This window comes from Micromonospora sp. CNZ295 (assembly GCF_004217535.1).
Map to the genome: position 1 here is coordinate 6396615 of NZ_SHKZ01000001.1, position 43177 is coordinate 6439791.

General features: G+C 73.3%; 41 protein-coding genes and 3 pseudogenes (1 of these 44 running past the window's edge). 23 read left to right on the forward strand and 21 right to left on the reverse strand.

From position 1 onward, the window contains the following. Positions 1 to 244, forward strand: the 3' portion of a protein-coding gene (locus EV376_RS29795; RefSeq protein ID WP_207228471.1) for a hypothetical protein. 2 nt of this gene lie to the left of the window's left edge; the window shows 244 of its 246 coding nt (coding positions 3–246); the start codon is cut by the window's left edge — 1 of its three bases falls inside, at position 1; the stop codon is at positions 242 to 244. 72 nt (positions 245 to 316) lie between these two features. After that, a complete protein-coding gene (locus tag EV376_RS29800; RefSeq protein WP_130328423.1) occupies positions 317 to 523 on the forward strand; it encodes a hypothetical protein in 207 nt (68 codons plus the stop codon). 51 nt (positions 524 to 574) lie between these two features. On the opposite strand, the gene EV376_RS29805 is transcribed toward EV376_RS29800, so the two are convergent. The 3 genes from EV376_RS29805 to EV376_RS29815 form a co-directional block, all read right to left on the reverse strand. Beyond that, entirely contained in the window at positions 575 to 1105 is a 531-nt protein-coding gene (locus EV376_RS29805) for a DUF1360 domain-containing protein (RefSeq protein ID WP_130328424.1), read from the reverse strand. 111 nt (positions 1106 to 1216) lie between these two features. Continuing rightward, positions 1217 to 1537, reverse strand: a complete 321-nt coding sequence (locus EV376_RS29810) for a hypothetical protein (RefSeq protein WP_130328425.1) — start codon at positions 1535 to 1537, stop codon at positions 1217 to 1219. Then, on the reverse strand, positions 1537 to 1860 hold the full coding sequence (locus EV376_RS29815; RefSeq protein ID WP_130328426.1) for a DUF6158 family protein: 324 nt from the start codon (positions 1858 to 1860) through the stop codon (positions 1537 to 1539). Before EV376_RS29815 ends, EV376_RS29810 begins: the two co-directional genes overlap by 1 nt. Positions 1861 to 1981: 121 nt before the next feature. Here EV376_RS29815 and EV376_RS29820 point away from each other — a divergent pair, with 121 nt between their 5' ends. Then, positions 1982 to 2431, forward strand: a complete 450-nt coding sequence (locus EV376_RS29820; protein ID WP_130328427.1) for a hypothetical protein — start codon at positions 1982 to 1984, stop codon at positions 2429 to 2431. Positions 2432 to 2456: 25 nt separating this feature from the next. Then, on the forward strand, positions 2457 to 2795 hold the full coding sequence (locus EV376_RS29825) for a DUF3817 domain-containing protein (RefSeq protein ID WP_130328428.1): 339 nt from the start codon (positions 2457 to 2459) through the stop codon (positions 2793 to 2795). A gap of 7 nt (positions 2796 to 2802) precedes the next feature. On the opposite strand, the gene EV376_RS29830 is transcribed toward EV376_RS29825, so the two are convergent. Beyond that, complete coding sequence (locus EV376_RS29830; RefSeq protein WP_130328429.1) at positions 2803 to 3330, reverse strand: DUF6232 family protein; 528 nt, start codon at positions 3328 to 3330, stop codon at positions 2803 to 2805. A 488-nt stretch (positions 3331 to 3818) separates the two neighbouring features. On the opposite strand from EV376_RS29830, the gene EV376_RS29835 reads away from it, so the two are divergent. Further along, on the forward strand, positions 3819 to 4790 hold the full coding sequence (locus EV376_RS29835; RefSeq protein WP_130328430.1) for a C40 family peptidase: 972 nt from the start codon (positions 3819 to 3821) through the stop codon (positions 4788 to 4790). 83 nt (positions 4791 to 4873) lie between these two features. Here EV376_RS29835 and EV376_RS29840 read toward each other — a convergent pair whose 3' ends face one another. From EV376_RS29840 to EV376_RS29855, 3 genes are all read right to left on the reverse strand, one after another. Next, positions 4874 to 5863: a sigma-70 family RNA polymerase sigma factor gene (locus EV376_RS29840; protein WP_207228472.1), complete on the reverse strand. Its 990-nt coding sequence runs from the start codon at positions 5861 to 5863 to the stop codon at positions 4874 to 4876. Between the two features lie 417 nt (positions 5864 to 6280). After that, positions 6281 to 7225, reverse strand: a complete 945-nt coding sequence (gene murQ, locus EV376_RS29850) for an N-acetylmuramic acid 6-phosphate etherase (RefSeq protein WP_130328433.1) — start codon at positions 7223 to 7225, stop codon at positions 6281 to 6283. Next, the gene (locus EV376_RS29855; RefSeq protein WP_130328434.1) at positions 7222 to 8136 is read right to left on the reverse strand and encodes a MurR/RpiR family transcriptional regulator; all 915 of its coding nucleotides are present in this window, start codon (positions 8134 to 8136) and stop codon (positions 7222 to 7224) included. The genes murQ and EV376_RS29855 overlap by 4 nt, the downstream gene beginning before the upstream one ends. A 251-nt stretch (positions 8137 to 8387) precedes the next feature. Here EV376_RS29855 and EV376_RS29860 point away from each other — a divergent pair, with 251 nt between their 5' ends. Then, positions 8388 to 9077 (forward strand): SDR family NAD(P)-dependent oxidoreductase, encoded by a 690-nt coding sequence (locus EV376_RS29860; protein ID WP_130328435.1) that lies wholly within the window; start codon positions 8388 to 8390, stop codon positions 9075 to 9077. 19 nt (positions 9078 to 9096) lie between these two features. Here EV376_RS29860 and EV376_RS29865 read toward each other — a convergent pair whose 3' ends face one another. Next, positions 9097 to 9810, reverse strand: a complete 714-nt coding sequence (locus EV376_RS29865; RefSeq protein WP_130328436.1) for a dTMP kinase — start codon at positions 9808 to 9810, stop codon at positions 9097 to 9099. A gap of 159 nt (positions 9811 to 9969) precedes the next feature. Between EV376_RS29865 and EV376_RS29870 the strand changes: the two genes are divergently transcribed. The 10 genes from EV376_RS29870 to EV376_RS29910 all read left to right on the forward strand — a co-directional run bounded on the left by EV376_RS29870 (position 9970) and on the right by EV376_RS29910 (position 18842). Further along, positions 9970 to 10554, forward strand: a complete 585-nt coding sequence (locus EV376_RS29870; protein ID WP_130328437.1) for a nucleotidyltransferase — start codon at positions 9970 to 9972, stop codon at positions 10552 to 10554. Continuing rightward, positions 10551 to 10826: a hypothetical protein gene (locus EV376_RS29875; RefSeq protein WP_130328438.1), complete on the forward strand. Its 276-nt coding sequence runs from the start codon at positions 10551 to 10553 to the stop codon at positions 10824 to 10826. Before EV376_RS29870 ends, EV376_RS29875 begins: the two co-directional genes overlap by 4 nt. A gap of 10 nt (positions 10827 to 10836) precedes the next feature. Then, positions 10837 to 11613 (forward strand): metallophosphoesterase, encoded by a 777-nt coding sequence (locus tag EV376_RS29880; RefSeq protein ID WP_130328439.1) that lies wholly within the window; start codon positions 10837 to 10839, stop codon positions 11611 to 11613. Next, the gene (locus EV376_RS30420) at positions 11604 to 11747 is read left to right on the forward strand and encodes a GPGG-motif small membrane protein (protein ID WP_007464364.1); all 144 of its coding nucleotides are present in this window, start codon (positions 11604 to 11606) and stop codon (positions 11745 to 11747) included. Before EV376_RS29880 ends, EV376_RS30420 begins: the two co-directional genes overlap by 10 nt. Before the next feature lie 178 nt (positions 11748 to 11925). After that, complete coding sequence (locus EV376_RS29885; RefSeq protein WP_130328440.1) at positions 11926 to 12420, forward strand: TspO/MBR family protein; 495 nt, start codon at positions 11926 to 11928, stop codon at positions 12418 to 12420. Between the two features lie 160 nt (positions 12421 to 12580). Next, positions 12581 to 13927 (forward strand): ABC transporter substrate-binding protein, encoded by a 1347-nt coding sequence (locus EV376_RS29890; RefSeq protein WP_130328441.1) that lies wholly within the window; start codon positions 12581 to 12583, stop codon positions 13925 to 13927. Between the two features lie 74 nt (positions 13928 to 14001). Further along, entirely contained in the window at positions 14002 to 15051 is a 1050-nt protein-coding gene (locus EV376_RS29895) for a carbohydrate ABC transporter permease (protein ID WP_130328442.1), read from the forward strand. Position 15052: 1 nt separating this feature from the next. Beyond that, positions 15053 to 16018: a carbohydrate ABC transporter permease gene (locus tag EV376_RS29900; RefSeq protein ID WP_130328443.1), complete on the forward strand. Its 966-nt coding sequence runs from the start codon at positions 15053 to 15055 to the stop codon at positions 16016 to 16018. A gap of 60 nt (positions 16019 to 16078) precedes the next feature. After that, complete coding sequence (locus EV376_RS29905) at positions 16079 to 17116, forward strand: LacI family DNA-binding transcriptional regulator (protein WP_130328933.1); 1038 nt, start codon at positions 16079 to 16081, stop codon at positions 17114 to 17116. A gap of 55 nt (positions 17117 to 17171) precedes the next feature. Beyond that, entirely contained in the window at positions 17172 to 18842 is a 1671-nt protein-coding gene (locus EV376_RS29910) for a glycoside hydrolase family 13 protein (RefSeq protein ID WP_130328444.1), read from the forward strand. Between the two features lie 54 nt (positions 18843 to 18896). Here the strand turns inward: EV376_RS29910 and EV376_RS29915 are convergent, their stop codons facing one another. From EV376_RS29915 to xylA, 3 genes are read right to left on the reverse strand one after another with little or no spacing between them, the layout of a single operon-like run. After that, positions 18897 to 20321 (reverse strand): MFS transporter, encoded by a 1425-nt coding sequence (locus tag EV376_RS29915; protein ID WP_130328445.1) that lies wholly within the window; start codon positions 20319 to 20321, stop codon positions 18897 to 18899. Positions 20322 to 20376: 55 nt separating this feature from the next. Then, positions 20377 to 21816 (reverse strand): xylulokinase, encoded by a 1440-nt coding sequence (xylB, locus tag EV376_RS29920; protein WP_130328446.1) that lies wholly within the window; start codon positions 21814 to 21816, stop codon positions 20377 to 20379. Positions 21817 to 21826: 10 nt separating this feature from the next. Beyond that, positions 21827 to 23014 carry a xylose isomerase gene (gene xylA / locus EV376_RS29925; protein WP_130328447.1) on the reverse strand — a complete coding sequence of 396 codons (1188 nt, stop codon included), beginning with the start codon at positions 23012 to 23014 and terminating at the stop codon, positions 21827 to 21829. A 75-nt stretch (positions 23015 to 23089) separates the two neighbouring features. On the opposite strand from xylA, the gene EV376_RS29930 reads away from it, so the two are divergent. After that, entirely contained in the window at positions 23090 to 24328 is a 1239-nt protein-coding gene (locus tag EV376_RS29930) for an ROK family protein (RefSeq protein WP_486482844.1), read from the forward strand. A 32-nt stretch (positions 24329 to 24360) separates the two neighbouring features. On the opposite strand, the gene EV376_RS29935 is transcribed toward EV376_RS29930, so the two are convergent. Continuing rightward, positions 24361 to 24879, reverse strand: coding sequence for a MarR family transcriptional regulator (locus EV376_RS29935; protein WP_130328449.1), 519 nt, complete (start codon positions 24877 to 24879; stop codon positions 24361 to 24363). 178 nt (positions 24880 to 25057) lie between these two features. Between EV376_RS29935 and EV376_RS29940 the strand changes: the two genes are divergently transcribed. Then, the gene (locus EV376_RS29940; RefSeq protein WP_130328450.1) at positions 25058 to 26188 is read left to right on the forward strand and encodes a PP2C family protein-serine/threonine phosphatase; all 1131 of its coding nucleotides are present in this window, start codon (positions 25058 to 25060) and stop codon (positions 26186 to 26188) included. A gap of 6 nt (positions 26189 to 26194) precedes the next feature. Here the strand turns inward: EV376_RS29940 and EV376_RS29945 are convergent, their stop codons facing one another. The 7 genes and pseudogenes from EV376_RS29945 to EV376_RS29975 all read right to left on the reverse strand — a co-directional run. Continuing rightward, a complete protein-coding gene (locus tag EV376_RS29945; protein WP_130328451.1) occupies positions 26195 to 27676 on the reverse strand; it encodes a sugar transferase in 1482 nt (493 codons plus the stop codon). A gap of 214 nt (positions 27677 to 27890) precedes the next feature. After that, the gene (locus EV376_RS29950) at positions 27891 to 29648 is read right to left on the reverse strand and encodes a VWA domain-containing protein (protein WP_130328452.1); all 1758 of its coding nucleotides are present in this window, start codon (positions 29646 to 29648) and stop codon (positions 27891 to 27893) included. A 132-nt stretch (positions 29649 to 29780) separates the two neighbouring features. Next, complete coding sequence (locus tag EV376_RS29955; protein WP_130328453.1) at positions 29781 to 30818, reverse strand: lactonase family protein; 1038 nt, start codon at positions 30816 to 30818, stop codon at positions 29781 to 29783. Positions 30819 to 30921: 103 nt separating this feature from the next. Beyond that, complete coding sequence (locus EV376_RS29960) at positions 30922 to 31524, reverse strand: ATP/GTP-binding protein (RefSeq protein WP_130328454.1); 603 nt, start codon at positions 31522 to 31524, stop codon at positions 30922 to 30924. Continuing rightward, on the reverse strand, positions 31505 to 31891 hold the full coding sequence (locus EV376_RS29965; protein WP_130328455.1) for a DUF742 domain-containing protein: 387 nt from the start codon (positions 31889 to 31891) through the stop codon (positions 31505 to 31507). Before EV376_RS29965 ends, EV376_RS29960 begins: the two co-directional genes overlap by 20 nt. Then, positions 31881 to 32306 (reverse strand): roadblock/LC7 domain-containing protein, encoded by a 426-nt coding sequence (locus EV376_RS29970; RefSeq protein WP_130328456.1) that lies wholly within the window; start codon positions 32304 to 32306, stop codon positions 31881 to 31883. Before EV376_RS29970 ends, EV376_RS29965 begins: the two co-directional genes overlap by 11 nt. A gap of 199 nt (positions 32307 to 32505) precedes the next feature. Then, positions 32506 to 35056 (reverse strand): annotated as a pseudogene (locus tag EV376_RS29975) (nitrate- and nitrite sensing domain-containing protein); the annotation flags it as partial. 385 nt (positions 35057 to 35441) lie between these two features. Here EV376_RS29975 and EV376_RS29980 point away from each other — a divergent pair. From EV376_RS29980 to EV376_RS29990, 3 genes and pseudogenes are all read left to right on the forward strand, one after another. After that, positions 35442 to 36023 (forward strand): annotated as a pseudogene (locus EV376_RS29980) (hypothetical protein); the annotation flags it as partial. Between the two features lie 163 nt (positions 36024 to 36186). Next, entirely contained in the window at positions 36187 to 37203 is a 1017-nt protein-coding gene (locus EV376_RS29985) for a hypothetical protein (protein ID WP_130328458.1), read from the forward strand. A 234-nt stretch (positions 37204 to 37437) separates the two neighbouring features. Further along, positions 37438 to 37821 (forward strand): hypothetical protein, encoded by a 384-nt coding sequence (locus EV376_RS29990; protein WP_130328459.1) that lies wholly within the window; start codon positions 37438 to 37440, stop codon positions 37819 to 37821. 128 nt (positions 37822 to 37949) lie between these two features. On the opposite strand, the gene EV376_RS29995 is transcribed toward EV376_RS29990, so the two are convergent. After that, positions 37950 to 39743, reverse strand: coding sequence for a glycoside hydrolase family 6 protein (locus EV376_RS29995; RefSeq protein ID WP_130328460.1), 1794 nt, complete (start codon positions 39741 to 39743; stop codon positions 37950 to 37952). Between the two features lie 578 nt (positions 39744 to 40321). Between EV376_RS29995 and EV376_RS30000 the strand changes: the two genes are divergently transcribed. Together EV376_RS30000 and EV376_RS30005 are read left to right on the forward strand one after the other, a co-directional pair. Continuing rightward, the gene (locus EV376_RS30000; protein WP_130328461.1) at positions 40322 to 41374 is read left to right on the forward strand and encodes a putative sodium/potassium/calcium exchanger; all 1053 of its coding nucleotides are present in this window, start codon (positions 40322 to 40324) and stop codon (positions 41372 to 41374) included. Between the two features lies 1 nt (position 41375). Beyond that, positions 41376 to 42074: a class F sortase gene (locus EV376_RS30005; protein ID WP_130328934.1), complete on the forward strand. Its 699-nt coding sequence runs from the start codon at positions 41376 to 41378 to the stop codon at positions 42072 to 42074. 54 nt (positions 42075 to 42128) lie between these two features. Here the strand turns inward: EV376_RS30005 and EV376_RS30010 are convergent. Further along, a pseudogene (locus EV376_RS30010) lies at positions 42129 to 43177 on the reverse strand (NAD-glutamate dehydrogenase); the annotation flags it as partial.

Consider the following 43177-nt stretch of genomic DNA (forward strand, 5'->3'; position numbering starts at 1 on the left):
GGGCGACGTGACCGACAACCCACCTGTGACCGAGGCGCCCGGGACCGAGTCGGCCGTCCGACGCCTGGACGACCTGCTCGAGGATCTGTACAGCGGCCAGGAGCGGATCAGCCAGGGCGACATCTACCGCCGGGCCGTCGCCGCGGAAATGCCGGCGGAGCTGCTCACCCGGATCAACGCGATGCCCGAGGGCGAGTACTCCGTCGAGGAGGCGGCCGACCTGCTCGGCGGCTCGGTCACCTGAGGCCCCGCCCGCTCCCCGTCGGCGGGACCGCACCGGCCCCCACCCCCACAGCTCGACGCGAAGGAGTGCGACATGTCCCACCACGAGGAGCAGCACGAGGAGCGCGACCGGGAGCTCGCGGCGCTCGGGCAGCCCCCGGGCGGCCGGGACACGTTGCCTGATCCGGACTTCGCCCGGGAGCACGACGTCACGGCGACCGACCGGGAGATCATCACCGACGAGGACGCCGACGAGCGCGAGGAGGAGTCGCCGCGCGGCTGGTCCGGCGGTCAGTTCTGACCCGAACGGACGGATCGGGCGGGCCCCGGAGCGGCGGCCCGCCCGATCCGTTCAGTCCTCGTGGTCGCCCTCGGCGGCCTGCTGGGCCGTCGCGTACGCCATTTGCAGGAAGTCAGAGGCCGCCACGGCGGTGAGCGCGGTGGCGACCAGACGGGTCAGGCGGGGCACCAGCACCAGCCCGCCGGTGAGGCCGGTGGCCACCCAGACCGCGAGGCAGAACGGGCAGCTGAGCAGCTCTCCGATCGCGTGCCGGGTGGGGCTGCCCGAGTCGCGTACCTCCTCCATCACCTCGCCGCTGCCGATCGGCCGCTCGTAGCGGGTGAACGGCGCCCGCAGCGGGCTCGTCACCGCGTCCTTCGACAGCAGCCGGCTGAGCTTGTGCGTCGCGATGGACAACAGCACCACGTCGGACGGCGCGGGCCGCTCCGGCACCGCCCGGCCGGTCGCCTTGACCAGCCCGGCGATCGCGGCGGTCACCCCGGCGTAGGTGCCCATCGCCGCGAGATACCCGCCCAGCGGCCGGTGCTCGTGCGGCGCGTAGGCGCGGCGCAGTCGCGCCGCCTTCTCCTTCAGGTCGGTCACCCGGTCTCCCTCGGTCCTGGTTCCGGGCCGGCAGCGCGGCCCGGAGTCACGCCGGCCCAGCCGGCCTGTGTCACGTCACGCCGGCCCGGCCGGCATCACCGCGGCCGGTCGTCAGCCGGCCTGGAGGTTGTCGGCAACCTCCCGGGCGAGGTTCTCCAGTGCCTCGTCCGCGAGGCGTTCGGCATCGTCAGCGCCGGTCAGGTCGAGCCGGATCCGGGCACCGCCGGCGTCGGCCTGATCGACCCGGATCTCGGCGGACCAGTCCCCGGCGGCCCGCCACCGCGCCGCCAGTTCCTCCGCGCTGACGTGCTCGGCGGGCGAGCCGTCGGCGCGGAGCGGCTCGGGCAGCCACGCCGACGCCCGGTCCGGGTCGGTGGCCGTGTTGAACACGACCTCCGGCGGCGCCGACATCCCCCGCTCCGCGGACGCCATCACGCGTCCCGCAGCCGGCTCGGGTCGACCTCGCGCCCCGGGTGCCGGGCCAGGTACTCGGTCTCCAGTTCGGCGGTGCGCCGCAGGTGGTTGGCGAGCGCCGAGTCGGTGGCGTGCCGCAGCGTGTCCAGCCGCGTGCGGTGCAGGCTGTGCATCTCGCGGATCAGATCGTCTTCGTCGAGCTCGGCGGGGTCGATGCCGAGCAGCTCGCCGTCGGCGTCCGCGCCACCGGAGGCCATGTCGTGCACATGGTCGCCGTCCCACTCGGGCATCCGCTGCTCCGGGCTCGGGAACTCGTCCTGCCGTACGCGTCCGGTCATCATCGCCCCCCTGGTCTGTTTTGGGCTGGCGTCTAGACGGATGCCCACACCGGGTGGCACCAAACCATCCCGCCACTACGACACCGCGTCGGAGAGAACCGCCGGTCCCGGTACCCTCGATGCCATGAAGCGGCTCTGGACCCCGGCGTGGATCGTGCGCCACGTGGCCATGGTCGTGCTGGTGACGGGCTTCCTCGGGCTGGGCTGGTGGCAGCTCAGCCGGGCCACCGGCGGCAACGCGATCAGCTGGGGTTACGCCGTGGAGTGGCCGGTGTTCGCCGGCTTCGTGGTCTTCGTGTGGTGGCGTGAGGTCCGCCACGAGCTGCGCGGGTCCGCCGGCCAGGCCGACGAGGCCGCGGGTCCGTCCGGCGAGGCGACCGGCACCGCCGAGGCGCGACCGGCCGAGGGGTCCCCGGCCGCCGCGACGCGCCCGGCGGTACGCCGGCCGGTGCGGGTCGCCCGCGCCGCGGTCCCCGGGCCCGACGGCGAGGACCCGGACCTGGCCGCCTACAACCGCTACCTGCGATGGTTGAACGACAATCCGGGCGCCCGGCCCGGTGACTACCCCGGCTGAGGCCGGGTCGGAAGGACGGACGACGGTGGGCGCAGCCCTGACCCGGTACCGCGTGATCGCCTGGATCGTCGGCGTGGCGCTGATCCTGCTCGTGGTGATCGGCATGCCGCTCAAGTACGGGTTCGACAACCCGGTGCTGGTGGAGACGGTGGGCCAGGCCCACGGCTTCCTCTACATGGTCTACCTGGTCGCCACCTTCGACCTGGCCCGCCGGGCGGGCTGGCCGTTGAAGCGCATGATCCTGGTGATGCTCGCCGGCACCGTGCCGTTCGTCTCCTTCTTCGCCGAGCGGCGGGTGAGCACCTGGGTGACCGAGCGCCCCGAGGCGGCCCCGGAGCCGGTCACCGGCGCGCCCACCCGCTGAGCGGCACTCAGCGCCTCGGCCGCCACGGGTCGACGGTCGCGAGCGGGTCCTCCCAGCCGCCGTACCGCTGCATCTCCAGGGCCCGGCGCAGGGCGCGGGTGACCTGCCCGAACTGGCGCTCGTCGTCGCTGGCGAACAGCAGTTCGTCGGTGCCGCGACGCCGGCCCCACAGCTCGTACGCCGGGGGCCGCCAGCGGTCGCCGGCCAGGGCCAGCAGCACCGGCAGCAGGAACACCACACCGAGCGTCAGGTACGCCCCGGCGGTGAGCCGCTGCAGGCCGCCGGTGAAGCCGAGCAGCACCCCGACGCCGGCCACCGTGCCGCCGGTGAGGAGGACGGCGCGGACGGCGACCCGGTCGTGCGGGCCGCGCGTGGTGTGCAGGTGGGTGAGTTCGGCCACCGGCCAGCTGCTGCTGCCCACGGTGAACCGGTCGACGGTGACGAGGATCCCGGGCCTCGCGTAGAGCACCGCGGCGCGCGGCGCGGGGGCGGGGCTCGGTGACGACGTCGGTCGTGTGGTGGCCTGTGGGTCCACGGCGATACCTCCCGCGGCTCGGTGCCGGGTCGGTCGACAGCCCGCCGGACGCGTCATTGCCGGTCGGCGGGACTCCCGGCTCCGGGCCCCATTGTGTTGTCCCCGCGCCACTCGCCGTACGCAATTGTCGACCTGCAAGGACCCCACAGCCATCGATGCCGTCGGATAGCTGCCGGCAAGTCGGTCTTGTCCGGCAAACCAGGCCAGCTACTGACGGCATCCGTCCAGAACGACGAATGCCGTCAACCCGGCGGAGGCTTCGAAACTGGGCAGGAGGCCAGGTGAATCACCAGTGAACCGTTACGACACTCATGTTCACTTGCTGCCGTTTCGCAACAATCGCCCCTGCTTCCACTGCGGGCGACTTCCGTCCCGGGTTACGTTGTCCGGGTCGGCCCCGTCGACCGCCGTCCACCCGGACGGCACGGGTCCGGCGCCGCCGGAGACCCCGGCACCTCCGGCGGCCGGTGGAGAGGAGCCCCACGCTCTTGTCGTCCATCCGGAAGATGCTGCGCGCCCTCGCGGTCGCGGCGGTGTCGGTCGCACTAATCGCACCCGCCGTGCCCGCCCGGGCCGAGCCGTCCCCCGCCGAGTTGACCCGGCGGATCGAGAAGTCCTCCGCGCAGCTCGAACGCGTCGTGGAGGCGTACAACGCACTGGCCGAACAGATCAAGGCGAACAAGGCCACCGCCGCCCGGTTGCAGGCCCGGCTCGGCCCGCTGCAGGAGCAGGCCGAGCAGAGCCGGGCCGAGGTCGACGAGCTGGCGGTCACCGCGTACAAGACCGGAGACGTCGGCACGGCCGCCGCGCTGCTGCGGCCGGGCGACGCCACGGCCCTGCTCGACCGACTCGCCACCGTCGACCACCTGACCCGGGAGCGGCAGCAACGCATCGACGCGTTCACCCGCGACCAGCGCCGACTCATCGACGAGAAGACCCGGCTGGATCTCGTCCTCGAACGGGAGGCCGCGCAGGCCCGCGAGCTGCTCCGGGTCCGCAAGCGCATCGAGCGCGACCTGGCCGACCTGTACGAGCTGCGCCGCAAGGCGTACGGACGGGAGACGGAGAGCCCGGCCTCCCGCCCGGGCAGCGCCCAGCAGGCGCCGGCCGTGGCCGGCTCGGCGGGGGTCGCGGTCCGGTACGCGTACGGAGCGCTGGGCAAGCCCTACCGGTGGGGCGCCGACGGCCCCGACGGGTATGACTGCTCCGGCCTGACCTCCGCGGCCTGGCGGGCGGCCGGGAAGTCGCTGCCGCACAACACGCGCATGCAGTGGGGCGCGGTGGCGCACATCGGCCGTGGCGACCTGCGCCCCGGCGACCTGGTCTTCTACAGCGGCCTCGGGCACGTGGGCCTCTACGTCGGCGGAGGCCAGATCATCGACGCGCCCAGCGCCGGGCGGAACGTGCTCAAGCGGGACATGAACATCATGCCCATCGTCGGCTACGGCCGGGTCCGCTGACCCGGGCACTTCCCGACCCGGACGCGACGAACGGCCGGCGTCCCCCTATCGGACGCCGGCCGTTCCGCGTCATTCCTACCAGCTCAGGCCGCCTGCAGCCCCTCGGCGCGGGCCAGCTCGCGCAGCCGGCCGAGGGCCTGGATCTCGAGCTGCCGGATCCGCTCCCGCGAGAGCGAGAACCGCGAGGCCACCTCGGTGAGCGAGTGCTCCCGGCCGTCCTCGAGGCCGTACCGGGCCCGCATGATCCCGGCCGACCGGTCGTCGAGGTGGTTGAGCAGGCCCTCGATGCGCTGCCGCTCCAGACCGGTGAGGACGATGTCCTCCGGCGACGGCGCGTCGCTGTCGGCGACCAGGTCACCGAGGTTGGTGTCGCCGTCGTCGCCGACCGGCGTGTCCAGCGACACGGTGTCCTGCGACCAGCGGACCAGCTCGTTGACCCGCTCGACGGTGACGCCGAGCGCCGCCGCGATCTGCTCCGGCTCCGGGTCGCTGCCCAGTTCGCGGGTCAGCTGCCGGGCCACGTTGCGCATCCGGTTGACGTCCTCCACCAGGTGGACCGGCAGGCGCACGGTGCGCTCCTGCTGGGCGATCGCCCGGCTGATGGCCTGGCGGATCCACCACGTCGCGTAGGTGGAGAACTTGAAGCCGCGCTCGTAGTCGAACTTCTCGACCGCCCGGACCAGGCCGGTGTTGCCCTCCTGGATCAGGTCCAGCATGGGCATCCCGGAGCGGACGTACCGCCGGGCGATCGACACGACCAGCCGGAGGTTGGCGCGGATGAACAGGTCCTTGGCCCGCTCCCCCTCGGCGACCAGCCGCTCGAGTTCCTCCCGCTGCACACCGGCCGGGACGCGGTCCTCGTCGAGCAGGTGCTCGGCGTAGAGCCCGGCCTCGATGGCCTTGGAGAGGTCGACCTCCGTGGCGGCGTCCAGCAACGGCGTCCGGGAGATCTCGTGAAGGTAGACGCCGACCAGGTCGCGCTCCTCGGCGACCTCGTCGGTCCGCATGCCGATGTTCTTGTCCACGTTGCCCACGGTCCCCTCGCTAGCGCCGGCTGCCCGGTTCCTTGCCATCCCCACGTCCGTCAGCTCCCTCCCCGTAACTTCCGCTGTGTCCCTCGGTGCTGACACCTGCACAACAGATGAGACGCGTCGGGGATTCCATGTCGTGAGTCGAAAGTGTCACGAATGCCTGATAATCAGCTGAGAGCGCGGTCCATGTTTGCTGTCAGCACCCCATGTGGCGGCTCTCCGGCGGGCATCACGTACGGGCTGGTGGATCGACGGTTGACCGTTCCCCACGGTCCATGGCAGCACTGCCCGGACCAGGGGCACAGCGACCGGGGTCACCACCGAACTGCGATTCTGGTCACTGCCAGATACGCGCCGGTGGACCGGTCGGTTCATCCACGCCCGTGGTAATACCCCACGCTCAGGTGAACAATCCGGAGGCCGGTTCTATGCCCGGCCCCGGGAAGGTGACCGCGGGCGTCAGGAGGCGAGCAGCGCCAGGGCGTCGCGGACGTGGTCCTCGGAGCGGGCCAGCGCGGCCCGCGCGGCGGTGACGCCGGCACCGGACACGAGCGAGACGAGGGCGGTCTTCAGGTCGCCGTCGGCCTCCTGCAGCGCCCGCCGGCAGATCTCCTCGCCACACCCGGTGGCCTCCATCAGGATCGAGATCATCCGGCCGCGGAGCTTGGCGTTGGTGGCCACCATGTCGATCATGAGGTTCGAGTAGACCCGCCCCAACCGGACCATGACGGCCGTGGAGAACATGTTCAACACCAGCTTCTGCGCGGTGCCCGCCTTCATCCGGGTCGACCCGGTGATCACCTCGGGTCCGGTGTCCACCCCGATGAACACGTCGACCGACCGGGCGGCCTCGGCCTCCGGGTTCGCGCAGAGCAGCACGGTCGCGGCGCCCTTGGCCCGGGACGCGGCGAGCGCCCCGAGGACGTACGGGGTGCGCCCGCTGGCGGCGAGGCCGACCACGACGTCACCGGCCTCGACGCACTCGGCGGCCTCGGCCGCACCGCCCCGGTCGTCGTCCTCCACGTTCTCGACCGCCCGCCACATGGCGCCCTGACCGCCGGCCAGGTGGGCGCAGAACCAGTTCCGGGGGGAGTTGAAGGTGGGGGCCAGTTCGGCGACGTCGAGCACGCCGAGGCGACCGGACGTGCCGGCGCCGAAGTAGTGGACCCGGTGCCCGGCGCGCAGCGCGGCCACGGCCAGGTCGACGGTGGTGGCGATCTCGTCGAGGACGGCGGCGACGGCACCCGGCACCCGGCGGTCGGCCTCGTTGATCACCGTCAGGACGTCCCGGGTCGACATGAGGTCCAGGTCGATGCTGCGCGGGTTGCGTTGCTCGGTGGGCGCGCCGACCCGGATGGCCGGAGCCGCCTCGGGGGCGGCCTCCTCCGGCTCCACCGCCGTCATGCCCGCCTCCGGGCGGAGCCGACCCGGTGCGACTGGACCGCCGCGGCCGTCACCTCCAGCGCCTTGCGGGCCCGGGCCCGGTTGCGCGCCGCCACCCCGACGAAGAGGCAGTCGACGACGGTGAGCTGCGCGAGCCGGCTGGCCATCGCGCCGGAGCGGTAGGTGGTCTCGCGGGCGGCGGTGGTCAGCACGAAGTCGGCGACCTCGGTGATCGGCGAGCGCGGGAAGTTGGTGAGTGCGACGGTGGCCGCGCCGCGGGCCCGGGCCTGCTCCAGCACCTCGATCACGTCGGAGGTGGTGCCGGTGTGCGAGATGCCCACGGCGACGTCGCCGCGCCCGAGCAGCGCGGCCGAGGTGAGAGCGGTGTGCACGTCCGGGAAGTAGAAGGCCGTCCGGCCGATGCGGTGCAGCTTCTGCTGGAAGTCGGAGGCGACGAAGCCGCTGGCGCCGGCACCGTAGACGTCGATGCGGCCGGCGGCGGCGATGGCGTCGACGACCTGCTCGCAGACGGCCGGGTCGAGCTGCTCCGCCGTCTCCTCGACCGCCCGGGCGTCGTTGAAGGCGATGGTGGCGATGATCTGCGCGAGGTCCGCGCCGGGCGGGATGTCGCCGCCGACGACGCGGGCGTCCGGCGGCTCGACCCGGCGGGCCGCCTCGGCGGCGAGCCGGATACGCAACTGTGGGTAACCGTCCATGCCGACGGAGCGGCAGAACCGGATGACGGTCGCCTCCGAGGTCTCGGCGGCGGTGGCGAGGTCGGTGATCGTCCGCCGCGCCGCGTCGGCCGGGTCGGCCACGACCAGCCGGGCGACCCGCTGCTCGGCGGGGGACAGCGACGGCAGCAGCCCACTGATATGGACGATCAGTCCACCGGGCTCGTGACTCGCAGAAATCTTCGAACTCTTCGCCACGGATGAAACTTACTTTCATAGCGCCTGAGCGTCAACCATCACCGCACGTGTCGGGAAAAGTACGCCCGACAGCCGGTCGCCACCTCCGGCTCAGCGTGCCACCCACCCGTCTTTCGGCACCTCCACCGGCCGGGTCGGGCCGGCCTGCCGGACGGGCTGTACCGCCCCGCCGGGGCGGTCGGCGCCGGTCCGACCGTACCGCCCCGGCCCCGGCGGCCCGGCCCAAGGGCGCGCGACGCTAGCGTGTGGCCATGGCGGATCGCAGTGTGCTGGTCACCGGAGGCACGGGCGGGCTCGGCGGGGCGGTCACCGCCGCGTTCGCCGAGGAGGGCTGGCGGGTGGTCGTACCCTCGCGGGAGGGCACGGCGACGGAGCCCGCGGCCGGCGGCGTCGTCCGGGTCGTCGCGGACCTGACCGACCCGGAGGGCGCGCGCCACGCGGTGGCGGTCGCCGCGGGCGCCGCGGACGCGCCGCTGCGGGCGGTGGTCAACCTGGTCGGGGGGTACGCCGCCGGCGGCCGGGTGCACGAGACGCCGGTCGACGAGCTGGAGCGGATGCTCACCCTCAACCTCAGACCGACCTGGCTGGTCACCGGCTCAGCGCTGCCGCACCTCGTAGCGGCGGGCGGCGGCGCCGTGGTCTGCGTGTCGTCCCGGGCGGCGGTCGCCCCGTTCCCCGGCGGGGCGGCGTACGCGACGGCGAAGGCGGCGGTGCTGGCGTTCGCGAACGCGGTGGCGGTGGAGTACCGGGCCGCCGGCGTGCGCTGCAACACCGTGCTGCCCAGCATCGTCGACACCCCCGCGAACCGCGCCGCCCAGCCGGACGCCGACCACTCCCGCTGGGTCTCCCCCGCCGAGATCGCGCCGGTCGTCCGGTTCCTCGCCTCGCCGGAGTCGGCGCCGACCAGCGGCGCCGGCATCCCCGTCTACGGACGGGCCTGAGCCGCCCGACGGCCGGGGCTCACGCCCGGACCGGGACGGGGTCGGGCTCGGCCGCCCGGGACGGGACCGGCTCGGCCGGCGCGACGGGCTGCTGCGTCCGGGCGGCCAGCCAGCCGTCGAGGTGATCCCGGATCTGCCGGCTCACCTCGTCCGCCGGGCGTCCCGCGTCGACCAGGACGAACGTGGGGTGCTCCGGCAGCGTCCGGTACGCGTGGTCGGCCGCGGCCAGGTAGCGGATGCTCTCGTGGTCGGTGCCGCGCCGCTCGATCCGCCGGTACGCCTCGACGGGGTCCACGGCCAGCAGGAAGGTCACCTGGGGGCGGGGGAACACGCGGTAGCCGAGGCGGGCCAGGCGCTCCCAGCGGTGCCCGCCGTGCGCCCGGATGCTCGCGTACTGGCAGGCGGAGTAGCGGTCCATCACCGCCACCCGGCCGGTCACCAGGTGGCTGAGCAGCGCGACCGCGATGGCGAGCCAGCGCAGCAGGGACTCCACGACCAGCAGCCCGCCGCGCCCGAGGAGGCGTTGGGCGTCCGGCCGGCCCAGCCGCTGCGCCACCCGGCCGAGGAAGCGCCGGCCGCCCGCGTTGCGGTGGTAGGTGGCGGGCAGGCCCGCCGCGGTCAGCGCGTCGGCGAGCCGGTGCGCCTGGGTGGTCTTGCCCGAGCCGTCGATGCCGATCAGGGCGACGGTGCGCAATCGGGCCCTGCCGCGCCGCGCCCCCTTCGATCTGGCCACCCTGTCGAGGCTAACCGACCCACGCTCGCCTTCTGCCCGTTATGCCCGCTTTGGGGATAGTTGCTAGCTACCCGCGCGCCTGCCAGGTGTGGTCGACGGCCATGCCGGGTACCCGACTTCGACGCCCTTCCCCCCTGACCACCACGACGGGAGTTCCAGATGGCCGAGCGCGGGGACGAGACCCTGGTGCACACCCTGAAAAAGGTCGCGGCCGTGCTCAAGCAGGAAGACATCCCCTTCGCGCTCGGCGGCAGCTTCGCGGTGTACGCGCACGGCGGCCACTCCAGCGAGCACGACGTCGACTTCCTCATCCGCGAGGCCGACGTCGACCACGCCCTGGAGTCGCTGGTGGCGGCCGGGTTCACCGCCGAGCGCCCGCCGGAGGACTGGTTGGTCAAGGTCTTCGACGACGGCCGCATGGTCGACCTGATCCACCGGCCGATCGAGACCCCGGTGACCGACGAGACGTTCGCCGACACGATGGTCCGGCCGGTCGACGCGATCCACATGCCGGTGCTCTCGGCGACCCAGTTGATGGTGCACAAGTTGCTCAGCTTCTCCCAGCACTACTGCGACTTCGCCCGCGGCCTGCCACTGGCCCGCTCGCTGCGGGAGCAGATCGACTGGGAACGGGTACGCAAGGAGACGCAGCACTCGCCGTACGCCGAGGCGTTCCTGGTGCTGCTGGACCGGCTGGAGGTGGTGCCGTACGCCGGCACCCCGGAGGGAGAGGGGAGACCGTGACCGAGCATCGCGACGTCGCCACGGGACCACCCGACGAGTACGTCGAGGCGGAGATCCACCGGCTGCTCACCGAGGACCCCGACGTGGCCGAGCAGGGCATCACCGTGGTCCGCCGGGAGCGCGGCCTCGTGCTGTACGGCGAGGTGGAGAGCCCGCACCGGCGGGAGGAGATCCTGCGCCGGGTCGCGGAGCGCTTCCCGGCCGTGCCGATCACCAGCGACATCGGGTTGATCCGCGTGCAGGCACCCACGGAGATCGAGCAACTGCCCTGAGGGAGGCACGATGGTGATCCGGATCGCCGCCGTGGGCGACGTGCATCTGGACGAGGACGTGGTCGGCCGCTTCCGGCCGGCCCTGGAGGAACTGCCCGACTGCGCCGACGTGCTGCTGCTCGCCGGTGACCTGACCCGGCACGGCACCGAGGCCGAGGCGCGCTGCGTGGCCCGCGAGTTCGGTGGCCTGGGCGTGCCCGTGGTGACCGTCCTCGGCAACCACGACCACCAGTGTGACCAGGTGCCGCAGGTGGTGAAGGTGCTGGCGGACGCGGGGATCACCGTGCTGGAGGGCACCGGTGTGGTGCTGGACTGCGCGGGCGGCCGGCTCGGCGTCGCCGGGGTGAAGGGGTTCGGCGGCGGTTTCGCGGGGCGGTGCGCCAGCGACTTCGGGGAACCGGAGATGAAAGCGTTCGTCCGGACCACCACCGAGAGCGCGGACGCGCTCGGGAACGCCCTGCGCTCGCTCGACTGCGACGTGCTGGTCGCGCTCACCCACTACTCCCCGGTGCCCGACACGCTCGCCGGCGAGCCGCTGGAGATCTACCCCTTTCTCGGCTGCTACCAGCTGGGTCAGGCGATCGACTCGGCGCCCACCGCGCTGGCCCTGCACGGGCACGCCCACCACGGGAGCGAGCGGGGCACCACCCCCGCCGGGGTACGCGTACGAAACGTGGCACACCCGGTGATCAAGCAGGCGTACAGCGTCTTCCATCTGGGCGATCACCTCGATCAGGGCGAGGTTTCCCGGATCAACGCCTCGGGTACTCAGCCGGCATGGAGCTGATTCTCTGGATTCTCGCAGTCGTACTGGTGGTCGCCGGGATTCTCGCGCTGTTCCGGCGGCAGATCCTCTGGGGCATCGTCCTCATCGTCGTCGGCCTGCTGGTCGGTCCGGGCGGTGTCAGCATCTTCAACTGACGTGGCGGCTCGTCGCCGCGCCACGGCGCGGCCGACCGACGCCGCCGGCACCGGGACCCGCCGGGGTCGTCGCCGCCGGAAGCTCCGTCCTCCCGACCGGAGCGTCCGGACGCGACGACCCCGGCGCCGTGCGTGCCGCCGGGTTTCAGCGCCCGCTTGACGGGGAGATATCTCGGCCATGGAGATTTCTCGGAGCGCCCGACCAGCCGCCGGCCCCCGGCAGTGGCTGGCCCTGCTCGGCTTCGGCGCGGCCGTCTTCGTCGCGGCCGCGATCGGCGGGCTGGGCGTACGCGGAACCGGTGCCGAGTACCAGAGCCTCGCGCAGCCCGCGTGGGCGCCACCGCCGTGGCTGTTCGGCCCGGTCTGGACCGTGCTGTACGCGCTGATCGCGGTGGCCGGCTGGCTGGTCTGGCGGCGCGCCGGGTTCGGGCCGGCCGGCTGGGCGTGGACCGGGCAACTCGTCCTCAACGCGATCTGGACCCCGCTGTTCTTCGGCGCCGGCCGCTACGGCCTGGCCTTCGCCGACATCGTCCTGCTGTGGCTGGCGATCGGGTTCACCGTCCTGCTCTTCCGCCGGGTCTCCCGGCCGGCCGCGGCGCTGCTGCTGCCGTACTGGGCCTGGGTCACCTACGCCGGAGCGCTCAACCTGGCGATCTGGCAGCTCAACAGCTGACTACGCCGCCACGACCGCCAGGTTTCCGGACTGTTACTCAGTCGTGTCCGTCCCAGGGGTGGACCACTCCTCATGCAAGCGCTTACATGTGGTCACGCCCATCGGACCGGCGCCAGGGGTCTGTCGTAGCGACCCCGCGCCGGCAAGGAAGGAGGACGGCATGGCGGTCTTCACCAGACCACGCCAGGCCTTCGTGATCGCCGGCGTACTCGGGCTGGCGCTGAGCGCCACGGCCTGCGGCACCGGCGGCAACGACGACAGCAACGACAACGCGGGCTCCGCGGAGTGCGCCGCCTACGAGAAGTACCAGGGCCACAGCGGCAAGAAGGTGACGATCTACTCGTCCATCCGGGACATCGAGGCCGACCGCCTGGACCAGTCCTGGGAGGAGTTCTCGAAGTGCACCGGCATCGAGATCGACCACGAGGGCAGCGGTGAGTTCGAGGCCCAGCTCGGCGTTCGCGTCGACGGCGGCAACGCCCCGGACATCGCGTTCATCCCCCAGCCCGGTCTGCTAAAGCGCTTCGCCGACGCCGGCAAGCTGAAGCCCGCCGGCGCCGACACCAAGGCGATGGCCGAGGCCAACTACTCCCCCGACTGGCTGAAGTACAGCACGGTCAACGGCACGTTCTACGGCGCGCCGCTCGGCTCGAACGTCAAGTCGTTCGTGTGGTACTCGCCCAAGACCTTCAAGGAGAAGGGCTGGGCGGTCCCGGAGACCTGGGACGACCTGATCAAGCTCAGCGACACGATCGCGGCCAGCGGCACCAAGCCGTGGTGCGCCGGCATCGAGTCCGGTGACGCCACCGGTTGGCCGGCCACGGACTGGATCGAGGACCTGATGCTGCGGACGCAGACCCCCGAGGTCTACGACCAGTGGACGACCCACGGCATCCCGTTCAACGACCCCAAGGTCGCCGAGGCGGTCGACCGGGCCGGGACCATCCTCAAGAACGAGAAGTACGTCAACGGCGGCTTCGGCGGCGTGAAGAGCATCGCCACCACCCCCTTCCAGGACGGCGGCCTGCCGATCCTGCAGGGCAAGTGCGCGCTGCACCGGCAGGCGTCGTTCTACGCCAACCAGTGGCCCGAGGGCACCCGGGTCGCCGAGGACGGGGACGTCTTCGCGTTCTACTTCCCGGCCATCGACCCGGCCAAGGGCAAGCCGGTGCTGGGCGGCGGCGAGTTCGTCGCGGCCTTCAACGACCGGCCCGAGGTGCAGGCGGTGCAGACCTACCTGGCCTCCGGCGAGTACGCCAACAGCCGCGCGAAGATCGGCGACTGGGTGTCGGCGAACAACAAGCTCGACCTGGCCAACGTGGCGAACCCGATCGACAAGCTCTCCGTCCAGATCCTCCAGGACAAGGGCACGGTGTTCCGCTTCGACGGTTCCGACCTGATGCCGGCGGCGGTCGGCGCCGGGACCTTCTGGAAGGGCATGGTCGACTGGATCAACGGCAAGGACACGGCGACGGTGCTCCAGGGCATCGAGGGCAGCTGGAAGTGATCGCGTGACGACGGGCCGGCCCGCACCGCGGGCCGGCCCGTCGTCCGATCCGAGCCCTTGACGAGGGAGGGTTGATGAACTTCGACTTCGCCGACGAACAGCCGAAGCTCCTCATGCTGATGTGGGGCCTGATCGCGTTCGTCGTGGTGGTGGGGGGACTGCTCCTCCTGCTCGACGTCGTGCCCGCCTGGCTGGCCCGGCGCCGGGAGGCCCAGCTGGTGGCCGTCTCGGCGAGCGGCGCGCCGGTCCCCCGGCGGACCAAACCGCGGGAGGGCCGCCTCGCGACGTTCTTCCTGCTGCCGACCGTGCTGCTGCTCCTGATCGGTCTGGTGGTGCCGGCGATCCGCACCGTGCTGCTGTCCTTCATGGACCGGACCAGCACCGAATGGGTCGGGTTCCGCAACTACGTCTGGATGTTCGACGAGGACGCGATCGTCCGGGTGCTGACCAACACCCTGATCTGGGTGATCCTGGTACCGCTGCTGGCGACCGCCTTCGGCCTGCTCTACGCGGTGCTGGTGGACCGGGCCCGGTTCGAGGCGATCGCCAAGTCGCTGATCTTCATGCCGATGGCGATCTCGATGGTCGGCGCCGCCATCATCTGGCGGTTCGTCTACGCCTACCGGGGCGCGGGCGAAGAGCAGATCGGCCTGCTCAACCAGATCGTGGTGAGCCTCGGCGGCACCCCGCAGTCCTGGCTACAGGAACCCCCGATAAACACGTTCCTGCTGATCGTCATCATGATCTGGATCCAGGCCGGCTTCGCGATGGTGGTGCTCTCCGCCGCGATCAAGGCCATCCCCGCCGAGATCATCGAGGCCGCCCGGCTGGACGGCGTCACGCCCTGGCAGATGTTCTGGCAGGTCACGCTGCCCAGCATCCGCCCGGCGGTGATCGTCGTGGTCGTGACGCTGTCCATCGTCACGCTCAAGGTGTTCGACATCGTCCGGACCGCCACCAACGGCAACTACGACACCAGCGTGATCGCCAACGAGATGTACAACCAGGCTTTCCGGTACGGCGAGAACGGCCAGGGCTCGGCGCTCGCGGTCGTCCTCTTCATCCTGGTCGTGCCGATCGTGTTCTACCAGATCCGCAACCTGCGTCAGCAGCGGGAGGGCTGAGATGACCACCGCCACGCCCACCGTCGCCGCCGGCACCCAGCAGGTCCGGAAGTCTCCCGGCCGCGCGACCCGGGTCCGCAAGCGCCTCAACACCCGGACCGCAACGCTCGTCTCCATCGTCATCGCGGTGCTGTGGACGGTCCCGACCTTCGGCCTGCTGATCTCGTCGGTCCGGCCCGAGGACCAGATCAAGACCACCGGCTGGTGGAATTTCTTCCGCGACCCCCAGTTCACCCTGCAGAACTATCAGGAGGTGCTGTTCGGCCAGTCGTCGTCGTCCGGGCAGCTGGCCAGCTACTTCATCAACTCGCTAGCCATCACGATCCCCTCCGTGCTGTTCCCGATCGCCTTCGCCACGCTCACCGCGTACTCGCTGGCCTGGATGAACTTCCGGGGCCGCGACTGGCTCTACATCGGGATCTTCGCACTACAGATCGTGCCCCTGCAGATGGCACTGGTGCCGCTGCTGAGGTTCTTCTCCACCGGGGTCACGGTGGCCGGCATCACCCTGCTGCCGGCGTGGGACCTGGACGGCGCCCAGAGATTCGCCCAGGTCTGGTTCGCGCACACCTGCTTCGCGCTCCCGTTCGCCGTGTTCCTGCTGCACAACTTCATCTCGCAACTACCCAGGGATCTGATGGAGGCGGCCCGGGTCGACGGGGCCACCCACCCGAAGATCTTCCGCACCATCGTCCTGCCGCTGATCACCCCGGCGCTCGCCGCGTACGGCATCTTCCAGTTCCTCTGGGTCTGGAACGACCTGCTGGTCGCGCTGATCTTCGCGGGTGGTGGCGACGAGACCGCCCCGCTGACCGTCCGGCTCGCCGAGATGGCCGGCACCCGGGGCAACGAGTGGCAGCGGCTGACCGCCGGAGCGTTCGTCTCGATGGTCGTACCGCTGATCGTGTTCCTGTCGCTCCAGCGCTACTTCGTGCGCGGGCTGCTCGCCGGCAGCGTCAAGGGCTGATCCACGCTCCCGCTCCGCCGCCGGGCCCGGTGGCGGAGCGGGAGCGAGAGCGGGGTGAGCGTGACGAGGATCGACGACGTCGCCCGGCTGGCCGGGGTCTCGACGGCCACCGTCTCCCGGGCGCTGCGTGGACTTCCGACGGTGTCGGCGGCGACCCGGCGCCGGGTGCTCGCCGCCGCCGAGCAGCTGCAGTACGCCGTCTCGCCCAGCGCGTCGCGGCTGGCCGGCGGGCGGACCGGCACGGTCGCCGTGGTCGTCCCCCGGATCACCCGCTGGTTCTTCGGCGTCGTCGTCGAGGCGGTCGAGGACTTCCTCCACCAGGCCGGCTACGACCTGCTGCTGCACAACCTCGGCGGGCGGGAGCAGACCCGGCAGCGGGTGCTGCGCACCGCCAACCTGCACAAGCGGGTGGACGGCATGATGCTGGTGGCCACCCCGCTACGGGCCCCGGAGCTCGCCTTCCTGGGCGCGCTCGAACTGCCCGGCGTGACCGTCAGCTCCGGGACCAGCGTGCCGGGCTGGCCGTGCGTACGCATCGACGACTTCGCCGCCGCCCGGACCGCCACCCGGCACCTGCTCGACCTCGGGCACCGGCGGATCGCCCACATCTCCGGCGACCCCGACGACGAACTCGCCTTCACCACCCACCTGGACCGGCGCCGCGGCTACCGGGAGGCGCTGCGCGCCGCGGGCGTCCGCCCGGACCCGAGCCTCGACGTCGAGTCGCGGTTCGACGTCGACGGCGGCACCCGGGCCACCGAGGAGCTGCTCCGCCGGGGCGACCCGCCGACGGCCATCTTCGCCGCGTCCGACGAGATGGCGATGGGAGCCCTGTCCGCGCTGCGCGACGCCGGGCTGCGGGTGCCGGACGACGTCAGCGTCATCGGCATCGACGACCACGCGCTCTCCGGTGTGCTCGGCCTGACCACCATCGCCCAGTCCGCGACGGACCAGGGTCTGCTCGGCGCGAAGATCCTGCTCGGCTCGCTGGCCGGCCGCCCGGTCGACCCGCTCTGCGCCGGCGCGACGGACGGCCCGGTGATCCTGCCCACTCGGCTGGTCGTGCGCGAATCGACCGCACCACCACGGGCACACTAACGACAAGCCGCCCGGCCGACCGCCAGCCTGTACGGCTCGATCATGGGAGAAGGCCCTGAACAGCAATCCGACGCACGAGCAGTCCGTCGACCCGGCCACCGGCTGGTGGACCGAGGCCGTCATCTACCAGGTCTACCCGCGCTCCTTCGCCGACTCGAACGGCGACGGGATCGGCGACCTGCCCGGCATCACCGCCCGCCTCGACCACCTGGTGGAGCTGGGGGTGGACGCCGTCTGGCTCTCGCCGTTCTACCCGTCCCCGCAGGCCGACGCCGGATACGACGTCGCCGACTACCGGGACGTCGACCCGCTGTTCGGCACGCTCGCCGACGCGGACAAGCTGATCGCCGAGGCGCGATCGCGGGGCCTGCGGGTCATCGTCGACCTCGTCCCGAACCACACCTCGTCGGCGCACCGGTGGTTCACCGCCGCCCTCGCGGCGGCCCCCGGCAGCCCGGAGCGGAACCGGTACGTCTTCCGGGACGGCCGGGGCCCGGCCGGCGACCAGCCGCCCAACGACTGGCAGAGCGTCTTCGGCGGGCCGGCGTGGACCCGGATCACCGAGGCCGACGGCCGACCCGGGCAGTGGTACCTCCACCTGTTCGACCCGGGCCAGCCCGACCTGAACTGGGACAACCCCGAGGTCCGGGAGGAGTTCCTCGACGTGCTGCGCTTCTGGCTGGACCGGGGCGTGGACGGCTTCCGCGTGGACGTGGCGCACGGCCTGGTCAAGCAGGCCGACCTGGCCGACTGGCAGGAGCCGCAGGAGATCCTCTCCGGCCGCGAGATCGACAAGCCGCGCCCGCCGATGTGGGACCAGGACGGCGTCCACGACATCTACCGCGACTGGCGCGCGCTCCTGGACAGCTACCCGGGCGAGCGCGTCCTGGTCGCCGAGGCGTGGGTGGAGCCGGCCGAGCGGCTCGCCCGGTACGTGCGCCCGGACGAGATGCACCAGGCCTTCAACTTCGAGTACCTGCTCGCCTCCTGGACCGCGCCCGCCCAGTACGCGGTGATCACCCGCTCGCTGGAGGCCACCGACGCGGTCGACGCCCCGACCACCTGGGTGTTGTCCAACCACGACGTGGTCCGGCACGCCTCCCGGCTCGGCCTGCCGGTCGGCACCCCGAGACCGAACGGCATCGGCATCGGCGACCGGCAGCCGGACGCCGCGCTCGGCCTGCGCCGGGCCCGGGCGGCCACCCTGCTGATGCTCGCCCTGCCCGGTTCGGCGTACCTGTACCAGGGCGAGGAGCTGGGCCTGCCCGAGCACACCACGATGCCGGACGAGGCGCGGCAGGACCCGACGTGGAAGCGCAGCGGCCACACCCAGCGCGGCCGGGACGGCTGCCGGGTGCCGGTCCCGTGGGAGGCCGACGCCCCGTCGTACGGCTTCGGGCCCACCGACGCGAGCTGGCTGCCCCAGCCACCGGTGTGGGCGGAGTACGCCCTGGACCGGCAGCGCGGCGTGCCCGGCTCGACGTACGAGCTGTACCGGGCGGCGTTGCGCCTGCGCCGCCAGCACGGGCTGGGCCGGGGGGCACTGGCCTGGCTCGCCACCGGCGACGAGGTGCTGAGCTTCCGCAACGGGCCGCTGACCGTGTTGACCAACTTCGGCGACGCCCCGGTGCCGGCGCCGGCGGGCGAGGTGCTCGTCACGAGCGCCCCGCTCACCGACGACGGCCTGGTGCCCACCGACGTGACGGTGTGGGCGCGTACGGCGTGAGGTGTTGAGAGGGGCCCCTGGTACAACGCGAGGCGTTGCGAAGGGGGCCCTTCCTCACATCCGTTCCGCGCGGGTGTGCAGCAGGTCCCGCACGTCGGCGATGTCACGCGGGGACGTGCGGGCGGCGAGCCAGTACATGATGCCGGTGGGCACGAAGAACAGCTGGAAGGCGGCGAGCCCGACCGCGTAGTTCAGCGGCGGCGGGAAGGCCGCCCGCAGCCCGTGGAAGGCCACCCCGACCAGGCCGTTCCCGGCGGCCCGGCCGACACCGTTGACCAGGTTGCCGAGGCTGTAGACGGTCCCCCGGTGCTCCGGGGGGTTGACGTCGGCGATCAGGGCGAACCAGTTCGGCGAGTTCGCCGAGGTGAGGGCGAGGGCCAGCAGCGCGGTCAGCAGGCTGAGCCCGACCGTCGGCTCGGTCAGCACGCTGGCCAGCACCGCGCCGACGACCGCGCCGGAGCCGGCGCCGTCGGGCACGTCGATGCGGATCGGCACGAAGAAGAGCACCAGGTAGAACGGGACCGCCGCCAGGATGCCGACGGACGCCACCAGCGCCCGCCCGGAGGGGGTACGGCGTTGCAGCGCGTCCCCGACCAGCCCGCCGACGATGGAGAAGACACCGCCGAGCTGGAACAGGGTGGCGAAGACGCTGCCCACCACGACGGCGGTGGCCGCCGAGTAGCCCTGCGCCTCCGCCCGCTCGGTGAAGAGCACCGGCAGCCAGACCAGCGAGCCGAACGCCGCCTGCGCGGTGAGGCCCTGGAGGATCAGCCAGCGGTTCGTCCGCCGGCCCAGGATCCTCGGCAGGTCGGCGCGGCTGATCCGGTAGTCGTACTCGCCGCCGCCGGCGAGCCGCTCGGCGAGTTCCGGTTCGCTCTGCCCGCGCCGGATGTCGTAGGTGAACAGGTACGCGGCGGTCGCGCCGAGGCCGACGACGGTGAGCACCAGGAACGGGCGCCGCCAGTCCGCCGCCCCGAGCAGCCCGCCGACCAGGGTGCCGGCCAGGGTGCCGACGCCCTGGGACAGCCCCCAGAAGCTCATCACCAGGCCGCGGCGGCGCGGCGAGATCAGGTCGGTGACGACCGAGAAGCCGACCGAGCCGACCGCGCCCAGCCCCACCGCGCCGATCAGCTGGGCGGCCAGGAACGTCGGGTAGTTCCCGGCGACCGCGCTGCCACCGGTGCCCACCGCCCAGATCAGGGTGCCGACCATCAGCAGCGACTTGCGGTTGGTGCGGTCCCCGACGTACGCCCAGCCGACCGCGGCCACCGCGCTGACCAGGAAGCTGACCGCGGTGACCAGGCCGAGCATGCGCTGGGGCACGTCGAGCGCGTCGGCGATCGAGCCGTACAGCGGGGGCACCAGGCCGATCGCCACGTTGTCCAGCGAGGCGAGCACCACGAACACCACGACGCTGTAGAACCGGTGCGCCGTGCCGCCGCCCCACGCCCGTGCCGGGCCGCCCGTGGCCAAGGTCATGCCGGCAGCCAACCAGGACGGGATCACGACCCGGTCACCGGGGTGGGGTGGCGGATCAGCGGTCCAGCACGTGGTCGCGGGCCGCCGCGTACCGCTCGCGGATGGCGGGAACGGCGTCGGCCTCGTACGTCTCCGTGTCGGCGGGGGTCCACACCGGTGGCTCCGCCCCGCCCAGCGCGACCCAGGCGGCCTGCCGGGCGGCACCGTCGGCGACGTACTCGCCGGGCGGCGGGACGACCACCGGGACGCCGAAGACCTGCGGGGCGATCCGCCGGACGGCGGCCGAGCGGGCGCCGCCGCCGACCAGCAGCACCCGGCGCACGGTGGCGCCCTGCGCGACGAGGGCGTCCAGGCCGTCCGCGAGCGCGCAGAGCATCCCCTCGACGGCGGCCCGGGCCAGGTGCGCCGGCGTCGAGGTGCGCAGCGTGAGCCCGTGCACCGAGCCGGTGGCGTCGGGCCGGTTCGGGGTCCGCTCCCCCTCCAGGTACGGCACCAGGACCAGACCGTCCGCACCGGGTGGGGCGGCGAGCGCCAGGTCGGCCAGCTCGTCGAGATCGACGCCGAGCAGCGTGGCGGCCGCGTCGAGCACCCGCGCGGCGTTGAGCGTGCAGACCAGCGGCAGGAACCGGCCGGTGACGTCGGCGAAGCCGGCCACGATCCCGCTCGGGTCCGCCGCCGGACCTTCCGCGACGCTGAACACGGTGCCGGACGTGCCGATCGAGACGACCACGTCACCGGACCCCGCGCCGACGCCGAACGCGGCGGCGGCGTTGTCACCGGCCCCCGGGCCGAGCAGGGCCGCCCCGGCGGGCCGCGGCCCGCCGAGCGCGGCCGGGTCGAGCCGGCCGGCGGCCTCGGCCGGGCCGCGGACCCGGGGCACCGCCAGGGCCCGGCCGAACGCGCGTTCCAGCAGGTCCGGGCGGTACTCCCCGGTGGCCGGGGACCAGTAGCCGGTGCCGCTGGCGTCACTGCGGTCGGTGCCCAGCGCATCCAGGCCGGGGGCGCCGGCGAGCCGCCAGGTCAACCAGTCGTGCGGCAGGCAGACGGCGGCCACCCGGGCGGCCTCCGCCGGCTCGTGCCGGGCCAGCCAGCGCAGCTTCGTGACGGTGAAGCTGGCCACCGGTACGGAGCCCACCGCGTCGGCCCAGAACCGCCGGCCCGCGTCCCCGTCGCCCGCCTCGGCGATCAGGTCGGCGGCGGCCCCCGCCGACCGGGTGTCGTTCCACAGCAACGCCGGCCGGACCACCGCGCCGTTCTCGTCGAGGCAGACCATGCCGTGCTGCTGGCCGGCCACCGAGATCGCCGCGACGTCGGCGAGCCCGCCGGCGGCGGCCACGGCCGCAGCCAGCGCCGACCACCAGGCGGCGGGGTCGACCTCGGTGCCGTCCGGGTGCGGCGCCCGGCCCTCGCGGACCAGGGCTCCGGTCTCCGCGTCCCGGACGACCACCTTGCAGGACTGGGTCGACGAGTCGACGCCGGCCACGAGTGGGGACATGGCGGGCGCCTCAGCGGGCGCCGAGCAGGTGCTCGACGGCGAGCTGGTTGAGCCGGACGAAGCCGAAGCCGCGCGCCGCGGCCGCGTCCACGTCGTACTCCTCGAAGGCGGACCGGTCGGCGAGCAGGTCGGCGTAGCTCTCGCCGTCGGCCAGCGTCGGGGTGGCGAGGTCGGCGACCCGGCTCGCGGCGAGCGCCTCGGCGACCTCCGGGTCCGCCCGGAACGCCGCCGCCCGCTCCTTGAGCAGCAGGTACGTGCGCATGTTCGCCGCGGCCGAGGCCCACACGCCGGTCAGGTCCTCGGTGCGGGACGGCTTGTAGTCGAAGTGCCGGGGACCGTCGTACGCCGGGCCGCCGTTCGGGCCGCCGTGCTCCAGCAGGTCGACCAGGGCGAACGCGTTGAGCAGGTCGCCGTGGCCGAAGACCAGGTCCTGGTCGTACTTGATGCCGCGCTGGCCGTTGAGGTCGATGTGGTACAGCTTGCCCTGCCAGAGCGCCTGGGCGATGCCGTGGGCGAAGTTGAGCCCGGCCATCTGCTCGTGGCCGACCTCCGGGTTGAGGCCGACCAGCTCCGGGCGGGCCAGGGTGGAGATGAAGGCCAGCGCGTGCCCGACGGTGGGCAGCAGGATGTCTCCGCGCGGCTCGTTCGGCTTGGGCTCGAGGGCGAAGCGGAGGCCGTAGCCGCGGTCGACGACGTACTGGCAGAGCAGGTCGACGGCCTCCCGGTAGCGGTCCAGGGCGGCGCGCACGTCCTTGGCGAGGTCGTACTCGGCGCCCTCCCGGCCGCCCCACATCACGAAGGTACGGGCGCCCAGCTCGGCGGCGAGGTCGATGTTGCGGAGCACCTTGCGCAGCGCGTACCGCCGGACGTCGCGGTCGTTGCTGGTGAAGCCGCCGTCCTTGAACACCGGGTGCTTGAAGAGGTTGGTGGTGACCATCGGCACCACCAGGCCGGTCTCGTCGAGGGCCTTGCGGAACCGGGCGACGTGCTGGTCGCGGGTGGCCGCGTCGGAGCCGAACGGGACCAGGTCGTCGTCGTGGAAGGTGACGCCGTACGCGCCGAGCTCGGCGAGCCGGTGCACCGTCTCCACCGGGTCCAGCGCCGGCCGGGTGGCGTCGCCGAACGGGTCCTGGGCCTGCCAGCCCACCGTCCAGAGACCGAAGGAGAACTTGTCGGCGGGGGTGGGACGGGGTGCCATGGCAGACCTCCGGGGTGTCGTCCGCTATTTGTTCAATGGTTGAATTATTTGGCGACCGTGTGGCAGTGTCAAGGGGTGACCCGACCCGCCGTACCCGCGGCCGCGGCGCGACAGGGCAGCCTGCGGGAGCACAACCTGGCCCTGGTCCTCGGCCGGATCGCCGCCGCCGACCGCCCGCCGTCCCGGGCCGACCTCGCCACCGCGACCGGCCTGACCCGGGCCACCGTCTCCGCGGTCGTGGAGGACCTGCTGCTCGGCCGGCTGGTCAGCGAGGTGGAGCCGGCACCCCGGGCGGGCGCCGGGCGGCCCGCCCGAGGGCTCGTCCTCTCCGACGCCGGCCCGGCCGGGCTGGGCCTGGAGGTGAACGTCGACTACCTCTCCGTCTGCGTGGTGGATCTCGCCGGCCAGGTGCGGCACCAGACGGTCGAGCGGGCCGACCTGCGGCCCGTCCCGCCCGCCGGGGCGCTCGACCGGCTCGCCGCCCTGGCCGCCGCCGCCCGGGCGGACGCGGCCCGGCAGGGGCTCACCCTGGCCGGGGCGGCGCTCGCCGTGCCCGGCCTCGTCGACGACGCCGGCCTGGTCCGCCTCGCACCCAACCTGGGCTGGCGGGACGTGCCGGTGCCCGCGCTGCTCGCCCGCCATCCGGCGCTGACCGAGCGGGTCGCCGGCGTACCGGCCCTGGTCGTCGACAACGAGGCCAACCTGGCCGCGCTCGGCGAACTGCACGCCGGGACTCCCGGGCCGGCCAGCTTCCTGCACATCTCCGGCGAGGTCGGCATCGGCGCCGGCATCGTCCTGCACGGGGCGCTGTTCCGGGGAGCACGGGGCTGGAGCGGCGAGATCGGCCACCTCCCGGTCCAGCCGGACGGCCCGCCGTGCCGCTGCGGCGGTCGCGGGTGCCTGGAGCGGTACGCCGGCCAGGAGGCCGTCCTCGCCGCGGCCGGCCTGGCCGGGGCGGACCTGCCGGGCGACCGGGCGGCCGACCGGTTGGCCGAACTGGCCCGGGCCGGTGACGGGCAGACCCGGGCCGCGCTGCACGACGCCGGGACCGCGCTCGGCGTGGCGGTTGCCGGCGTGGTGAACCTGCTCGACCTGGACACGGTGGTCCTCGGTGGCGGGTACGCCCCGCTGGCGCCGTGGCTGCGCCCACCGGTGCTGGCCGAGGTCTCCCGCCGGGTCCTGACGGCGGCCTGGTCGCCGGTGACCGTCCGCCCGGCGGCGCTCGGCACCCAGGCGGCGACCGTCGGCGCGGCCGGTTCGGTGGTCCGCCGGATCCTCGCCCGCCCGGCCGGCTGGTTGGCGCACCGGTCCTGACCGCGCGCCGGCCGCGGGGCGTGCCGGCGGGCTCAGGCCGAGCGTACGGCCGGTGGCTCCGCCGCCCAGCCGGAGGGCTCCGCCCGGGCGTCCGCACCGGGCCGGGGGCCGGCGGGCTCGACGTACGGGACGGCGGCGGCCCGGAGGCGCGCCGCCTCGTCGAACTCGCGCAGCCCGCACAGCAGCGCCTCCCGGCCCGCCGGGCTCATCCCGGCGAGGATCTCCGTGAGCTGGTGCCGCCGGTGCTCGCGCAGCTCGGCGAGGAGCTGCCGCGACTCCACCGTGAGGTGCAGCGAGATCTCCCGCCGGTCGAGGCGGCCCGGCTCGCGCTCCAGCATCCCGGCGGCCACCAGGCGGTCGCAGAGCCGACTGGCCGACGAGAGCAGCATGCCGAGACGGTTGGCGAGGCGGCGCAGGTTGATCCCGTCGTGCTGCTCCACCACCATGATCACCCGTAGCTGCGCTCCGGAGACCCGGCTGGTGGTGTTCTCCCGTGCCGTCTCCCAGACGGACAGCAGGGCTCGCGCCGCCGCGTCCACCTCGGCAGCCATACTCGGCTGTGGTCCCCCTGGACCCTGTACTTCGACCATGGTGGGCCCGAGCGTACTCCGCCTCGCGAGGGGATCGGGCCGGTGATCAAGGAGCGGTCATGAGCGAGCGCCAGCGAGCGAATCATCAACGCAGCGCGTCGGTGCCGCATGCCGGCCCGGAACGAAGTGAAGTGCCGGCATGAGCGAACCGGTCAGCAGGGCACGGGCGGCGCTCATCCAGGCGCCGGCCGATCTCCTCGTGGACCGGGTCGCCGACGTGGTGCGCCGGGCGTACGGGATCGAACGGGTGGACCTGTTCCAGGTCGACTACCGACTGTCGGCGCTGCTGCCGGTCGCCGAGGCGGAGGCCGTCACCACCCCCGGGCATCCGGCCTGGCGCTGCTTCGACCACCAGACCCCGATCGCCGCCGGCGGCTCCGCGTACCTGCCGGTCTCCATGCGGGGTGAGCGTCGCGGGGTGCTCCGGGTGTCGCCGGCGCCGGACGACGGGACCGTCCTCGCGGAGCTGACGGAGATCGCCACCGCGCTGGCGCACGAGATCTCCGCCGTCACCGAGGGGACCGACGTCTACCGGGTGGCCCGGCGCACCCGCCGGCTCACCCTCGCCGCCGAGATGCAGTGGGACCTGCTGCCGGGGCGCAGTCGGGTCCGCCCGGCGTTCAGCCTGGCCGGACAGTTGGAGCCGGCGTACGCGGTGCGCGGCGACAGTTTCGACTGGTCCGACGACGGCGACCGGCTGTGGCTGGCCACGATCAACGGGTCCGGCACCGGGGTGACCGCCGCGTTGCTGACCTCGCTCGCGACGTTCGCCCTGCGCAACGCCCGGCGGGCGGGCCTGTCCCTGGCCGACCAGGCGGCGCTCGCCGACCAGGCCGTGTACGAGGTGCACCGGGGCGAGCGCCACCTGGCCGTGCTCCTGATGGACCTCGACCTGCGCTCCGGGGCACTGACGGTGGTCGACGCCGGGTCGCCCCGGCTGCTGCTGCTCCGTGCCGGCGAGGTCCACGACCAGCCGCTGGACCGGCAGTTCCCGCTCGGCATGTTCGAGGACACCGACTACCGGGAGCAGCACTTCGCGCTGCGCCGCGGGGACCGGCTCTTCGTGGTGAGCGACGGTGTGGTCGACGCCACCGGCCGGGACGCCCGGTACGGCGAGACGGCGCTGGACCGGTTCCTGCGGCGGACGGGTCCGATGCAGCCGCTGGACGCCGTCCGTTCGCTCATCGGCGACCTGCGTGCCTTCGTCGCCGGCGACCTGGTGGACGACGCGGTGGTGGTCTGCCTGGACTGGACCGGCCCCCGGCCCTGACCGGGCTCAGTACGCGCCGCGGCTGTTGAGCACGGCGCCGAACGTCTTCCACAGGATCGTCAGGTCGGCCGCGAGCGACCAGTTCTCCACGTAGTACAGGTCGAGCCGGATGCCGTCCTCCCAGCTCAGGTCCGACCGGCCGCTGACCTGCCAGAGGCCGGTCATGCCGGGCTTGACCAGCAGCCGCCGGGCCACGTCGCCGTCGTACCGGGCGACCTCGGACGGCAGCGGCGGGCGCGGGCCGACCAGGCTCATCTGCCCGAGCAGGACGTTGACCAACTGGGGCAGCTCGTCCAGCGACCACTTGCGCAGCAACCTGCCGATCCGGGTCACCCGCGGGTCGTCGCGCATCTTGAACATCAGGCCGTCGGTCTCGTTGCGCGCCGACAGCTCGGCCAGCAGGGCGTCCGCGTTGACCACCATCGTGCGGAACTTCCAGACGCCGAACTCGCGGCCACCCTGCCCCACCCGGGTCTGGCGGAACAGCACCGGCCCCCGGCTGTCCACCTTGATGGCGAGCGCGATGACGGCCAGCAACGGCAGCAGCAGCGCCAGCGCGAGCAGCGCGGCCGACCGGTCGACGAGGCCCTTCACCAGCTTGCGGGCGCCCCGGAACTCGGGTGCCTCCACGTGGATCAGCGGCAGCCCCGCCACCGGGCGGGTGTGGATGCGCGGGCCGGCGACGTCGGTGAGGGCGGGAGCGACCACCAGGTCGACGCCGGTGCCCTCCAACTGCCAGCCGAGCCGGCGCAGCCGGGTGGCGGTCAGCTCCCCGGACGCGGTGACCGCGACGGTGTCCGCGCCGATGGCGGTGGCGGCCTCGGGGATGCCGCGGAACGAGCCGACCACGGGCACGTCACCGAGCCGCTGCGGGACCGGGGCGAGCAGCGCGTCGGGGATGCACGCCCCGACCACCTGGTAGCCCGCGTACGGCTCGCGCCGCAGCGTGTGCACCAACTCCAGCACGTGCGCCGTGTCACCGACCACGAGCACCTTCCGGGACCAGCCGGTACCCCGCGAACGGGCCCGGTGCAGCCGCTTGCGCGCGGCGAACCGGGCCACCTCCAGGCCGAGGGTGCCGACCGCGATGGAGATGCCGAGGAAACCGCGGGAGAAGCCGATGTCGAAGACGTAGCCGGCGATGGCGATGGCGCCGGCGAGCCGCAGGCTCGCCAAGCTCACCCGCCGGTACTCGTCGGCGCCGTAGCCGAGCACCCGGTCGTCGTAGCACCGGAGCGCCTTGAGCGAGACCAGCCAGGCCAGCACGAGGCCGGGGGCCACCAGGACGTACGGGACCTCGGAGCCGGCCGGCGGTTCGGCGCCGAAGCGGGCGACGTACGCGACCAGGACGGCCACGATCAGCACCGCGGTGTCGAGCACCACCAGGGCCCGGATGTAGGACCGTTCGGCGGTGCGCGCCGTCGGGCGGGACACGTGGCCGGCGGCAGCCGTCGCCCGGGCGGGAGTCAACAGCGTCGCCGAACTCACCGGCCCCTCCCCACTTCGCCTCCCGCCCCGCCGGTGGAACCGGCGGGGTCGGCCCGGTCGCCGCCCGGAGCACGACGACATTCTGCCCCGAGAATTATGGCTACCGATTGCTTCGGACGTATTACCGTCAGTTTTCGCGGCCCGGCCGGAACCGGAACGGGGCCTGTCGTACCGGATCCACCGTCGACGACAGGCCCCACCCCTGAGTCAAGGCTCAGGAACCCGCCTTCCGCAGCGCGATCGCCTTGAGGAAGATCTCACTGATCTTGGTCGGGTCCTCGGTGACGAACGAGCCGCCGCCGGTGACGTCGGTGATCGACTCCAGCTCGGCCTTGCTGACCTCGCGCCCGATCCCGATCAGGACCACCTGCACCGGCCGCTCAGGATCGCTGATCTGCTTCAGCTTCTTGAGGAGCTCCTGCTGGCTGATGCCGTTGGCGTCCTCGTTCTTGCCGTCGGTGAACAGCACGATCGAGTTGACCTGGCCCGGGTCCCAGTCCTCCTGGACCGCCTGGTACGCGGCGAGGATCGTGTCGAACAGGCCGGTGTTGCCGCGGGTCGGCTGGACCCGGCTCAGCGCCTGCTCGATCTTGCTGCGCTGGGTGCTCAGCGGACCGATGTCGACCAGCCGCCGGTAGTCCCGCTCACCGTTGAGGTTCGTCGCGAACTCCCACACGCCGATCTGCCAGCTGTCGTCGAAGAGGTTGAGGCCGCGGCCGGCCGCGTCGACGGTGACCTCCAGCCGGGTGGCGCCGTTGGCGGTCGCCACCTGCTCCTTCATCGAACCCGAGACGTCGATGATGGCGAGCATCCGACCGGACTGGGTGGCGACCGACCAGCCGGTGACCGCGGTGTCCACCGCCTGCGGATCCAGGTCACCGGCCGCGTTCCCACCGCCGGCCTGCTGGGCCGACGCGCCGCCGGCCTCCGGGCTCGGCGCGCCGGGCGGCGCGCTGAAGCCGGCACCCCAGTTGCCGTCCGGCGCGCGCAGCGACAGCGGCGCCAGTCGGTCCTTGAAGCTGGGCGTGGTGAGCACCTCGAACAGCACCCGCGCCGCCGACGCCTTGGCCGGCTCGATGCCGGGCAGCACCGCGTACGGGTAGTCGAGCGGCATGGCCGCCGGCTCCAGGTACAGCGCGGCCAGCGGCACCGCCGGCTTCTTGGCGTTGTACGAGACCACGTCCTCCTCGGACAGCGCCGCAGCGTTGAGGCTGCGGGCGATCGTGGTGGGATCCGTGGCGGTCGGGAACTTGGCGAGCAGGTCCTGCCGCAGGTTCGAGCTGCCGGTCGACAGCGCCCGCAACGCACCGACCCGGGCCGCGGTGGCGTCCTTGCCGGCCGCCGCGGCGGCGGTGGTCAGCGAGAGCAGACCGGAGAGGCCGGCCGCGTCGCGGGTCGGGTTCACGATGCCGGCCTTCAGCGGCCGGCTGCCGTTGACCTGGCCGACGAGCGTGGCCCAGGTGAGCTTCTTCTCCGGCCAGCCGAAGCGGGCGGCGATCGGCTCGGGCATCGCCACGACCACCGGGCTGCGGGCGATCGACGCCCCGTTGCCCGGGTCGAAAGCGGTCGCGCCGCCGGTCTTCAACCGCAGCAGCCACGTCGACGAGTCGGGGATCCACACGTCCGGGCTGACCGCCGTGCCGCTGGCCTGCCCGACCCCGGCCAGGATCGCGCCGTGCTTGGCCGCCACGGTGGCGGCCACCTCGACCGGTTCGGTGGCGGTGACATTCACCTCGATGCAGGTGCCACCGACTGCGGCGCCCCCTTTCTCCCACTCGGACGCGGCGGTGTCGACCGCCGGGGCGAGCTCGGAGGCCACGGCGACGGCCAGCTCGATCTTGCCGGAGCAGTCCGGCCCGGCGAGCTGGCGGTAGCCGAAGTACCCGCCGGCGGTGACGACGAGCACGCCGACCGCTGCGGCGGCTCCGGCGGCATGGATGTTCGAACGCATGCGATGGCGGCCTGGAGACACGCGACCATCTTGCGGATCCCGCCGCCGGACTGCTACGTCCGTTCGGCCGAAAGTTACGCAGAAGAAACAGATGATCTCAGTTTTTTTACGGCGCGTAGTCAGGTCGCCCCGTGGCGTGCTGTGATCCGCGTCTCAGAGCAGGACGCAGGTGGGACTCGGGACGATCACCGGCTCACCGACCGGCGCCGGCACACCGGTCGCCGGGTCGACCCGGAAGACCCGGATCATGTCCGCCCGTTCGTCCGCGACATACAGGTGCGGCCCGCCGAGGGCGAAGTGCCGCGGCCACTCGCCACCGGTGTCGACCTCGGCGACCTGCACCGGGAGGACGTCCGCCACGGCGAAGACGGCGATCGTGCCGACCCCACGGTTGGCGACGTAGAGGAAACGGCCGTCCGGCCCGACCGCGATCTCGGAGGGCTGCACGTGACCCGGCCGCTCGCTGGCCTCCACCCGGCCGCGCTGGTGCAGGGCGCCGTCGGCGGCCACCTCGTACGCGACGACCGAACCGTCGAGTTCGCCGACGAGCCAGCAGCGCCGCCCGTCCGGGTGGCGCGCCAGGTGCCGGGGACCGGTGCCGGCGGCCGTGCGCACCCGTGGCGCCCGGGGCACCAGCCGGCCGGAGCCGGCGTCGAGGTCGTACCGGTAGACCGAGTCGGTGCCGAGGTCGACCGCGAGCAGCGGACCGCCGTCCCGGCCCGGGTTCACCATGTGGGCGTGCGCCGCGTCCTGCCGCTCCGGGTCCGGGCCGTGGCCCTCGTGCCGGACCAGGTCGCTGCGCTCGCCGGGCACGCCCTGCGCGTCGAGCGGAAACACCGTCACGCTTCCACCGCCGTAGTTGGCCACGAAGAGGTGCCCGCCGTCGGCGGCGACCGCGAGATGGCACGGCTCGGCCCCGCCGGTCGCCCGGGTCGCGAGCGCGGTCAGCGCCCCGTCCGGCGCGACCCGGAAGGCGCTGATCGCACCGTCGGTCAGCTCGTTGACCGCGTACAGGACGGGCAGTCGCGGGTGCCGGGCGAGGAACGACGGCGCGGGGGTGACCGCGACGGTGCCGAGCGGGGTGAGCGCGCCCGAGTCGGGATCCCGCCGGGCGGCGACGATGCCCTCGCCCCGCCCGCCGGTCTCCGCGGTGTAGCCGCCGATATGGACGATCGTCCCCTGAGCTGTCACCGGATCCGCCCCTCGCCGTCTCCTCGCCGATCAAACCAGAGGCTTCCCGGTCCGCCGTGCCCGCATGCCGGAAATCGATGCCGGATTCCGAGCCGGACCCGGCTCAGGCCGCCGGCACCGGCTCGCCGCGCTGGCGGGCCACGTGCTCGACCAGCGCGATCAACACCTGCTTGCCGGACTGCCGGTCCCGCGCGTCGCAGAGCAGCAGCGGCACGTCGGGATCCAGGTCCAGGGCCTGGCGTACGCTCTCCAGGCCGAACCGGCGGGCATCCTCGAAGCAGTTGACACCCACCACGAACGGGATGCCGCGCTGTTCGAAGTAGTCGATCGACGGGAAGCAGTCGGCCAACCGCCGGGTGTCGGCGAGCACCACCGCGCCGAGCGCCCCGAAGGCCAGCTCGTCCCAGAGGAACCAGAAGCGGTCCTGCCCCGGGGTACCGAACAGGTAGACCTGCAGGTCGTCGTTGATGGTGATCCGGCCGAAGTCCATCGCCACCGTGGTGGTCGACTTCGTCTCCACGCCGGAGAGGTCGTCGGTGCCGATGCCGGCACCGGTCAGCACCTCCTCCGTCTGGAGGGGGCGGACCTCGCTCAACGCACTCACCAGCGTCGTCTTCCCCGCACCGAAACCCCCGGCGATGAGGATCTTCAGCGCGATCGGGATGCGGGTGCTGGTTCCCGCCAGGTCAGAGCGCACGGAGTCCACTGACCACCGCCTTGAGGATGTCGTTGTCGGGCAGGTACGGACCGGCCGGGGGCTGGTGCACCGTCACCAGGCCCCGGTCCACGAGATCGCCGAGCAGCACGCGCACGACACCGACCGCCAGGTCGAGGTCGGCGGCCAGCTCGGCCACCGGCACCGGCCGGGCGGCGAGCGCCACCAGCCGCCGGTGCTCGGGGTGCAGGTCAGGGTGCTCGGCCGGGTCGGCGTCCCGCTCGGCCAGCACGTACGCGACCAGGTCGAAGCCGTCGACGGCGGACCGGACCCGGCCGCCGGTGAGGGTGTACGGGCGCACCACCGGCCCGGCGTCGTCGTCCAGCCACTCGTGCGGCACGCCCGCCTCAGCCCGCATCGCCGGCGCCCGCCGTCGACCGGGCCGGCACGCTCATCGTCTCCCCGACCCGGGTCACCAGCATCGCCATCTCGTACGCCACCAGCCCGATGTCGGCGTCGACGTCGCTCACCACGGCCAGGCAGGCGCCCTGACCGGCCGCGGTCACGAAGAGGTACGCCGCCTCCATCTCGACGACCGTCTGCCGGACCGGGCCGCCGTCCACGTGCCGGCTGGTGCCCCGGGCCAGGCTGGCGAAGCCGGCGGCCAGGGCGCACAGGTGCTCCGCGTCGGCCCGCTCCTGGCCGGCGGACGCACCGAGCAGCAGCCCGTCCGCGGAGAGCACCACCGCCTGCCGGGCGGCGGGCAGCCGCTCCACCAACTCGTCGAGCAACCAGTCGAGATCGGCACTCTGCCTCGTCGAATGCAGCATCACGCGTCCCTCTCAGTCGCGGTCAGGAGGTCAGGATCGGCCGGGGAATCAACCGCTCCGTCCGGCGATCGGCCGGCCCGCGGTCGCGGTGGGCCCGGAACCGGCCGCTCGGCGGGCCCGCCCGGAGCCGGCGGTGCACCCGGTGCCGAGGCGGCCGGCGCGCCCGGTGCGGCGTTCCTGGCCGGCGCGCCCGCCGAGGTGCCCGGTGGGGCGTCGGCGGCGGTCGTGGCCGGCGGCGCGGCGGAGGCCGCCGCGCCGTCGCCCCCGCGGACCCGGGGATCGGCCGCGGCACGGCGACCCCGCGCCGTGCCGGCCTGCAACGCCGACAGGACCCGGCGGGCCTCCTCCGGCGACCGGGGCGTCGGGTCGGCCGAGGGCGGCCGCCAGGCGCCACCGCGCACGACGGGCTGCCGCAGCGTCGGCCCGTCCAGTGCCGGCCACCCGGGCCGGCGGACCTCGACGGTCGGCTCGTCGAGCTGCCCGGAGCCGGCGCTCGGTCCGCTGTCCGGCCCGGACGCAGGGGCCGTACCGGCCGCCTCGGGCCCGTCCGCGGTCGGCGCGTCCGGGCCGCCGGGCCGGACGGACCTCCCCACCCCTTCCGTGGCCGTCGCGTCCGGCACCGGAGCGCCGGTGGCCCGGGCCGGGGTCCGGGGTGCGGGCGCCGGGCCACGGCGACGGACCCGGCGGGGCAGCCCGTCGATCTCACCGGCCACCTCGACCCGGCTCGGCCCGCCAGCGACCTCGGCCACGCCGGTGCGGGCCGGACCGGACGGATCTGGCTCGGAGACCTGAGGTGTGCGCGGCCGGGGCAGCGCCTCCCGCCGGGCCGGCCGGGGCATCCGGTCGCCGGTCCGGTCCCCCACCGGAGACAGCGACGGCTCCTCGGTGACCAGCTCGTCAGGGACCAGCACCACCGCGGTCAGCCCGGCGCCGTCGGCCGGGCGCAGCCGGACGCGCACCCCGTGCCGGGCGGCCAGCCGGGCCACCACGAACAGCCCCAGCCGGGCGGTCTGGGTCGGGTCGAACTCGGGCGACGAGGCCAGGCGGGCGTTGGCGTCCTCCAGCGCCTCGGCGGACATGCCGAGCCCCCCGTCGGTGACCTCCAGGGCGTACCCGTTGGCCACCCGCTCCCCGCTGACCCGGACCCGCGTGTCCGGCGGCGAGAACGCGGTCGCGTTCTCGATCAGCTCGGCGAGCAGGTGGATGAGGTCGCCCACGGCCCGGCCGAGGACGCCCGCCGGCCGCACGCGGCCGATGTCCACCCGGTCGTACGCCTCGACCTCGGAGATCGCCCCCCGGATCAGGTCCACCATCGCGACCGGGTTGCGCCAGCCCCGGCCCGGCGCCGCGCCGGCCAGGATCACCAGGTCCTCCGCGTGCCGGCGCAGCCGGGTCGCGAGGTGGTCGACCCGGAACAGCTCGGCCAGCTCGTCCGGGTCCTCGGTGCCGCGCTCCATCCGGTCGAGCAGGGCGAGCTGGCGGTGCACCAGCCCCTGGCTGCGCCGGGCGATGTTGAGGAACACCTCGTTCAGGCCCCGGCGCAGGTTCACCTCGGCCTCGGCGGCCCGGATGGCGGTCCGCTGCACCGAGGTGAACGCGCGGCCCACCTGGCCGATCTCGTCGGTGCCGTAGTCCAGCGACGGTGCCTCCCGGGTGACGTCCACCTCCTCGCCGCGCCGCATCCGCGCCACCACCTCGGGCAGCCGGCGCTCCGCGCGCTCGAGCACGGTGCGCACCCGCACGAGCCGGCCCGCGAGGGAGCGGCCGACCCGCAGGGCCACGATCAGGGAGACCACCACGGCGATCAGGCCCAGCAGCCCGGCGACCGCGAGCCGCACCAGGATGCGTACGGCCGTGGGCACCGACCGTTCGGCCAGGCCGTCGGCCTGCTCCAGCTCGTACTCCCGCAGCAGCTGCTGGACCGCCTCGTAGTCGGCCAACCAGGCGTCCGCGTCGACCAGCGGGCTGCTCCCGCCGGTTGCGATCAGGAGGTTCTGCATGTTGCGCAGCCGGGTGAACTCCGACCGCTCGGTCAACCGCTGGTACGCGGCCCGGTCCGCCTCGGGTAGGTCGGCCACCGCGGCCTCGGCGAGGAACCGCTGGTTGGCGATGGTCTGCACGAGCTGCGTGTGCTCGCCCTCGGCGAACTCGCCGGAGGCGAACACACCGGCCAGCAGCGCGTCGGTCTGGCCGAGCAGTTCACGGGAGCGGCCGATCCCGGTCACCGCCAGCGCCTGCCGGTTGAGCTCCGGGTCGGGCAGCGCCGCCATCGCCGCGAAGGCCTGGAACGCCGACGAGATCATGCCGCTGTAGAGACCCACCGCGCCGGCCCGGTCCACCTCGCGGCGGTCGATGAACTCGCGACCGGCCGGCAACACGTCCAGCGCGGCGACGAGCTGGTCGAGGCGGGCGTCCAGCAGGTTGCCGGCCGCGTCCCGCAGGTCCTCGCCGGCGACCCGGCGGCGCAGCTCGGCGACCGCCCGGTCGGTGCGCTCCCGCTGCTCGGCGAGACCGGGCTGGTCGCGCTCGGTCGACAGATGGACGACGGAGAGTCGCCGCTCGCGTTGCAGCTCGGCCACGACCGCCTCACCGGGGCGGCCGAGGTCGTACAGGAGCGTCCGGGCGGAGAGCAGGTCGAGCGCGGGCCCGAAGGCGAGCGTGGTGGCGAAGATCCAGAGCGCGAGCAGGGCACTCACCGGCACCACGACCAGTGCGGTCAGTTTGGAGCGGATCGGCCAGTCGCGGGTGTTCACTCAAGACCTCGCCCGGAAGGTGTGGCTGCGGGGGTGCCGGCGCCAGCCGGGCAGCGCCCGGCGGAGCGCGCCCGGCCGCGGCGCCGGGACGTCATCGACGGACGCCTTGGGCAGGATACGTAATCAGCGCGGGTTGCACTACCACGAGCGCATCGGGAGGTGGCGCCGAGGCGGTAACCCGACACTCGGCCCGGGCCGGATCCGGGTCTCGGCCATCGACGGCCGGCGGGTCGCGGAGTTCCGCCCGGAAATGCGACCAAACCGGGCGCACCCGGTGGAACCCGCATCCGTTCCGGGGAGCTTTTCACCGTCGGCGAGGAAAGTGCCCCGGATGGGGATTGGCGAGCAGCAGGGTGAGGGAATACCGGTGGGCGAAGGAGGAGCCATGTCGCCCACGCAGGTAATCGTCATAGTCCTCGTCGTACTGGTGATCGCGGCCCTGGCCGCGGCGGGCTGGGCGTACGCCCGTCGCCGGGAGCTGCGGTCCCGGTTCGGCCCCGAATACGACCGGGTCGTCGCGGAGCAGGACAGCCGCACGGCCGCCGAGCGGGAACTGCGCGACCGGGAGCGCCGGCACGCCGAACTGACCCTCACCCCCCTCTCCCCCGAGTCCCGGGCCCGGTACGCCGCCGCCTGGGAGGAGCTTCAGGTCCGCTTCGTCGACTCGCCCGGTGCGACCGTCGGCGACGCGGACGAACTGGTCACCCGGCTCATCGCCGAACGCGGCTACCCGACCGGGGACTTCGACGACCAGATCGCCCACCTCTCCGTCGAGCACGCCCGCACCCTGATCCACTACCGCGACGCCCACGAGATCCACCTGCGCAACTCGCGGGGCGAGGCGAGCACCGAGGACCTCCGCCAGGCGGTCGTCCACTACCGCGCCCTCTTCGCCGACCTGCTCGGCGAGGAGCCCGTCGCGCACCACGCCACCGGCGAGCCGGACGGGCACCACACCACGACCGACCAGCCGGACGGGCACCACACCACCACCGACCAGCCGGACGGGCACCACGCCACCACCGACCAGCCGGACGGACACGCCCCGGCCGACCAGCCGGCCGGGCACCGTACGCCCGAGCAGCGCAACCCCGAGCGCCCAGACGTGACGAGCCGCTGAGGAGACCACCATGCGCCAGGACGAGCAGCAGGCGGGCAGCGACCACCCGGAGGCCGTGCGGTCGGCACCCGTGCCGGTTCCGGCCCCGGATGACACGGCAGACAAGGCAGACAGGGCCGACCGGACGGACGTGCCCGAGGACGCCATCGAGGACCGGGGCACCTTCGACGATCCCCGGGTGGCCGACGACCAGGACACCGGCGACGACGGGGACCGCTCCGACGAGGGGCGGTCGGACGCCTCGGACGAGCGTCCCGAGTTCCACGAGCCCGGTCCGGTGCCGACCGCCTTCGGCGCCACCACCGTGGGCGGGGCGGTCGCCGCCTCCGCCCTGGCCAGCGGGCGGCCGGAGGACGAGGTGGACCCGCGTACCGAATCGACCGCCCGGCCCGGCGACGGCGCCGGCGGCGAACGGGAGGGCTGGCGCGCGGACCCCACCGCCGAGCTCCGCGGCGGCCCGGCCTGGCGGGAGCGGCGTGCGGAGCGGGCGGGCGGCCCCGAGGAAGCGGAAGCGACCACGGTGGTCCCGGCGGACGCGACCGACGGAGGACCGGAGCGGCGGGCCGACCTGACCGCCGCGGCCGGCGACGCGGACGCCGCGGCGGCCGGGTACGGCAGCGCGTCGCCGACCATGGTCGACCCGGACGCGGCCGCCCCGGACGCCGACCCCGCGCTGGCCGGAACCGCCGCCACCGGAGCGGGTGGCTCGCTGGAGGCGGCCGGCACCGCGCGGCCGGCCGGTTCCACGGTCGCCGCCGGGCCGGCGGCGCTGTTCGACCCGGGTGCCGCGCAGGACTTCCGGGACCGGTGGCGGGACGTGCAGCTGCGCTTCGTCGACGACCCGCGGGCCGCGGCCGGTCAGGCGCAGGCGCTGGTGGACGAGGCGATCCAGGCGCTCGCCTCGGCGCTGACAGCGCAGAAGCAGAAGCTCGGGGCCTGGCAGGACGGCGACGGGACCGACACCGAGCAGTTGCGCGTGGCGGTCCGCCAGTACCGCGACTTCCTCGACCGGGTGCTCGGCCGCTGAGTGGGAACGCCGGAGCGGGTGCCCAGTGGGCACCCGCTCCGGAGCGTCCGGGGAGCTTCCGGTGCGGAACAGCGCGCCGACGGGTCTGCCGGGCAGCCTTCCGCCGGTGGACGGGGCGCCGGGCGGCCCGGATCCACCTCCGGATGTGGCGGCCCGGCCCGGCGGCGCATGGCGTCCGCCGCACGGGGTACGCGAGGAGGTAGCGAACGCGCGTGCGGACAGGAGGCCGACACCATGACCGATCGTGACCGGGACCGACCGCTGGAGGAGAGCCCCGAGGTGGCCGCGGCGGTCGAGGACGACACCGGCGTCCCCCAGCTGATGACCGGCGGCGGCGCCGACCGGGACACCCCGTCCTTCACCACGCCCGGTGAGCGTCCCATCGGGGGCGGCGGGCCGGACGACCTGATCGGCGACCCGTACGCCGCCGGCACGGGTGCGACCGGAACCGGCACCGGGGCCGCGCCGGACAACATCCGGACCGGCGCCGAGCAGCCGTGGGAGCCGGAGGACCTGGTGGCGGCACGGGGGCAGGACATGACGCCGGAGAACCTCGAAAAGGCCCGCCGGGACCTGGTTGAGCTCGGCCAGGCGGCGATCGAGCGTACGGTCCCCTGAGCGCGGCCGGCGCGGCGCTCCGGCGACAGGAGGGGCCCCTGGCCCGACCAGTTGCGGTCGGACCAGGGGCCCGGGGAACCTGCCGCCGGAGCGCCTCACCTACTCCGTACGGCGGGTGGGCGCCGGATTCAGGACAGCGGCGGGTACGCGTTCTGCATCAGCTGCTGGAACTGCGCCGGGAACCAGGCCCCGGAGATCGGCGCGTCGGGCAGGGCACCGCTCGGGTTGTTGCCGTTGCGCTCGTTGCCGGTGTACGTCGGGTCGCACATCCGGTCGAAGCCCTTGCCCTCGTTGTTCGGGATCTCCCGGCTGGAGCCGTCCGACTCGCCCGGGGGCTTCACCCAGACGTAGGCGTCGATGCCGGGCTCCGGCGCGGCCTTCGGCCGCTCGCCCAGACCCGCGCCGGCCTGGTTGCACCAGTTGCCGGAGTGGATCCGGCGATCGACCCGGCCACCGTCGACGTACGCGTCAACGCTGGTCGACGGGCCGGGGCCGGTCGGCCGGGCGCTGCCACCCCAGCCGTTGCGGGAGGTGTCGATCAGCATGCCGATGTTCGAGTCGAAGCCCCGCCGGACGAGTTCCTGCCGGAACGCCTGGGCGAAGGACAACTCGTCGACGTACTGGTTCCAGTCGATCCACTTGGACTGCCGCACGCTGGTGCCGTTGACGTTGTCGGTGATCTTGACGTACGGCTCCTGCAGCGCGGAGTAGTTGGCGGTGTTGACGATGAAGCCGTGCACGTTGGCCACGGTGCTGCCGGAGGCCACGGCGGCGTCCTTCAGGATCTGGGCGGTCGGGCCGAAGTTGCTGTCCCAGCCGATCCAGCCGTGGTGCGCCGCGTCGATGTAGTTGTAGACGTTCGGGATCGCGCCCAGCTTGGCCAGGGCGTAGCCGACACCGTTGACGTAGGCGCCGTTGGCCTTGACCGTGTCGCACGTGGCCGTTCCGCCCGGGTTGCCGGAGGTGTTGGTCACCAGGTTCGGCAGCGAGTCGATCTCGATGATGTTGATGATCCGCAGGTTGCGGTACTTCGCGTCGCCCTGGATCGCCGCGATCGGGTCGATGTACTCGGCCTTGTAGCGGGGCAGCTCGTCCGGCTTCAGCTCACCGTTGGAGGCGAGCGCCGAGCAGTCCCGGCCGGGCAGGTTGTAGATCACGATCTGGATGTAGTTCGCGTTCTGCCGCAGGGCCTCGTCGAGGTGGTCACGCAGGCCCATCGCGCCGTTCGAGCTGCTGTCCGGGGTGCCGTTGATGGCGGCGATCCGGTCCAGCCAGACGGCGGTCGGGGTGTTCGAGACCCGGTTGCCGCCGGGCACCGACTCGGCCTTGGCCTTCCACTCCGGGTTCACGTAGCCGCGGGCGTTCAGGTACGGGTTGTCGACCCGAGGCCCACCGGGCGGCGGGGTCGTCGGCGGCGGCGTGGTCGGCGGCGGGGTGGTGGGGGGCGGGGTCGTCGGCGGCGGGGTGCTGGGCGGCGGGGTGGTGGGCCCGCCACCGCCGTTGCAGGTCACCCCGTTGAGGGTGAACGACGTCGGCTTCGGGTTGCTGCCGCTCCACGAGCCGTTGAAGCCGATGCTCACGGTCGCGCCACTGGCCACCGAGCCGTTGTACGACTCGTTCTGCGCGGTGACGTTCTGACCGGACTGGGTGTACCGGGCCGACCAGCCCTGCACGACGCGCTGGCTGCTGTTCGGGAAGGTGAAGCCGAGCGTCCAGCCGTTGAGGGCGTCACCGATGTTCCTGATGGTGATGTTTGCGGTGAACCCACCCGGCCAGTCGTTGGTCGTGTACGACACCTCGCACTGCGTCGCGGCGTGGGCCATGGTGACCGGTAGCGTCACCAACCCGCCCGCCACCAGGGCGCCCGCGCCGGTGAGCGCGAGGGCCCGGCGTGGGCCGGAGAGCCTTCTCCACACATTCATGCCACAGATCTCCTTGGGCGAGACCGGGTCCGCGAGCGGCCCGGGGAACGGCCCGGTTGGCGTCCGGGGCGGGACGGCCGACCGGTGCCAGCGGGAATTTCGGGGGGGGGTGCCCGACCCGGACGGGCGGTGGTGGTGTGTGCCGGACCGGTGAGCGCTACGCCGGTCGGCCGGCGGGATGGTCGCCCGGCGGACCGGATGCCCTCGACTCCCTGCCGATACGCGGTGCGTGGCTCCCCGCGTTCCGCCGATTCTTGCATGGGAGCGCTTCCATAGCAATGCCCCGATGTCATCCGGACTTCGCCCCCGACCTGAGACGGCTCCCGCCGGGCGGCGGCGAGCGGCGTCCCCAGCGCGGCGACGGCCCGGCCCGGACCCGAGGCGCCACGGCCGAATCCCCCAGCGGCGCAGGACCGGCGCGGTACGGCCGGAAGGCACGTCTACCAGGCCTAACGCCCCGTTACTCAGCAAAGTTCAAAACACGAATGTTTCCCTTCATAAGGCGCGAAACGGTCTAACGTCGGTCCTAGCTCGGTTGTCGCCGAGCCCAGGACAAGAGGGATGGAGTGACGCAGGTCATGGCAAACAAGATGCTCGGGAAGGTCGTCGCGGGCGCGGCCCTCGGTGGCGCGTCCCTTCTCGTGTTCACGCCGGGGATCGCGTTCGCGGACGGCCACCACGGGGATGAGGGCAAGGTCTTCGCCAAGCCGCACGTCGTGAAGGCCGGCCACGAGGTCAAGCTGCTGCAGGTCTGCGAGGACCCGCAGGAGCACGCGTTCGTCTGGTCGAAGGTGACCGGCAAGGTGAAGCTCAAGCCGGTCAAGGACGGCCACGGTGACTGGCGGGAGGACGGCAAGGACGGCAAGCACGGCAAGGACAAGGGCCGCGACCACAAGGACGACTGGAAGGACGACAAGGGCCACGGCAAGGACGGCAAGGACGACAAGGGCCGCGACCACAAGGACGACTGGAAGGACGACAAGGGCCACGGCAAGCACGACCCGAAGCCGGAGCCGACCGAGACCGTCACCACGCAGCCGGCCGCGCCCGACGGCGAGCAGTCGTACGGCCAGGGCGGCGGCGCCGCCGACGCGGGCGACGAGGAGAAGGACCGCAAGGACTGGAAGGGCTACGAGCACGGCCAGGACGCGGAGGGTGGCCGTGACTCGAAGGACCACGACCGGCACGACTCCGAGGACGGCGACCGGAAGGGCCACGAGGACGACAAGTCCAAGGGCCACGACGGGTACGACTCCGAGGACGGCGACTGGAAGGGCCACGAGGACGAGAAGGGCGACTGGTCCGGCAAGGACCGGAAGTCCGACGACCACGGCAAGGACCGGAAGTCGGACGACCACGGCAAGGACCGCTGGGAGCACAAGCGGGACTTCGTCTACTACGGCGAGGCCGAGGTCGACTGGAACGCCAAGCCGGGCACGTACAAGCTCAAGGGCTCCTGCGGCGAGGGCAAGCTCGTCGTGCTGCCGCGCGGCGGGGTCGACGGTGGCGACGGTGGCATGAGCACCGGCGTCGACCGGAACCTGGCCACCGGCGGGGCGAGCCTGCTCGGTGCGGCCGCCCTGGGCGGGCTGGTGCTGCTCCGGCGTCGGACCGATGCCTCGCTGGTCTGACGTGACGGCGATCCGGGCCGGCGGCCGTCACGGGATACCGTGGCGCGCCGTCGGCGCGGCCGTCGTCGTCCTCCTCGCCATGGTGGGCTCGGGCCTGGTCGGGGCCTCCCTGAAGACCGCGCCCGCTCCCCGGCCCCCGCAGCCTCTCGCCCAGGGCGGGCCGGAGGCCACCCGTCCCGCGGAGGCCGACCTGCCCGGCGAGGGCGACCCGGACGTCGCGACCGACCCGACCCCCTCCGGCCTGCCCCGTTCGGCCGCCACCCGGATCGTCATCCCCCGGATCGGCGTCGACGCGTCGATCATGAAGCTCGGGGTCAACCCGGACGGGACGGTCGAGGTGCCCCCGCTCGAGCAGGCGCATCTGGCCGGCTGGTACGAGCCGGGAGCCGGGCCGGGCGAGGTGGGCAACACGGTCATCGTCGGGCACGTCGACTCGGCGGCGATGGGCCCCGCCGTCTTCTTCTCGCTCGGCGCGTTGCAGGCCGGCGACACGGTCAGCGTGATCCGGGCTGACGGGCGGCAGGTGGACTACACCGTCGACTCGGTGAAGTCGTACCCGAAGACCGCCTTCCCGGCCGAAGAGGTCTACGGCCCGAGCGACCAGGTGGGGTTGCGGGTGGTGACCTGCGGCGGCGTCTTCGACCAGGCCGCCGGCAGCTACCCGGACAACATCGTCGTCTTCGCCACCCGGTCCGGGTGACCGCGACGCGACGCGGCCCGGCGGTCGGATCGCCGACCGCCGGGCCGTGCGGCGTCAGGCCGCCGCGGAGGTCCGCACCAGCGTACGGATCTGGCGCAGCAGCACCGACAGGGCCGCCAGGTCGGCACGCGACTCGTCGAACTCCCCCATCGCCCGCTGCGCGCGGTGGATCGAGGTGGCGTTCGACTGTTCCCACTGCTGCACCCGTTCGACCGGTGGCAGGGTGTCCGATGTGGAGGACAGCACCTCGGTGGTGAGCGCGGCCAGCGCGGCGTACAGGTCGTAGCGCAACGCCATCCGGGCCAGGGTCTGCCAGCGGTCCTCCCGCGGCAGCAGGGAGATCTTCGACAGCAGCGAATCCACCCGGAACCGGTCCGAGAGCACGAAGTAGACCGAGGCCACCTCGTTCACGTCCCGGCCGCTGGTCTTCGCCGTCTCCACCACGTCGAGCAGGCCGAAGCTGTACATCAGCCGGACCGTCCGCTGCGCCAGGTCCCGCGGCAGCCCCTTGCCGGCCATCGACTCGATGTGCGCCGCGATGGCCTCCCGCTCACTGCCGTAGAAGAGGGTCTCCATCTGCGGCAGGAGGCGGGCCACCCCGTCGCGCAGGCGGGCGATCTCCGCCGGCACGTCGATCGGCGAGCGGCGGTTGGTCACCAGCCACCGCACCGCCCGGTCCAGCAACCGCCGGGTGTCCAGGTAGACGCCCGTCTGCAACTCGGGAGCGACCTTGTTGTCCAGGGCCTCCACGGCGTCCCAGACCTCGCGCAGCCCGAACACCTCGCGCACCACCACGAACGCCCGGAGCACGTCGGCCGCGCTGGCCGCGGTCTCCTCGACCACCCGGAAGACGAACGAGATGCCGCCCCGGTTGATCGCCTCGTTGACCAGCACGGTGGTGACGATGTCCCGGCGCAGCCGGTGCCGGTCCATCCGGTCGGCGAACCGCTCCCGCATCGGGGTCGGGAAGTAGTTGACCATGATTTCGGTCGTCCACTCCTCGTCGGCCAACCCCTCGGTCAGGATCTCCTTCTCCAGGACCATCTTGACGTACGCGAGCAGCACCGCGAACTCCGGCGCGGTCAGGCCGGACTCGGTGCGGA

Excerpts from the sequence above, each read along its gene's own strand:
- EV376_RS29935 (WP_130328449.1), bottom strand. The coding sequence starts at position 24,879 with ATGGCTGCCGAGGTGGACGCGGCGGCGCGAGCCCTGCTGTCCGTCTGG.
- EV376_RS29915 (WP_130328445.1), bottom strand. The coding sequence starts at position 20,321 with ATGACCTTGGCCACGGGCGGCCCGGCACGGGCGTGGGGCGGCGGCACG.
- EV376_RS29995 (WP_130328460.1), bottom strand. The coding sequence starts at position 39,743 with ATGAATGTGTGGAGAAGGCTCTCCGGCCCACGCCGGGCCCTCGCGCTC.
- EV376_RS29810 (WP_130328425.1), bottom strand. The coding sequence starts at position 1,537 with ATGGCGTCCGCGGAGCGGGGGATGTCGGCGCCGCCGGAGGTCGTGTTC.
- EV376_RS29890 (WP_130328441.1), top strand. The coding sequence starts at position 12,581 with ATGGCGGTCTTCACCAGACCACGCCAGGCCTTCGTGATCGCCGGCGTA.
- EV376_RS29965 (WP_130328455.1), bottom strand. The coding sequence starts at position 31,891 with ATGCGGGCTGAGGCGGGCGTGCCGCACGAGTGGCTGGACGACGACGCC.
- EV376_RS29990 (WP_130328459.1), top strand. The coding sequence starts at position 37,438 with ATGACCGATCGTGACCGGGACCGACCGCTGGAGGAGAGCCCCGAGGTG.
- xylA (WP_130328447.1), bottom strand. The coding sequence starts at position 23,014 with ATGGCACCCCGTCCCACCCCCGCCGACAAGTTCTCCTTCGGTCTCTGG.
- EV376_RS29800 (WP_130328423.1), top strand. The coding sequence starts at position 317 with ATGTCCCACCACGAGGAGCAGCACGAGGAGCGCGACCGGGAGCTCGCG.
- EV376_RS29940 (WP_130328450.1), top strand. The coding sequence starts at position 25,058 with ATGAGCGAACCGGTCAGCAGGGCACGGGCGGCGCTCATCCAGGCGCCG.
- EV376_RS30000 (WP_130328461.1), top strand. The coding sequence starts at position 40,322 with ATGGCAAACAAGATGCTCGGGAAGGTCGTCGCGGGCGCGGCCCTCGGT.
- EV376_RS30420 (WP_007464364.1), top strand. The coding sequence starts at position 11,604 with ATGGAGCTGATTCTCTGGATTCTCGCAGTCGTACTGGTGGTCGCCGGG.
- EV376_RS29840 (WP_207228472.1), bottom strand. The coding sequence starts at position 5,863 with ATGGCAAGGAACCGGGCAGCCGGCGCTAGCGAGGGGACCGTGGGCAAC.
- EV376_RS29880 (WP_130328439.1), top strand. The coding sequence starts at position 10,837 with ATGGTGATCCGGATCGCCGCCGTGGGCGACGTGCATCTGGACGAGGAC.
- EV376_RS29900 (WP_130328443.1), top strand. The coding sequence starts at position 15,053 with ATGACCACCGCCACGCCCACCGTCGCCGCCGGCACCCAGCAGGTCCGG.
- EV376_RS29885 (WP_130328440.1), top strand. The coding sequence starts at position 11,926 with ATGGAGATTTCTCGGAGCGCCCGACCAGCCGCCGGCCCCCGGCAGTGG.
- EV376_RS29895 (WP_130328442.1), top strand. The coding sequence starts at position 14,002 with ATGAACTTCGACTTCGCCGACGAACAGCCGAAGCTCCTCATGCTGATG.
- murQ (WP_130328433.1), bottom strand. The coding sequence starts at position 7,225 with ATGACGGCGGTGGAGCCGGAGGAGGCCGCCCCCGAGGCGGCTCCGGCC.
- EV376_RS29985 (WP_130328458.1), top strand. The coding sequence starts at position 36,187 with ATGCGCCAGGACGAGCAGCAGGCGGGCAGCGACCACCCGGAGGCCGTG.
- EV376_RS29870 (WP_130328437.1), top strand. The coding sequence starts at position 9,970 with ATGGCCGAGCGCGGGGACGAGACCCTGGTGCACACCCTGAAAAAGGTC.
- EV376_RS29820 (WP_130328427.1), top strand. The coding sequence starts at position 1,982 with ATGAAGCGGCTCTGGACCCCGGCGTGGATCGTGCGCCACGTGGCCATG.
- xylB (WP_130328446.1), bottom strand. The coding sequence starts at position 21,816 with ATGTCCCCACTCGTGGCCGGCGTCGACTCGTCGACCCAGTCCTGCAAG.
- EV376_RS29815 (WP_130328426.1), bottom strand. The coding sequence starts at position 1,860 with ATGATGACCGGACGCGTACGGCAGGACGAGTTCCCGAGCCCGGAGCAG.
- EV376_RS29860 (WP_130328435.1), top strand. The coding sequence starts at position 8,388 with ATGGCGGATCGCAGTGTGCTGGTCACCGGAGGCACGGGCGGGCTCGGC.